General features: G+C 38.9%; 41 protein-coding genes, 1 pseudogene and 2 CRISPR repeat arrays (1 of these 44 only partly in view). Of the genes and pseudogenes, 34 read left to right on the top strand and 8 right to left on the bottom strand.

Annotation, left to right across the window (positions count from 1 at the left end; translation table 11 throughout):
• Positions 1–275: 275 nt before the first annotated feature.
• On the top strand, positions 276–689 hold the full coding sequence (locus tag GN217_RS03175) for a VOC family protein (protein WP_156855196.1): 414 nt from the start codon (positions 276–278) through the stop codon (positions 687–689).
• A 209-nt stretch (positions 690–898) separates the two neighbouring features.
• Here the strand turns inward: GN217_RS03175 and GN217_RS03170 are convergent, their stop codons facing one another.
• On the bottom strand, positions 899–2473 hold the full coding sequence (locus tag GN217_RS03170) for a bifunctional metallophosphatase/5'-nucleotidase (RefSeq protein WP_156855194.1): 1575 nt from the start codon (positions 2471–2473) through the stop codon (positions 899–901).
• Positions 2474–3019: 546 nt separating this feature from the next.
• Here GN217_RS03170 and GN217_RS03165 point away from each other — a divergent pair.
• The 18 genes and pseudogenes from GN217_RS03165 (at position 3020) to cas2 (ending at position 24439) form a co-directional block, all read left to right on the top strand.
• Entirely contained in the window at positions 3020–4039 is a 1020-nt protein-coding gene (locus GN217_RS03165) for a phosphate/phosphite/phosphonate ABC transporter substrate-binding protein (protein ID WP_156855256.1), read from the top strand.
• An 84-nt stretch (positions 4040–4123) separates the two neighbouring features.
• Complete coding sequence (gene phnC, locus GN217_RS03160) at positions 4124–4906, top strand: phosphonate ABC transporter ATP-binding protein (RefSeq protein WP_156855192.1); 783 nt, start codon at positions 4124–4126, stop codon at positions 4904–4906.
• Positions 4899–5711: a phosphonate ABC transporter, permease protein PhnE gene (gene phnE, locus GN217_RS03155; RefSeq protein ID WP_156855190.1), complete on the top strand. Its 813-nt coding sequence runs from the start codon at positions 4899–4901 to the stop codon at positions 5709–5711. Before phnC ends, phnE (GN217_RS03155) begins: the two co-directional genes overlap by 8 nt.
• Positions 5712–5725: 14 nt before the next feature.
• On the top strand, positions 5726–6532 hold the full coding sequence (phnE, locus tag GN217_RS03150) for a phosphonate ABC transporter, permease protein PhnE (RefSeq protein WP_156855188.1): 807 nt from the start codon (positions 5726–5728) through the stop codon (positions 6530–6532).
• A gap of 113 nt (positions 6533–6645) precedes the next feature.
• Entirely contained in the window at positions 6646–9246 is a 2601-nt protein-coding gene (locus tag GN217_RS03145; RefSeq protein ID WP_232334311.1) for an endonuclease, read from the top strand.
• A gap of 484 nt (positions 9247–9730) precedes the next feature.
• Positions 9731–9967, top strand: a complete 237-nt coding sequence (locus GN217_RS03140; RefSeq protein WP_156855186.1) for a hypothetical protein — start codon at positions 9731–9733, stop codon at positions 9965–9967.
• Between the two features lie 190 nt (positions 9968–10157).
• Positions 10158–10379 (top strand): annotated as a pseudogene (locus GN217_RS19350) (DeoR family transcriptional regulator); the annotation flags it as partial.
• Positions 10380–10435: 56 nt separating this feature from the next.
• Positions 10436–11944: direct repeats of the CRISPR family, unit length 33 nt; unit sequence ATTTCAATCCACACTCCCAATACAGGGAGTGAC.
• A 473-nt stretch (positions 11945–12417) separates the two neighbouring features.
• Positions 12418–12810 (top strand): STM3941 family protein, encoded by a 393-nt coding sequence (locus GN217_RS03125; protein WP_156855184.1) that lies wholly within the window; start codon positions 12418–12420, stop codon positions 12808–12810.
• A complete protein-coding gene (locus GN217_RS03120) occupies positions 12807–13361 on the top strand; it encodes a hypothetical protein (RefSeq protein WP_156855182.1) in 555 nt (184 codons plus the stop codon). The genes GN217_RS03125 and GN217_RS03120 overlap by 4 nt, the downstream gene beginning before the upstream one ends.
• Positions 13362–13590: 229 nt before the next feature.
• Complete coding sequence (locus tag GN217_RS03115) at positions 13591–14235, top strand: lysozyme inhibitor LprI family protein (RefSeq protein WP_156855180.1); 645 nt, start codon at positions 13591–13593, stop codon at positions 14233–14235.
• Positions 14236–14457: 222 nt separating this feature from the next.
• Positions 14458–15399, top strand: a complete 942-nt coding sequence (locus GN217_RS03110) for a coiled-coil domain-containing protein (RefSeq protein ID WP_156855178.1) — start codon at positions 14458–14460, stop codon at positions 15397–15399.
• A gap of 1215 nt (positions 15400–16614) precedes the next feature.
• Positions 16615–18975 (top strand): CRISPR-associated helicase Cas3', encoded by a 2361-nt coding sequence (cas3, locus tag GN217_RS03105; protein ID WP_156855176.1) that lies wholly within the window; start codon positions 16615–16617, stop codon positions 18973–18975.
• A gap of 13 nt (positions 18976–18988) precedes the next feature.
• Positions 18989–19708 carry a type I-C CRISPR-associated protein Cas5c gene (gene cas5c / locus GN217_RS03100; RefSeq protein WP_156855174.1) on the top strand — a complete coding sequence of 240 codons (720 nt, stop codon included), beginning with the start codon at positions 18989–18991 and terminating at the stop codon, positions 19706–19708.
• 2 nt (positions 19709–19710) lie between these two features.
• Entirely contained in the window at positions 19711–21609 is a 1899-nt protein-coding gene (cas8c, locus tag GN217_RS03095; protein WP_156855172.1) for a type I-C CRISPR-associated protein Cas8c/Csd1, read from the top strand.
• Positions 21590–22465: a type I-C CRISPR-associated protein Cas7/Csd2 gene (gene cas7c / locus GN217_RS03090; protein WP_156855170.1), complete on the top strand. Its 876-nt coding sequence runs from the start codon at positions 21590–21592 to the stop codon at positions 22463–22465. The genes cas8c and cas7c overlap by 20 nt, the downstream gene beginning before the upstream one ends.
• Complete coding sequence (gene cas4 / locus GN217_RS03085) at positions 22452–23111, top strand: CRISPR-associated protein Cas4 (protein WP_156855254.1); 660 nt, start codon at positions 22452–22454, stop codon at positions 23109–23111. Before cas7c ends, cas4 begins: the two co-directional genes overlap by 14 nt.
• A complete protein-coding gene (cas1c, locus tag GN217_RS03080) occupies positions 23108–24082 on the top strand; it encodes a type I-C CRISPR-associated endonuclease Cas1c (protein ID WP_156855168.1) in 975 nt (324 codons plus the stop codon). The genes cas4 and cas1c overlap by 4 nt, the downstream gene beginning before the upstream one ends.
• 66 nt (positions 24083–24148) lie before the next feature.
• On the top strand, positions 24149–24439 hold the full coding sequence (gene cas2, locus GN217_RS03075) for a CRISPR-associated endonuclease Cas2 (protein ID WP_156855253.1): 291 nt from the start codon (positions 24149–24151) through the stop codon (positions 24437–24439).
• 157 nt (positions 24440–24596) lie between these two features.
• Positions 24597–26980: a CRISPR direct-repeat array (repeat unit 33 nt; unit sequence GTCGCTCCCTGTATGGGGAGCGTGGATTGAAAT).
• A gap of 6 nt (positions 26981–26986) precedes the next feature.
• Here cas2 and GN217_RS03070 read toward each other — a convergent pair.
• The gene (locus GN217_RS03070) at positions 26987–29065 is read right to left on the bottom strand and encodes a methyl-accepting chemotaxis protein (RefSeq protein WP_198042574.1); all 2079 of its coding nucleotides are present in this window, start codon (positions 29063–29065) and stop codon (positions 26987–26989) included.
• 542 nt (positions 29066–29607) lie between these two features.
• The gene (bla, locus tag GN217_RS03065; protein ID WP_156855252.1) at positions 29608–30477 is read right to left on the bottom strand and encodes a class A beta-lactamase; all 870 of its coding nucleotides are present in this window, start codon (positions 30475–30477) and stop codon (positions 29608–29610) included.
• A gap of 395 nt (positions 30478–30872) precedes the next feature.
• Between bla and GN217_RS03060 the strand changes: the two genes are divergently transcribed.
• From GN217_RS03060 to GN217_RS03050, 3 genes are all read left to right on the top strand, one after another.
• Entirely contained in the window at positions 30873–32663 is a 1791-nt protein-coding gene (locus GN217_RS03060) for a BlaR1 family beta-lactam sensor/signal transducer (RefSeq protein WP_198042573.1), read from the top strand.
• Between the two features lie 54 nt (positions 32664–32717).
• On the top strand, positions 32718–33098 hold the full coding sequence (gene blaI / locus GN217_RS03055) for a penicillinase repressor BlaI (RefSeq protein WP_156855162.1): 381 nt from the start codon (positions 32718–32720) through the stop codon (positions 33096–33098).
• 147 nt (positions 33099–33245) lie between these two features.
• Positions 33246–33644, top strand: coding sequence for a hypothetical protein (locus tag GN217_RS03050; protein WP_156855160.1), 399 nt, complete (start codon positions 33246–33248; stop codon positions 33642–33644).
• 245 nt (positions 33645–33889) lie between these two features.
• Here the strand turns inward: GN217_RS03050 and GN217_RS03045 are convergent, their stop codons facing one another.
• From GN217_RS03045 to betB, 3 genes are read right to left on the bottom strand one after another with little or no spacing between them, the layout of a single operon-like run.
• On the bottom strand, positions 33890–35098 hold the full coding sequence (locus tag GN217_RS03045; protein ID WP_156855158.1) for a choline dehydrogenase: 1209 nt from the start codon (positions 35096–35098) through the stop codon (positions 33890–33892).
• A 49-nt stretch (positions 35099–35147) separates the two neighbouring features.
• Positions 35148–35285, bottom strand: coding sequence for a hypothetical protein (locus GN217_RS03040; protein WP_156855156.1), 138 nt, complete (start codon positions 35283–35285; stop codon positions 35148–35150).
• Positions 35286–35305: 20 nt separating this feature from the next.
• On the bottom strand, positions 35306–36775 hold the full coding sequence (gene betB / locus GN217_RS03035) for a betaine-aldehyde dehydrogenase (RefSeq protein ID WP_156855154.1): 1470 nt from the start codon (positions 36773–36775) through the stop codon (positions 35306–35308).
• Between the two features lie 290 nt (positions 36776–37065).
• Here betB and cudC point away from each other — a divergent pair, with 290 nt between their 5' ends.
• The 11 genes from cudC (at position 37066) to ald (ending at position 52546) form a co-directional block, all read left to right on the top strand.
• On the top strand, positions 37066–37623 hold the full coding sequence (cudC, locus tag GN217_RS03030) for a choline uptake/conversion transcriptional regulator CudC (protein WP_156855152.1): 558 nt from the start codon (positions 37066–37068) through the stop codon (positions 37621–37623).
• A 24-nt stretch (positions 37624–37647) separates the two neighbouring features.
• On the top strand, positions 37648–38553 hold the full coding sequence (locus tag GN217_RS03025; protein WP_156855150.1) for a glycine betaine ABC transporter substrate-binding protein: 906 nt from the start codon (positions 37648–37650) through the stop codon (positions 38551–38553).
• Between the two features lie 880 nt (positions 38554–39433).
• Complete coding sequence (locus GN217_RS03020; RefSeq protein ID WP_156855148.1) at positions 39434–41071, top strand: amidohydrolase; 1638 nt, start codon at positions 39434–39436, stop codon at positions 41069–41071.
• Positions 41072–41145: 74 nt separating this feature from the next.
• Positions 41146–42492, top strand: coding sequence for an APC family permease (locus tag GN217_RS03015; RefSeq protein ID WP_156855146.1), 1347 nt, complete (start codon positions 41146–41148; stop codon positions 42490–42492).
• 176 nt (positions 42493–42668) lie between these two features.
• Positions 42669–44732 carry a sigma 54-interacting transcriptional regulator gene (locus tag GN217_RS03010; RefSeq protein WP_156855251.1) on the top strand — a complete coding sequence of 688 codons (2064 nt, stop codon included), beginning with the start codon at positions 42669–42671 and terminating at the stop codon, positions 44730–44732.
• 227 nt (positions 44733–44959) lie between these two features.
• Positions 44960–46327: an aminotransferase family protein gene (locus GN217_RS03005; RefSeq protein ID WP_156855144.1), complete on the top strand. Its 1368-nt coding sequence runs from the start codon at positions 44960–44962 to the stop codon at positions 46325–46327.
• A gap of 101 nt (positions 46328–46428) precedes the next feature.
• Positions 46429–47541: a C45 family autoproteolytic acyltransferase/hydrolase gene (locus GN217_RS03000; protein WP_156855142.1), complete on the top strand. Its 1113-nt coding sequence runs from the start codon at positions 46429–46431 to the stop codon at positions 47539–47541.
• The gene (locus GN217_RS02995; protein ID WP_156855140.1) at positions 47528–48949 is read left to right on the top strand and encodes an NAD-dependent succinate-semialdehyde dehydrogenase; all 1422 of its coding nucleotides are present in this window, start codon (positions 47528–47530) and stop codon (positions 48947–48949) included. Before GN217_RS03000 ends, GN217_RS02995 begins: the two co-directional genes overlap by 14 nt.
• A gap of 23 nt (positions 48950–48972) precedes the next feature.
• Positions 48973–49623, top strand: coding sequence for a GNAT family N-acetyltransferase (locus GN217_RS02990; protein ID WP_198042572.1), 651 nt, complete (start codon positions 48973–48975; stop codon positions 49621–49623).
• A gap of 202 nt (positions 49624–49825) precedes the next feature.
• Positions 49826–51268: a Na+/H+ antiporter NhaC gene (gene nhaC, locus GN217_RS02985; protein WP_156855136.1), complete on the top strand. Its 1443-nt coding sequence runs from the start codon at positions 49826–49828 to the stop codon at positions 51266–51268.
• 147 nt (positions 51269–51415) lie between these two features.
• The gene (ald, locus tag GN217_RS02980; RefSeq protein ID WP_156855134.1) at positions 51416–52546 is read left to right on the top strand and encodes an alanine dehydrogenase; all 1131 of its coding nucleotides are present in this window, start codon (positions 51416–51418) and stop codon (positions 52544–52546) included.
• Positions 52547–52602: 56 nt separating this feature from the next.
• On the opposite strand, the gene GN217_RS02975 is transcribed toward ald, so the two are convergent.
• The gene (locus tag GN217_RS02975) at positions 52603–54396 is read right to left on the bottom strand and encodes a TcaA NTF2-like domain-containing protein (RefSeq protein ID WP_156855132.1); all 1794 of its coding nucleotides are present in this window, start codon (positions 54394–54396) and stop codon (positions 52603–52605) included.
• 923 nt (positions 54397–55319) lie between these two features.
• Positions 55320–55649, bottom strand: a complete 330-nt coding sequence (locus tag GN217_RS02970) for a DUF3899 domain-containing protein (RefSeq protein ID WP_198042571.1) — start codon at positions 55647–55649, stop codon at positions 55320–55322.
• Between the two features lie 740 nt (positions 55650–56389).
• Between GN217_RS02970 and GN217_RS02965 the strand changes: the two genes are divergently transcribed.
• On the top strand, positions 56390–57671 hold the 5' portion of the coding sequence (locus GN217_RS02965) for a peptide ABC transporter substrate-binding protein (RefSeq protein ID WP_156855128.1). The gene runs 452 nt beyond the window's last position; only the first 1282 of its 1734 coding nucleotides appear in the window; it begins with the start codon at positions 56390–56392; its stop codon lies off the right edge, out of view.

Here is a 57671-nt window from a genome sequence, read left to right as displayed (position 1 = left end):
CCATTTTGGCCACAGTGTGTTTTTTAACCGATATAATCAGCCGTTAGTCTATAAATATAATCTAACAGCTGATTTAGTGACTATGTAACTATTTGAATAGTCATTCGAAGGAAAGGGGATGTAGTGACTGTCCTTGGCCTCAATTTACAGCGCAAAGAAGCTTTTGCAAAAGAGGAACTCGTTAATAGACTACACAGTCCAGTCGCTCAAGATTTGATTATTATTTTGCACATCCGCTATAATAGGGAGAATACAATTAAAGGGAGTGTTTTAAAATGGCAGTAGAAGTTTATCTCGTATTTGACGGCAATTGTCGCCAAGCAGTGGAGTTTTATTCACAGGTGTTTGGAACGGAAATCACAGATCTAACTACTTTCGAGGATACACCACAGCATCCGGATTACACACTTCCCGAAGAGGCAAAAAACCGAATCATGCATGCCCGACTTGAAATTAGCGGGAGCAGGGCCATGTTCTCTGATACATTCCCAGGTCAGCCTTTCGAGCAGGGCAACAATGTAACATTGGCATTGCTTAGTGACAAGCAGGACGAGTTAAAGGAATGGTTTGAAAAACTGAAAGATGGTGGAATCGTTGAGATGGAGTTACAGGAAACTTTCTGGAGTCAACTCTACGGACGTGTTACTGATAAATTTGGAATACATTGGCAGCTTAGTCACGAGGTATAATAAAATGCAGTCTCTAATTGAAGGGACTGCATTTTATTAGGATTTGAAAAATCGAAAGGAATTTGGGTGCAGCTTTCTTAGCTTTGTATAAATCATTGCAAGTAACTTTAAATTCTGCTGTTTTTAAATAATTTTCATCCAATGTCCAGATAGCAGCCTTCTCAATTACAAATTTTGACAATGCATACAATACTTGCTTTGCCTCTCACTCAAACCTCCACCCAAAAATTCTCCGTCACACTCGCCCGAATCGTTCCCCGCTCCTCTATGTAATTACTAATCAACTCCACCATATCCTGTTGAATTTCTTTTACAACCGGTTTGTTTTTAAACATATCAAAGTCGCCGCCTCCACTTGCACGGTAATTATTCATGACGACATTGTAATGTCCTTCCATATCTAGTGGTTCGCCCTTGTACGCAATGTTTTCCACTTTGCTTCCTTTAGGGTTCGATACTCGTATGGAATACTCGATCCCTTCCCACATATCATAATTATAATGCTCCGGCTTCGGAATGAGATAATCTGGGTTGACGGTCAACTCTCCATTCGCATCAAGCGTGAAATAATTTGCGCTTTTTTCCAGTGCTTGTTTGATATCCTTTCCAGTTAGTGAAAGAACGACGAGTGTGTTCGGGAATTTATAGTTTGTAACAATATCACGCATCGTTATTCTCGAAGGAAATCCAGTTGCTTCATTCCCCAGCAGAGCTGTGACTGAAATATCTGCACCTGACGCCTCCATTTGCACCTTTTGCACCAGTTCAATGAAGGGATGCTTATTCACTCTCGCCTTGAATGGGTCCCTGATGATCATATCGCCTTCGATTTTTCCGATTGGTTCATCCAGCCAATTTTGCGTGGATTGCTCCAATTCTTCCATTTCTTCTAAAATAACTGGATCCGCCTGTATCCCTTCTAACGTTTTCACGTCTGCTTGCTTATTTGCTATGACCCAGCTGTCTTCATCCCGCTTGAATGTTACATCAATTTCTCCGTAGGCCTCTCCATTATTTCCTGGCTGAATGACAAGACAATCACGAATTGTACCAGTTAAGGTTCGGTGTTGATGGCCGGTTAAAAGGATGTCGATCCCGTCTATTTTATCCGCCATTTCATACCCTTGGTTTTCACCAGTTAAATTTTCTGTTATATCTCCTGTTTCAACATCCCTTTCGAATCCTCCGTGATAGAGGGCGATGATGAGATCGTAGTCTTCGTTAGATTGTATTTCTTTTACGACATCTTTTAGAGTGGAAAAGGCATCCGCAAATTGTATCCCTTGAATATGTTCCGGTGCTTCCCAATTTGGAATATAATGCGTTGTCACGCCGGTTATCGCCACTTTAATCCCATTACTTAATGTTTTAATGATGTAGGACGGACCAAAATAAGGTTCTCCCGTTTTTTTATCCAATATATTAGCGGATAGCCACGGGTAGTTTGACTGATTGACAGCGTCCTGTAAAATCGTTTTACCAAAATTAAATTCATGATTGCCGGGGACACCTGCATCAAGACCGATTCGATTCATAATTGCAATCATTGGATTCGGTTTTGCTGCATGATTTTTTACGTAATGGGACATCAGTGGCGTCCCTTGAATAAGGTCACCATTGTCGAGCACAATCAGATGCTCATTTTCCTGGCGTTTTTTCCGGGCAAGTGTAGCGTATGTTGCTAAACCGAGCTCTGCCTTTTCGTTTGTTCCATAGTTAATCGGGAGAATATTCCCGTGAATATCGCTTGTATAAAGCACTTTAATAGTCGTTTGTTCCGTCAAGTGTGTTCATCCTTTCCTGGAGAAGTGTTCCTAATAATAGTTTACCAAAAGAAAGCTATATTTTTATAATAAAATATTGTCAAAAACTGTGACATAAGACATAATGAGAATGTAGGGTTTGTCTATTAGTAATATACTTAAAAATAGCAAACGTTAAAACGTGATGGGTTGAGAAAAATGGGAAGCGTGCTAAGGGCAGCATTTGTTTAAACCTTAACACAAGTAGTAAATCTCGTAAAAGTATTGCGAATAAACCGCAAGCACTTTCGTGGAGCTAACCCAATAGAAATTAATAGGTTTCTATATTTAGGAATCCCGTCACTTAAAACAGAAGGGGGCAATTACGAAGCGTTAGGGGAGAGGGAAGCAGCTACATATAATGATGATAATGGAAAAAGAAAACGTTTCAACGTAAAAAACTTTTATAAAAATTTACAAATGTTTACCTGCCGTTCATAGTTATTTAAGACTTATTTTATAAACTAGTCTTTACCACCATTAAATAAAGAGAGGAAGATTGCTTTGAAGAAATTCTTATATTTATTCATGGTAAGTGCAATTATTGTTGTATTAGCGGCTTGTGGAGGAAAGGATGAAGGAGGATCTTCATCTGGAGAAGATGGGAAAACGTCGATTGACAAGCTATCCATCGGGTTTGTTCCATCAAGAGAGCCAGAAGAAATTATCACAGCAACAGAACCTTTGAAAGATTTATTGAAAGAGGAAATGTCTGCTCAAGGTTATGAAATAGGTGAAATCGATATTACAGTAGGGACAAACTACGAGGCGGTTGGTGAAGCACTTTCAGCTGGGACAACGGATATTGGGCTCATTCCTGGTGGTACATATGTTCTATATGATGATGGTGCAGAGGCCGTTTTGACAGCAACACGTGCTGGATTAAGTATTGAATCTGATGATGCAAAAGAGTGGAATGATAATAAGCCGACAGAAGACTCCGATGAACAGACGACAAGCTACCGTGCTTTGATTATCGCTGGTCCGTCTGCAAAAGGACAGGAATTGTCGGAAAAGGTAAATAATGGCGAAGAGTTAACGTGGGATGATGTGAATAGTGCATCTTGGGCTGTGATGTCTTCCTCTTCACCGGCAGGCTATATTTACCCTGCTCTATGGTTGGATGAAAACTATGGAAATACGATTACGGACCTTGATAATGTAGTAAAATCTGATTCTTATGGAAGTTCATTTGCACGACTTGCAGCAGGTCAAATTGACGTCATGGTAGCATACGCAGATGCAAGACGTGACAATGAAGACCAGTGGCAAGATGAATTCGGCGGAGAAGGAACGATCTGGGATGAAACGAATGTCATTGGTGTAACTCCTGCTATTTATAATGACACGGTTAGTGTCAGTAAGAATTCTGAAATTATGGATGATGACTTGAAAGCAGCCATTCAGCAAGCCTTTATCAATATTGGTGAGTCAGAAGAAGGACAAGAAGTCATTTCTATCTACAACCACGAAGGATACCAAGAAGCTGATCCAGCCGATTATGACACTGAAAGAGATGCACAGGAAATGGTTCAAAGTCTGAACTAATCAAACGCATCATTCAATAGAATGCTAGTTAAATGAGAGCATCACTTGTTGATGTTCTCATTTTTCAAGATTGGAGAGTAAGAGATGATAGAATTTATCGACGTTGGAAAAACTTATTCGAATAACATGAAAGCACTGGAAGATATTAATTTGCGGATTGAAAAAGGTGAATTCGTTGCGGTTATCGGTCCTTCAGGTGCTGGGAAATCTACATTGCTTCGTTGTATCAACCGAATGCATGATATATCTGAGGGAAAATTAATTGTTGACGGAGTGGAAGTAAACTCATTGAAAGGAAAAGAGATTCGCAAATTCAGGCAGCGTATTGGCATGATTTTTCAATCGTATAATCTTGTTACAAGAATCTCTGTTATAAAAAATGTCCTCGTGTCCTTCGCTCCTAAGCTTCCCTATTGGAGAAAAGTGCTCGGGTTGTATACGAAAGAGCATAAAGTGAAGGCACTGACAGCACTTGATCAAGTTGGAATTTTGGACAAAGCGTATGTCCGAGTTGATCAATTGTCTGGTGGACAACAGCAACGTGTGGCACTAGCACGAACACTTGCGCAGAACCCCGACATTATTCTAGCTGATGAGCCGATTGCATCCCTCGACCCTGTGACAGCTAAACAGGTAATGGATGATTTTACAAAAATAAATAGGGAAACGAATATTTCTGTCATTATCAACATCCACCATGTCGAAATAGCGCTTGAATATGCGGACCGGATTATCGGGATTAGAAAAGGAAAAATTGTTTATGATGGAAAAGCGGAGGATTTAACAGAGGAAAATCTTAATTACATATATAAAGGGCAGACAGAAGAATTGCAATCAAATGAAATGGAGGGGAAAACGGATGTATGATAGAATTTTCCCCCCAGCTAAAATTACACTCCCAAATGGAAAGATCGTTTATGAGAAAAAGTCGCGGGCACCGATCATTCTCGTACTGCTTGTGCTCGCTACGATTATTTCGGTCCGGTTTACAAATTTTGATTTGAATACATTGTTTAAGCGAGGGCATGAATTTTTTGTGATAATCGGTCAAATGATTCCACCAAAATGGGATTATTTAAATAATATTTGGAAGCCGCTCCTCGATACCATTAAGATGTCATTATTGGGTTCAATTCTCGGCTCGATTGCTGCCGTTCCAGCGGCATATTTCGCATCTTCTAATATCGTAAGTAAGCCGGTAGCTGCGGTGGCAAAGTTTTTCCTAAGTATTCTCCGCACATTGCCGACGCTTGTTACGGCATTGATTGCTACTTTTATATTTGGCCTCGGGACACTGGCAGGTACGGTAGCGATTTTCCTATTTACGATTGCTTATGTTGGGAAATTGCTATATGAACAAATTGAAAATGCCAACATGGGATCTTTTGAAGCGATGGAATCAATTGGAATGGGCCGTCTGCAAGCGTTCCGTTATGCGATTTTCCCCCAGGTCTTGCCTAACTACTTGTCAACCTCGCTGTTTTCCTTTGAAGGTAACGTCAGATATGCCGCAATTTTAGGGTATGTCGGTGCTGGCGGGATTGGACTATTGCTAGATGAATCACTTGGCTGGCGCGATTATTCAAGTGTTGGGATGATATTGCTCATGCTGATTATTACGGTATACCTCATTGAAAAAGTCAGCGAGCATTTTCGCAAAAAGTTAATCTAAAGGAGTATATTCATATGGATGCAATTGAAAAACAGCTTCATGCTTCACCGCGAAATTTACGCTATATCCTTACCATAGCCGTACTCATCCTGCTATTATTTATTTGGTCGCTCACTACTGTGAATTTAGATAATGTATCTGAAAGCGGGTTGGGGATTGCTGCAGGGATTATTGGAGGGATTCTGAATCCGGATTTAGATTTATTATTTAGTTTTACATCCCAGGGTGTGCTGTATTTACTTATTGAAACAATAGCAATTGCTTTTCTCGGTACGATTATGGGTTCGATATTGGCGATTCCACTTGCGTTTCTATCTGCCTCTAAGATTGTACCAAAACCTGTTGCGAGTGTTACGAGACTTTTATTAATTATCATTCGTACAATTCCGGCCCTTGTTTATGGATTAATGTTTATTCGCGTCACAGGTCCTGGACCATTTGCCGGTGTGTTGACCATTTCACTTGCATCAATCGGGATGCTCGCCAAATTATTCGTCGATGTGATTGAAGAGCTCGATACAAATATCTTGGAGTCTCTTGACTCGATTGGCTGCAATACATTTGAGAAAATCCGTTACGGTATATGGCCACAGCTTTTTTCCATGTTTCTTTCCATCATCATTTACCGTTTCGATATGAACTTAAGAGAAGCATCGATTCTTGGAATTGTAGGGGCAGGGGGAATTGGTGCGCCACTAATCTTTGCAATGAACGCTTACCGGTGGTCTGAGGTTGGTTCGATTCTTATTGGTTTAGTTGTGCTAATATTATTGGTCGAATTTTTCTCCAACCGGATCCGGACGAAACTTGTGAGGGGATAGGATATCCATATTATTGTTGTATGAATTATATTTTACAGAGCTTTAATAGGAATACAACAATGATTTGATAGAGTGGATATGAAAAAATAAATGATCTGACTAGGAGGGTAAAAGTGAAAAGAAATGCTTATGCTTTATGGATGTTGCTGCTCACACTAATCGTAAGTATTACCGTTTTACCAATGCCATTTCAGGCGGAGACAATGGATGACCCAGCTCCAATCATTCAGCCGGAAACCCCGAATGGGAAGAAAGTGTTATTTGATAATACCCACGCACAAACAGCTGGACAAGCAGATTGGGTGATTGATGGAGCTTTCTCCGATTTTGCGGAAGGGATAGCTGATAATGGATATTATGTGGAAGAGTTTCGGAAAAACGGTCCACTAGCTGTAGAGGACTTGGAGGATTATGATGTGTTTGTCATCCCGGAAGCGAATATTCCGTTCAAGAAAGAAGAACAGGATGCGATGATTACGTATGTGGAAAATGGTGGGAGTATATTCTTTATTTCTGATCATTATAATGCCGATCGCAATAAAAATCGCTGGGACTCTTCGGAAGTGATGAATGGCTACCGTCGCGGAGCACATGATGATCCAACAAAAGGAATATCAGAGGAAGAAAAGAACTCTGAAGCCATGCAAGGCGTGGAAGGGTCTGATTGGTTAAGTGATAACTTTGGTATCCGTTTCAGGTACAATGCCGCGGGGACAGTAATAGCAGATCAAGTAGTGGACCCAGCAGAAACATTTGGGATTACACAAGGTGTGAGCGAAGTAACGATGCATGCTGGTTCGACACTAGCCATAACAGATCCGGAAATAGCAAAAGGTATTCTTTACTTGCCAGAAGGCCTTGATGAAAGCGATAAATGGGGACCAGCAGTGGATGAAGGAATTTATCATGGTGGTGGAGTAGAAGAGGGTCCCTATGCCGCTATTTCCAAATTAAAGGAAGGTAAAGCTGCCTTTATTGGCGACTCCTCTCCTGTAGAAGATGCGACACCGAAATACCGAAATGAAGAAACCGGTGCAAAGAAAACAACGTATGATGGATTTAAAGAGGCCGATAACGGAGAACTGCTGTTAAATATGGTTGATTGGCTAGCAGAAGATGAATCCTATGAAAGCTTTGCCGAGGTGGGTATTCCATTAGATGAACCTTCGCCATTCTTGGACAAGGAAATACCGGAAAATTCAACAGAACCCGAGGAGGAACCTTGGTCTAAACCGTTAGAATCTTATGATTGGTTTGATCCAGCAACATTCGCACCAGGCTCTTTTGGTTCACCTGAAGATCCAGTTGCGGAACCGGAACTATCCTTGAATTATCCATCTGTTTTGCCAAATAACGAGCCCTTTACGATTGAAGTAGTGGCAGAAGGATTAGAGCCGGGGCAAACGATTACGGGTTATAACCTTGGTGTTTATTTAGATGGTGGTCAGCAAGTAGCCAAAGTTCAGAATGCTGATGGAAGCTGGCCTTCTAATTATGGTTATAGTGAAGCTTTTTCACTTACAGCAAACGAAGAAGGACGAGCAAGCCAAATTTTAAACGTACAGCTAAACGAAAATGTGGACGGTAATGCGAACGTTCGCTTACGTCAAGGCTCAACAAACGTCCTTACAAATCCCGCGATTATTGGGGAAGCTGAAGAAACTGTAAAACTCTCTATTCAGGAAGCTCGTGCTTTAGCGGATGGTAAGTCTGTAGAAGTAGAGGGCGTTATTACGACAAAACCAGGACTATTCGGTGGGCAAGGTTTTTATTTACAAGATGAAACGTCAGGAATCTATGTGTTTCAACATGATGAGCAGTTTCGACCTGGAGATAAAGTGAAGCTTGAAGGTGTCGTAACAACATTTCAAGGTTTAAAGCAAATTTCAGATCTGAAACAAATCGAAGTAATAGGTGAAAGTGAACTCCCCGAATTTGAAGCGGCCGACAAAATAGACGATGCTAACCAAGGAAGGCGTGTTACGATTCAAGGTGAAATTGAAAATATAATTTCCTATTGGAATGCATTTGAATTTGATATAAGGAACGGTGAAAATCTGACGAGAGTGCGCGTCGATGATCGAACGAATATTTCATACGAGACGTTCATAAGTAATTATGAAGAAGGAGAAGAAGTTTCAGTATCTGGTGTGGCTTCGATTTTCCAAGATACGTATCAATTATTAGTCGTGGATGAAGACCACATCCAAAAGACGGCAAATTCAGGTTCTGCACCAATCATTCATCCTATTCCTGACTTCACGACATTTGATATTACGGAATCATATCAAATTCCGGTTGATGTGTACGATGAAGATGGGGATCTGGCTGAAGTCATCATTGAGATGGAAGAGAATACAATGAAAGATGATATCTCGATTGAGCCTCTAGATTATACACCTGGAAATTATGAAATAAAAATTATTGCACGTGATGAGGCAGGGCATGTCACCGAAGAAGTGTTTCCTGTAGAAGCGATTCTCTCCCTAGCTGAACTGGAGAAGCTAGTGGAACTGGGAGAGGATCAAGGTTATCTCGATGAAAAAATGGAAAAACGGTTATTGAAAAAAACTATGGATGTTCAAACTGCTAAAAATGAACAAGCGAGAAACGGGAAATGGAATGCATTGGTTAATCAGATTAGAGCGCAATCGGGTAAGAAAATAGAGCAGGGTTATATTGATTATTGGGAGATGCCAGTTGAGATGCGGTAGGTGAATGGATTGGTGCGGTGTTTTATGGAGAATTTAAGATGATACAATGTTCGCTGCAACTGTCATGAAACGATACTGGCGCTCTGGGATAAATAGAATTAGTTGTTTAGCATTGAAGTGTGTTTAATAAGTATGGTAACAAAAGGTTAAAAAAAGGGAGCTGGCAGTGTAGTCGAGCTCCCTTTTTTTAGAGGATGGTGCGGGCCGAATTGAGAGGGTGAATTGAAGTTTTAATTAGTAGTAGTGCACGTGCTTCTTAATCAAGTCGAGAAAAAAGTATACTGAACAAGCTAATTATAATGCGAAATATTCGAAAAGTGAATGGAATAGAGGATTAAAAAATTGAAACAAATTTTAAAGACAGGACAAATAAACAAACAATGATAGCTAAAATGTTGAAGGAACTTGAAAATATGGGTATTTTAAATTTTATATCTAGATTACATTTTCAATTATATCTAATTTTTGGAGGGGAGAGGAAAAGATGAACAACCTTATAAATGGCTATATTAAAGATGTGCTGCCTTCATTTTTTGCGAGATATAATATACCAAAGAATGTTATTGAAGTTGTTACTAAAGATATAGAAGATCGAATTTATTCTCTTTTGATTCGTTGGAATGAGATTGAATTTAGGCGAGTCTTATTAACAACTGGGCTAGAAGAGGCAACCTTTTATGAACCTAATGTGAATTTAGAATTAAGATGTTTTAGAATTTAAAGCAATATAACGGATTACGTAAAACTCATTTGAAGGCGTTTAAAACTGTAAGCAATTTTATGCTAAACTGAGATTTATTTAAAACTTATAGAAAAGCTTCGAAGTGAGGGGATAGCATGTTAGCTCAAGAGAGGCACAAAATTATTCTGGATATGCTAGAAAGTGATAAGGTTGTAAAAGTCGCTAATTTGTGCACGATATTTATGTTTCGATTGAAACAGTAAGAAGGGATTTAGAACATTTAGAAAGAGAAGGTAAATTAAAAAGAGTATATGGTGGAGCTGTACCACACAGTAAATCAGCTGCAGAACCTTCCTATCGTTCAAGGGAAAGAGTAAGCCCTAATGAAAAGCAGATGATTGGTAAACTTGCAGCTTCATTAATTCATGATGGGGAAACATTAATAATAGATCTTGGTACAACTACTTTAGAAGTTGCGAAATATTTAAAAGACAAGAAGGACTTAACGATTAAATCCACACTCCCAATACAGGGAGTGACTGCTTGATGGTCACCAAGTCAACTATAATCAAAAGATTTCAATCCACACTGCCAATACAGGGAGTGACGTTAGAAGTGTGACACGTCTTATCTACTCACGATAAATTTCAATCCACACTCCCAATACAGGGAGTGACTCTCTAGCACAAGAATACATTGCAGCCGTTGTTGATTTCAATCCACACTCCCAATACAGGGAGTGACAACGAACTCTTTTTCTTCTCCCTTCTCTTTCCTATTTCAATCCACACTGCCAATACAGGGAGTGACGAATGAAGGGTTTAGGGAGCGTTTTAATCGATTATTTCAATCCACACTCCCAATACAGGGAGTGACTTCCTTTATTCTCTTATGGGCTTCTCCCCATTCAATTTCAATCCACACTCCCAATACAGGGAGTGACCTCGGTTGCCGTTTTCATGCTGCGGCCATCAAAAATTTCAATCCACACTCCCAATACAGGGAGTGACTAGGAAAATCATTGATAACGACAACTAATTATGGCATTTCAATCCACACTCCCAATACAGGGAGTGACCAACACAACAGTAGAACTAGCAAACGCTAAGAATATTTCAATCCACACTCCCAATACAGGGAGTGACGGGATATGCGACTTACAATTACCTTCCTGGTAGTATTTCAATCCACACTCCCAATACAGGGAGTGACTATCAAATCTACGGACTTGCTTGATGCAATTAAAATTTCAATCCACACTCCCAATACAGGGAGTGACTATAGCTTTAAGACGGGATGAACGTACCGCATTTATTTCAATCCACACTCCCAATACAGGGAGTGACTCTTCGGATAGTTTTTTAGTAAACCATACAGGGTATTTCAATCCACACTCCCAATACAGGGAGTGACTTCTTTTTTTCGTAAACCGCCATAGCAAACACTGATTTCAATCCACACTCCCAATACAGGGAGTGACGTTCTGCCAAGGCTAATGAAGTACTCGACACTGTATTTCAATCCACACTCCCAATACAGGGAGTGACTTTATCCACACGGAAAACACTGTAACATCTCCGTATTTCAATCCACACTCCCAATACAGGGAGTGACTGTTGGTTTTCTTCTTCTAATTTTTTCAGTTGCATTTCAATCCACACTCCCAATACAGGGAGTGACATTGTCATTATCAATAAGCTTGGTATACCCGAGAATATTTCAATCCACACTCCCAATACAGGGAGTGACTTATGTCTTTAATCAGTTCTATTACTTCTTTTGAGATTTCAATCCACACTCCCAATACAGGGAGTGACCGTACTATTACAGCCCGGCTGGTAGGGTTGAAAAATTTCAATCCACACTCCCAATACAGGGAGTGACGTGTATGGTAACTTGATAATCACCAAACAGATTATTTCAATCCACACTCCCAATACAGGGAGTGACCAAAGCCCGCATCGTTCACTAGGTCTGTTAGGTATTTCAATCCACACTCCCAATACAGGGAGTGACAGCGAGATATTGATAAAAATATTTCTATCTTACTATATGTAGTATCGTATCACTTTCACTATCTATAAAACAAGGTATTAATCAGAAAGTATCCGTCTTATATATTGGATTTTATGTGCGAATCTACCGGGGAATTCATGGGCGCTTCATGTTCGCGTATTTTGTTCATAGTTTTCAATTAAATTATTTTCATATCTTAGTTATAATAGATGTATAGTCTAAGTGCAGCACATTCAAATTAATGAGGATAGTAACTAAATATTAGAGAACTTAATCCGTTAGTCTTTACTAAAGGTGTATTCAATCTAGTAAAGGCTTATTCCTGCTTCAAGCCAATAAAAATATGACAAATTCTGAGTCCTTCCAGGCACGAATAAGGTGTAAAACTAAAAGCAGCCACTTTACTTGAAAAGGTTGGTGTGATAGTCTGAAAGACATCTATTTGTATTTCTAATTGTAAGGAGTTTTTTATTTTGATAGAAAATAAAAGAGAGTTTTATCAATCAAAAGGGAAGCTTTTTCTCGGAATCATTTTTTCATTATTATTTGTTGCTTTTGGCGCTTTTATGGCATATCTTGCATATATGGAAGAATCGATACTAATTATCACTTTGGCATTATTTATAATTGTTTTATTTAGTTTCTTTGCCGTTTCGAATATATTGAAAGTGATCCGAGGGTATCCTTATATTACGATCACAGATGAATATCTTCAATTAGATTCGTTTACGAAAAGTGAAGTAAGCCTTTATTTTACGGATATTGAATACATAAAGGTATCTGAAATTACGTTTCAAAGTGTCATAGAGATTGCTTTATATACGAAGGTGATTATTTTGCTCAACTATCGTTTCATAATAAAATGAGATTATTTATGAATCGGATAGCTGGGTTTTCTCTGTTTACGATTAACCCAAAAGCCGTTCGAAAACCGGAACGCCCTGCATTATTAAAAATGTTGGATCTTATTATTCAACAAAAACGAAGCGACACAGCTCCCGTCAATGACAATGCAATCAATGAAGAAGCAGACTTTATGAAAAAGTATGATCCATTCCAGCAGATTGATCGATCCATCAATCGTTCATACTTTTTAAAATCTTACGGGTACGGCCTTATTCTATTTGCTTTCCCGTTTATTTTGTTCTTACTTACTGGTAAAAATAATAATCATTTATTTTATATTATTGTAAGCTTCATTTTATATCCTTTTGCGAAAGTGTTAATCGATAGATTGTTTGGGTTTAAGTTAAGATATATACTTAAAAAGCAACAAGGCCCTACCCATAATCTTGAACAACTAATGATTATTTTTGACCTTGTTATATTCCATCTGAGTTTATTCATTGCTCCTATTGGAATAGTATTCTTATTGATAAGTTATATCGTTATGCGGAGGAAGCGATCCGATAATTGAAAGTTATTTCTCCGTGTGTTTCAAGGAGTTCAATATGAAGGATTATCTCATTCTATTCGATACCATTTTAGGTGAACGTATTGATCTGGAAAAAATAATAAAAAATTTAAGAAATGATATGCTTCCATTATAAATGAACCTCCAATAAGCTCCCTAAGTACTTTATTCGTTATGTAAAAATAATTTATGCACTCTTGTACTATAATTAAAAAAGATTGGAGCTATTTACATGAAAAAAAGAAATTTCTTAATTGCGGCATCTCTGCTAGTTATTTTATTAGTCGGAATGTCCGCTTGCAGCAGCAATTCATCTGATGATGACATTACATCAACTAAAAATCAGTCAAACTCTGAAAGTACGCCACAGAGCAAAGATGATTCATCTCAATCAAATGATTCGCATTCTGAAAGTACTCAAGCAGAAGATAATCAAAAGCAGGCTGATAATACAGAAGATACTACTTCGGCAAATACCACAAGTGAAAGTCAAGAGGAAAAAGTAGAGGGAAGGAGAGCAGAGTTTCTTGAAAGACTAGACAATATCCAAAAGGAACTTGATGCTTTACCAGAAAAGGAACATGCTGATAAGGGTGTCACCAATGCTATGAAAAACTATTATGGGCGTGCTTATGAAATGTATGACGAGGAATTAAATGAGATTTATGCTTTACTAAAAAAAGAATTGTCCCCAGAGACCATGGAGGATTTAAAAGCAGAACAAATTCAATGGATAGACCAAAAAGAAGATAAGGCAAATAAAGAAAGACTGGAATATGAAGGCGGAACTTTTGAAAATGTTGCATTATATATGTCTTTATACGAATCTACAAAGGACAGAAGTTATGAATTAGTAAACAAATATATGACAGATTAAAAGCTGGAAGCATGGATTTGCAATGTTTGGGGAGAAACAACCTTAAGATGATATAAAATCAACTGAAATGCCTTATAAAGAAGGAGCATCCATAAGTACGATTGAAGCAGGAAATCAATGGATTTCATTGGTTCTACTTACTGATATTTTTTACAAAATGAAACCAATCCTCATGCTTCAACGTAATTAAAAATAGAACCTATTATTTCTAGGAGGCATTCTATGTATGCAGAAGAAATAAATGGGAAATTGATTCGAGTCAGAGGTGCAATCAATAAGAAACTGAAGTGGGAAAAACAGCTTGCTGATTATCATACGGAATTAATAGAGGTTGAAAATGAGATTAGTAGATTGGAAAAGGAGCTTATTGCTGAGAAAAAAGATGTTAGAAGGTTAGAGCGAATTGGTATAACAAACCTGATACAAACATTTTTTGGATCGAAGCACGAAAAGCTGAGACAGGAAAAGCAAGAAGTAATTGCGATACAATTACAGCTTGAAGAAGCTGAAAAAACGAAGCAAGAAATTAATGAATCAATGAATGAATTGCATAATAAATTACAAGAGGTTATGAAGGCTGATCAAGACTATCAATTCCTTTTAGCTGAAAAGGAAAGAATCATCAAGGAAAGAGATGCTGAATTCGGGAATCGTTTGTTCGAATTAAATGAGAATGAAGGAGATCTGGAAGCATACATGACGGAACTTGATGAAGCTATAGAAGCTGGGAACAAAGTGAAGCATGCGCTTAGCAATGTTATAGAGTCACTAGAAAGTGCGGAAGGCTGGGGGACATTGGACATGTTTGGTGGTGGGATGATTTCAAGTATGGTAAAGCATGATCATATTGATAAGGCAACAGATTATATTCACCAAGCGCAAACGAGCATGCGGAACTTTCAAAAGGAATTATTAGATGTTGATGATGTGTCGGATTTGCAAATAGATATTTCAGGAATGCTGAAATTTGCCGACTTTTTCTTTGATGGTTTCATTGTAGATTGGATGGTCCAAGGGAGAATTAAAGATTCCTTAGAGCAAGCTAGGGATCAACATGCTGGTGTCGTAACGATTATTCAAAAATTAGAAATGACTTTGGAGGGAAAATCAAAGGAGCTATCTGTCATACAAACAGAGAAAAAGGCATTAATAGAAGGACTTTAAGGGCGAGGTATGCTCACTAACTTCATGGTAATCAACAAATTCAAATTATATGAAAATACAACAGGTTATAAATAGCTTTAACAGCGTTTACATTCCTTCTCGCGAAATGAGGAAAGCCTGTACTAAAGTGCTTAGAGCAAATGTAATTATGCTGAAGATTTGAGAAAAGAATAACAAAATCAAACATGGCAACTGTCTCCTGTAAGCAATCATAGACCGTTATGAATATTTTGATCTTCAAACTCCCAATATGGGAGTGGCAAAGGGTTGTAAGAGAATTTCTCCTTACTAAGTGGAAGGTTCCCGCAAAAATCAGATAAAATAGGGGGCTTCTATCAGCAATATGATAAGTAAAAAGCAAAATTAATATAGGTAAACACACTAATTATCAGATAAAGTATCTTTTAAATTAATCGTTTTGGAAACGTAAGGCCTAATAAATGTGTGTGCTGTTCCATTTAGTTCGAACTGCAATTTCTTTATTAGTTGAGTATCTTCTAATTCTTTGAACCAAGTGCTTATAGTTCTTGAAGATTAGTTGAAAGAGTTGGATATATAAAACTATGATAACATTTCGTGCTCCCAATATAGCAACGCACAAGCTATGTCACCCAGCCCATTTAATTGCTATTTCAATCTACGCTCCCAAAACAGGGAGCGACACGAGATATTGACGAACCTAACACCTCGCCTCTATATAGTAGTTTTATTCATTTCTTTTCCTTGATTCACGTCAAAAATTTACTCATTTCATGCACATAACCCTGCATTTTCTGCGCAAACCTCCCCACAAAACCATGTTCACTTCAGGTCCGCGCATTAGTAATATAGTGGCACTTCTTGTTTCAATACAGATTGTCACAAGTATTTTTTGATTCAGAATTGGTTTCGACGATAAGAATAGAGACTGTCAAACATAAGGTAATAAGTAAAGAACTTCAACCGCTAATAGATGCTTTAAATATAGTAAGAGCTTTTTCAAGTTTCCATCTAACAAAAATATAACAAATATGGGGTTGTTTCAGGTATGAATAAGCAAAAAATGGTAGAAATTACTCGGGTCTTAAGGTATACTGTAAAGTAATGGGGATATTTTCTTTATTTCTGATAGTCTAGTATATTTTTTTTATAACATCTAAGGTATACAATTTTTTGTAAGCGTTTTATTTTATAATAGAAATATGGAAAATTAATAAATTTAGAGGAGGGTGTCCTTTGTTTATAGCTCATATTCGCAAAAGTGATCATGTAATCCAAACGGTTCAAGACCACCTTGAAGGGGTTGCCTGTCTAGCGCGGAGATATGGTAAATCGATAGCGCTAGCTGCTCACACAGAATTATCTGGTTTACTCCACGATATGGGTAAATACACGGAAGCTTTTACGACCTACATAAGAAACGCGGTGCTTTATGATGATGTGGCGAGCACTAAGATTGATCACTCCACCGCAGGAGCAAAATATTTATATGAAAATTATTATGGGAAGGATCCCTTGCAAAATCTCGTAGTAGAAACGGTAGGGATGGCTATTTTATCTCACCACTCCGGCCTGCAGAATTTTATCCAGCCCGATACGAGTCAATCGGATTATATCCGCCGTGTGACAAATGTTGATTTACCACACTATCAGGAGGTAGTAGCCAACTTTGAGGCTGTTTCTGGAAACGTGGAAAAGGTAACTCAATTGATCGAAGAAGCTAAAAAAGAAGTCGAGGAATTTATGGAGCGGATTAAGCACCTAAATGGAAAAGAACGAACCATTCATTTAAATTATATGCAAAAACTCGTGTTTAGTTGCTTGATCGATGCGGACCGTACTGATACTCGCTGTTTTGAAGAGGATACGGAAGTAACGCTCTCAGATCATTCGGCTGTTTTTGAAGAAGGATATAAAAACCTGATGAATCAAGTGAACGAATGGGGAGAGGCGGTTCAACCCATTTATAAACTGCGGAACGAGATGTCCGAGAGTTGTGATAGAAAAGCGGATGAAGCCTCATCTATCATGACTTTATCCATCCCGACCGGGGGCGGGAAAACCTTTGCAAGCCTCCGTTACGCCTTAAAACATGCGATGCAGTACAAAAAAGAACGGATTATTTATGTAGTTCCTTACACAACCATTCTGGAACAAAATGCCGCGGCCGTCCGCGATATTATCAAACAGCCAGAAGCTGTCCTTGAACATCATGCGAATGTCATTGATGACAGCGGTTTGGATGATGAACCGGACTATTATCAGGAGGCATATCATAAACAGTTGCAGCTCGGGCGTGATAATTGGGACTATCCGATTATCTTTACGACAATGGTGCAGTTTCTGGATGCCTTTTTCCAAAAAGGAACGAGAAAAAGCCGGCGTCTCCATCATCTCACGAATAGCGTAATTATCGTGGATGAAGTACAGTCTGTTCCTTACAAACATTTCCATCTGTTTAATACAGCAATGAATTTTCTCCAAATGGTCGGAAATAGCAGCATCTTGCTTTGTACAGCAACACAGCCGGAAGTAGCTGAAATGAAGTATAAAATACACCTGGGGAAAAATGCGGAAATTGTACCAGACCTTGTGAAGACTGTCGACGCGTTTAAAAGAGTATCAATCATCAATAAAGTGGACAAGGGCGGTTGGAATCTCGAAAAAATAGCATCATTCACAGAAGAAGTCATGTCAGAAAACCAATCACTTTTGATCATTTTAAATACAAAGTCAGAAGTCCGGGGGCTTTATAAGCTGCTGGAAGAATTGAATATAGCGGAAGTTTATCATCTCAGCACCTCAATGTGCCCGGCGCACCGAATGGAGAAGCTGGATAAGATACGGGACAAATTGGGTAAAGAACGAATCATATGTGTCAGTACACAATTGATTGAAGCTGGTGTCGATATTAGCTTTGAATCCGTGATCCGCTCTCAGGCGGGACTCGATTCGATTGCTCAAGCGGCTGGTCGCTGCAACCGAAATGGGGAGCGAGAAGAAGGGAAAGTTTATATCATCCGCTCCGCAGAAGAAAATCTTTCAAGACTGCCTGAAATCCGAATCGGCGGAGAAGTGCTGGCAAATTATATCTTGAATAATGAAGACTTTGACGGCAATTATTTAAGTCCTTTGGCAATCCAGACTTATTTCAGACATTTCGATGCCCAGGCTGGACGTGTGATAAAAGTAGTGCCACCACCGTTGGATTGCCCTCTTATTAGTCACCTGAACGGGAGACATCCTAACGCGGGAAAAGCAAGCACCATCTCTAAAGGTATGTTTAAGACAGTAGAAAAGCATTTTGAAGCAATTGAATCGCCTACAACATCTGTGATCGTTCCTTACGCGGGAGGCGAAGATATTATTGCTTCACTCAACCAAGACCTCGACATCAAAGAATTCAGCAACATTATGAAACAGGCACAGCAATATTCCGTAAATCTCTTTGACTATGAAATACAGAAACTCAGTCAAAATAACTTGCTCGTACCCCTTTACGACAATTCGATTTATTGTCTCACGGAGCGGGCGTATGATGAAGATTTCGGCGTCACGATAGATGGAGAAGGTTCGATGATGGATTATAACTTTTAAGGAGGTGATACCAATGAGGAACCAGATTGAATTTGTTGTTCATGGCAAATATGCCTTGTTCACCGATCCCGTGACTCGGATTGGCGGGGAGAAATTTACATACCAAATCCCCACATACCAAGCTTTAAAGGGAATCGTAGAATCGGTGTACTGGAAGCCAACGCTGACTTGGTATATCGATGAGGTACGTGTCATGAACCCAATCCAGACAGAGGTTAAGGGAGTTCGTCCGATCAAATATCAAAGCAATTCCAATGATTTAATGTACTACACCTACTTACGTGAGCCTGTCTACCAAGTACGGGCCCATTTTGAATTCAATGAAAACAGACCCGATCTTGCTTATGACAGAAACGAGCACAAACATCACAACATCGCAAAGCGAGCGGTGAAAAAAGGCGGTCGGCGTGATGTATTTCTCGGAACACGTGAATGTCAGGGGTATGTAGAAGATTGCGCGTTTGGTGAAGGCGAAAGTTTTTATGATGATTATGGTGAAGTAAGTTTTGGTCCGATGTTCCACGGGTTTACTTATCCGGATGAGGGAGATCAGGAAACGCTTCAGGCACGAATTTGGGTACCTACGATGAAAAACGGAATTATCCGATTCAAGCGCCCGGAGGAATGTGAAATCATCCGGGACGTCCGGAAAGGCTCCATGAAACAATTTACCAAAGGAGAAAACTTCACCGATGTGGATCAAGAATACGAAGAGATGTTTAAGGAGGTGTGAAAATGAGCTGGATGCAGCAGTTAAGCAAAGTGTATGAAAATAATATGGACCATGTTGGAGAGTTTGAGGAAAGGCAGAATCAGCGGATAACGTTGCTCCCTGTTTCTCACGTTATGCAGAGTGCCCAAATTGAAATTTTGATTAATAGAGATGGAGAATTTGTGAGTGCGAAAGTTATTGAGAAAGAGAATGCGCGGACGATTGTGCCTGCTACCTCCGCATCAGCAAACCGCAGTAATTCGAGTGCGCCCCACTATATCCATGACAAATTGTTTTACGTTGCCGGCGACTACGTAGCTTATACCGGGGAGAATAAGCGTGAAAAACATCATCAGGATTACCTAGGGCAAATGAAAGAATGGGCTGAATTTCCAAACGCACCAAAAAAAGTGAAAGCAATCTATCAATATGTCAAAAAAGGAAATGTGATAGAGGACCTAATTAATGAAAAAGTAATCCCGGTAGACAGCAACAATGAAGTAATCACCAAGTGGACTTCATCCGAGGAAAAGCCATTGATTTATAAAGTGGTACCTGGTGACATTCTATCTGCATTTGTTCGATTTGATGTGCTTCACGAAAGAGCAGATGATCCTTTTATCTGGGAAGATAAACAATTATTTGATGACTATATCGAATACCAGGAAACAATTGCAGAGATGGAAAAAGGCTACTGCTATGTTACGGGAAAGGAAACGATACTGACCACACAGCATGGCTCGCGGATTCGAAACGCCGGTGACATGTCGAAGTTGATTTCTGCCAATGACAACAGCGGTTACACATACCGCGGAAGATTCGCAAAACCAACCGAAGCAGTACAAATCGGCTACGATGTCTCTCAAAAAGCACATCATGCACTGCGTTGGCTCCTACAACGACAGGGGACTTATGTGGATTCCCGTTACTTTGTTTCATTTGGTGTAGAGGAAGTAGAGGTGGCTGATCCGCTTGAAGGAACAGCAAATCATTTATTCGATTTCTTCTCTGCGGAAATGGATGAAGATACTAAAACGCACATTTATACAGAAGAAATTGTAGCGAAGGAATTAAATAAGGCGCTGCAAGGAAAAAGGCATGAGCTGAAAAAAGATATGTTGGAAAATATTATCGTTATGTCCGTGGATGCTGCAACGCCAGGCAGGCTTGCTATTGTGTACTATCAGGAACAAAATGCGGATTTATATTATGAAGCACTAGCCCATTGGCATCGTACATGTTACTGGCTTATGAGTTTTAAAAATGAAAATAAATGGATTTCATATCATGGTGCTCCTTCCACCTATCAGATTGTAGAAGCTGTCTATGGGAGGAATGGAGATCCAAGGATGAAGAAAGAGTTATATACAAGGTTGCTCCCGAGTATTACAGAAAAGAAGGCAATCCCGAAAGATATCGTTCAGACGTTGTTTAATAGGGTAAAAAATCCATTTAGCTTTGAGGGATTGGGACAGTGGAATTCTGTTATAAACATTGCATGCGCACTGATTAATAAGCAATACGAAAAGGAGGGATTTACCGTGGCGTTACAGGGAGAGAACTCATCAAGAGATTATTTGTTTGGAAGATTGCTGGGTATTGCGGAAGTAATGGAGCAAAGACAACTGAAAGAAAGAGATGAAGGTAGAGCAACGAATGCCACCAGATATTTTAATGCGTTTTCTCAGCATCCTGCCCGTACCTGGATGGTCATCCGAAAGCAGCTCAATCCATATTTTGAGCGTTCCGGAGGACAAACAGGATATTATGCAATGCTCATTCAGCAGATAGAAGATAAGCTGGCAGTGGAGAATATGACCGACGCCCCGCTCAGCCCAGTTTTCCTATTGGGGTACAGCAGTCAAATCCAACATTTATATACAAAAAAGGAGGAAAATGAAAATGACAGCGTTGCAGAATAAAATTGACTTTGCAGTAGTATTTACAGTCGATAAAGCAAATCCAAACGGGGACCCGTTAAATGGTAATCGTCCACGTCAGGATTTTTTAGGATATGGAGAGGTATCTGATGTGGCAATTAAGCGGAAGTTACGTAACAGATTACAGGATGATGGGGAGGAAATTCTTGTTCAGTCGGATGAAAGGCGATCTGATGCATTCCGTAGTATCAAAGACAGGGTAGATTCAGTGGAAGAATTGAAAAAATTACTGACCAAGTCGAAAGCAACAGGAGCAGACGAAGAATCAGCTGAAATGATAGCAAGCAACACCTGGTATGATGTGCGTGCTTTTGGACAAGTGTTTGCATTTAAAGGGACAAAAATGTCTATCGGCATCCGCGGTCCGGTATCTATTCATACTGCAACAAGTGTGGAGCCGGTAGATATATCTAGTATGCAGATTACAAAGAGTGTTAACTCGATCACAAATACAAAAGATCCGGGTCAAAAAACATCCGACACGATGGGGATGAAACATCGAGTAGATTTTGGTGTATATGTATTTTACGGAAGCATTAATCCGCAGCTCGCTGAACGTACTGGATTTACTTATGAAGATGCACAAAAACTGAAAGAAGCGTTAAAAACATTGTTCGCAAACGATGCATCTTCCGCACGACCAGACGGTAGTATGGAGGTAAATAAAGTATTCTGGTGGGAGCATGATTCGAAATTAGGAAATTATTCTTCTGCTAAAGTTCATCGGACCGTACACGTGAAAAAGGTAGAAGACAATCTTCCTCATTCTATTGAAAATTACAAGATTACAGTAGATGAGCTGGAAGGACTGCCAGTTGAAGAACATGACGGGCTATAATGAACAAGATTATCTGATGCTTTCAGGGATCCAGCATTTTGTATTCTGCAAGCGGCAGTGGGCGCTTATTCATGTGGAGCAGGAGTGGGCTGAGAATGTATTGACGGTAGAAGGAAATGCCCTCCATGAGAAGGCTGACGACCCTTTCATACGCGAAAAAAGGGGAGATACCATTTTTGTCCGCGCGCTGCCTGTTCATTCAAGCTCGCTTGGCATCAGTGGCATCTGCGATATGGTGGAATTTACAAGAGATGAAGACGGTATTCCTTTAGACAAAGAGGAAGGGCTGTATTCTGTAAAACCAATAGAATATAAAAAGGGCAAACCCAAAAAGCATGATGCCGATATTTTGCAGCTAGCTGCTCAGTCCCTGTGTCTCGAGGAAATGCTCGGAACAGTGATTGAGGAGGCTGCACTCTACTACCATGAAATCAAACGAAGGGAACCAGTCCCTATCACAAATAATCTCAGGAATAGAGCAAAAGAAATGTTAAAAGAAATGCATCATTACTATGGTAGAAAGCACACTCCAAGGGTAAAAACTGGAAAACATTGCTTAAGATGCTCATTACGGGATATCTGTTTGCCGGAAATGCTGGAAAGAGAAAAAGTATCTGCGTACATGAATAGGATGTTGGCGGAATGAAAAAATTACTTAATACTGTTTACGTTTCTCAGCCCGATATCTATTTGGCTCTTAAAGGAAAAAATCTAAACCTTATAAAAGAAGATGAATCAATTGCACGTGTCCCGCTTCATAATATCCAGGCGATTTGTACCTTTGGACATCAAGGAGCAAGCCCAGCACTAATGGCTGAATGCATGGAACAAAATATTAGTCTCACCTTTTTCACAAGCGCGGGCAGATTTCGCGGGCGGCTAACGGGAGAGTCGAATGGCAACGTTTTGTTGCGGAAAAAACAATATAGAATTTCCGACTCAGAAGATGAAAGCTTACGGGTAGCTAGACATATGATCGTTGGGAAAATCTTTAACAGTGAGCAACTGTTAAATCGTACGTGGAGAGACCATGTACTGCGCGTGAATTCAGAGCGGATTAAACATGCAATCAGTAGTCTTGCAAAAGCCCGACAGCACATACTTACATGCATCAATTTAGAAGATTTAAGAGGAATTGAAGGAAACGCCGCAAGTGTTTATTACAGTGTTTTTGACGAATGCATTCTGCAGAATAAAGAAGATTTCACATTCTCGCATCGTAACCGGAGACCGCCATTAGACCGAATAAACGCCTTACTGTCTTTTTCGTATTCTTTACTGGCATCGGAAACAGCGGCTGCTCTAGAAGGGGTCGGACTTGATTCGTATGTAGGTTTTTTGCATCGTGACCGGCCAGGAAGAACTTCTCTTGCTTTAGATGTCATGGAAGAGTTGCGACCATTGATTGCAGACCGATTTGTTTTAAAGATAGTTAATAGAAAACAGATTCATGCAAAGGATTTTGTTATTAAAGAAAATGGTGCTGTCATCCTTAAAGATGATGCGAGAAGGAAATTTCTGCAGCTATGGCAGGAAAATAAGGAGTCTGAAATTACTCACCCGTATTTAAAAGAAAAAATCTCCTGGGGATTAATCCCGCATGTGCAAGCATTATAATTAGCCAGATTTTTAAGGGGAGACCTTGATGCATATCCTCCAATTTTACTTAGGTAGGTGAAGAAAGTGTTAATACTAGTAACCTATGATGTCCAGACGGTGTCTGCGAGTGGCCAAAAAAGATTGAGAAAAGTAGCTAAGAAGTGTGAGGAATACGGGGTCCGAGTGCAGAATTCTGTATTTGAGTGTGTGGTGGACAGTACGCAATTACGCCAGTTGGAACTAAGCTTAGAATCAATCATCGATCCATCTGTTGATAGTCTTCGGTTCTATCGCTTAGGGAACAATTATGAAAATAAGGTGAAGCATATAGGTGCTAAACCGTCGCTTGAAGTAGAAAAGCCACTGATTTTTTAATGCGCGAACCCGAAGTGACCATGATTTTCCAGGGAGGTTCGCGTAGAATATGCATGTTTACTTAAGGAAATAGAAGGAATTTTGATTGAATTAGTGAAAAGTAATGGATAGACTACTATATGTAGAGGCGAAATGTTGGATTTGTCAATATCTCGCAGTCGCTCCCTGTATGGGGAGCGTGGATTGAAATAACCTTGACCGATTGGTTAGATTGTCCATTGACGGTCGCTCCCTGTATGGGGAGCGTGAATTGAAATATCAAGTGATCGTGTTCATCTTTGGTCATAATAGTCGCTCCCTGTATGGGGAGCGTGGATTGAAATTTCATTGTAAGCTAAATTTAAGCCATCAACCTCTCGTCGCTCCCTGTATGGGGAGCGTGGATTGAAATTGCCATGATGGTCATATAGAGTCCAAGACTCATCGTCGCTCCCTGTATGGGGAGCGTGGATTGAAATCTTTCCTCCTGATATAACCAATGGTCTTGTATCTTGTCGCTCCCTGTATGGGGAGCGTGGATTGAAATAATTAACAACAATAATTCTATAGAAAATAAGGGTCGCTCCCTGTATGGGGAGCGTGGATTGAAATAGTCAGTCTTGCTCTTGCTTCTTCTGGACCGTATTCGTCGCTCCCTGTATGGGGAGCGTGGATTGAAATCGAACGTCATGTTATCGATTGGTTCGTCCATTTCGTCGCTCCCTGTATGGGGAGCGTGGATTGAAATATGTATAATACCTCCTAAAATATAAAAGAGCGCCGTCGCTCCCTGTATGGGGAGCGTGGATTGAAATTTCATACAAGAACCTTTCCCCGGCACTAACCAGGTCGCTCCCTGTATGGGGAGCGTGGATTGAAATTTCCATGGAAATACCTTCACGGCTTGCATATCGACCGTCGCTCCCTGTATGGGGAGCGTGGATTGAAATCATTTCCATACCGTCGTTCCACTGGTCCGTTATTGTCGCTCCCTGTATGGGGAGCGTGGATTGAAATCACTAAGTAGTGCGCCAGCAAGCAAATCCGTTGATGTCGCTCCCTGTATGGGGAGCGTGGATTGAAATCACTAAAAGCAATCATCATCACAAAAACTGCTAGTCGCTCCCTGTATGGGGAGCGTGGATTGAAATGCGAAGATTGAGCCTGCAACTGACGAAACTCCCTAGTCGCTCCCTGTATGGGGAGCGTGGATTGAAATAAATAATCGATAATTTCTTTGTACGGAATGTCGGGTGTCGCTCCCTGTATGGGGAGCGTGGATTGAAATTGCTAGTCCGTAATTTTCAATGTGTTCTAACCGGTCGCTCCCTGTATGGGGAGCGTGGATTGAAATGCCCTCTACTCTGATAGCTGTTGCATTATCCATCGTCGCTCCCTGTATGGGGAGCGTGGATTGAAATTGGAAAAGATTTAGAAAATGGGGTGGAGTACCAACGTCGCTCCCTGTATGGGGAGCGTGGGTTGAAATACCATTACCAATTGCTACAATATTGCTTCTTTTGTCGCTCCCTGTATGGGGAGCGTGGATTGAAATTATTTTCAACATGTGTGACTGTTCCGTCACGTACCGTCGCTCCCTGTATGGGGAGCGTGGATTGAAATTGATAACATTACCAGACATTCCAGAAAAAGTATTCCGTCGCTCCCTGTATGGGGAGCGTGGATTGAAATTTAGTACCATTCCTCAACACTGCTTGGAACGACAGTCGCTCCCTGTATGGGGAGCGTGGATTGAAATTCTCCGTCTTTACTAAATGAGTACAGTGACAAACCGTCGCTCCCTGTATGGGGAGCGTGGATTGAAATTCCAATCTCGGCGTCTTCTAACTTGAATATTTTCCGTCGCTCCCTGTATGGGGAGCGTGGATTGAAATTATGCCTGATATCTTGAATTTTAGCCATTAAAAAGTCGCTCCCTGTATGGGGAGCGTGGATTGAAATACCAAAAGCATGAATGGCCCGATGATCTGCAAGGTCGCTCCCTGTATGGGGAGCGTGGATTGAAATCGTAGACAACTAGATGATTTATACATAGAGAGATGTCGCTCCCTGTATGGGGAGCGTGGATTGAAATACTGAACCATAACCAACTATATGCTTTGGTTCAATGTCGCTCCCTGTATGGGGAGCGTGGATTGAAATCATCTAACACGGCTTTTATGATTTCATCTGCCAGTCGCTCCCTGTATGGGGAGCGTGGATTGAAATCCAGCCGGAATAGAATCCGGAGTCCCCGAAAACCGTCGCTCCCTGTATGGGGAGCGTGGATTGAAATATCGTTTAAACAGGCTTACGGCATTGATTTATACGTCGCTCCCTGTATGGGGAGCGTGGATTGAAATAGAAATGGTGAGCACGAAAGGAAAGCAGAGGAACGTCGCTCCCTGTATGGGGAGCGTGGATTGAAATATCTATATATTTTTTCTCGCCAACATTTGCCAAGTCGCTCCCTGTATGGGGAGCGTGGATTGAAATCTTATGCTAATTGCTTATTTTTGCATTAAAAAAGTCGCTCCCTGTATGGGGAGCGTGGATTGAAATAAATGTCTATAATTTAAATTCATTTACTAACCGGTTTAATTCTTCTGCTAACTTTGCAAGCTCATCCGAACTAGCGGTAACCTCTTCCATCGCAGAGCTTGTTTGCTGGGTTGATGCAGAAGTTTGCTCCACACCTGCTGCTGATTCTTCTGAGATAGCTGCAATTTCTTGGATGGATGTATTCATCGCTTGGTTATTTGCTGCGATGTCCATAAGGTTTTCGGATGCAACGTTAATTTTATTTCCCATATCTGCAACAGCTGCACGAATCTTCTCGAATGTTTCACCTGTTGTTTTTATTTGCTCCGTGCCTTGTACTACGTCTGTATATCCTTCTTTCAAGGAGGTGACGACCATACTAGATTCATTTTGAATGCTATTTACAATATCTGTAATGTTTGTTACAGAGTCAGAAGATTGTTCAGCAAGCTTTCTCACTTCATCGGCAACAACAGCGAATCCTTTTCCTTGTTCACCGGCTCGGGCAGCTTCGATGGCTGCATTTAGTGCTAGTAAATTTGTTTGATCAGCAATATCTTGAATAACTGAAACCAACTCTGAAATCTCTTGCGCGTGCGTGTCTAATCCCTCTACTTTTCTAACCGCATGATGGACAATTTTGTCAATAACAGCCATTTGCTCAGTAGAGGATTTCATTAACTCGGCTCCTTCGTCGGTCATTTGTAAAACCTCATCTGAAGATTGTTGGATGTGTTCACTATTTTCACTTGTCTCTTGCACTTTTGTAGTAAATACATTCATCTTGGAAGAAAGCTCACTTGCATTATTTGCTTGAGATTCGGAACCTGCTGCGATTTCTTGCATGGTTGATGCTACTTGTTCCGTCCCAGTCATTACTTCATTTGAAGATTGGGTTAGCTCTTCACTTTGGTTTGCTACGGTTTCAGACACGGTGTTAATCTGATGTAGTAGATTGCGCATATTTTTATTCATTTCATTTGTCGCAACACTTAGTTGTCCAATTTCATCCTCTAATTTCACTTCAATTGGTTCTTTGCTTAAATCCCCATTTGCAATTTCCTTCATTCTATCCATGACCATTTGAATTCGAGTCGTAATTCTTTTTGTGGTGAAAAACGATACGGTGATTGCTACAATCAGTGCTAGACTTAAGGTGATGGCAATTGGGGTTAAAATAGTTCGTGCCTTTTCTTGGAACTCTTCTACATTAACCGTACCGCCAAGAATCCATCCTGTAGTTGGATTTTTTGTGAACGCCATGATCTTGTCTTTCCCCTCGAATTGATAGTCAACAATCCCCTGGTCCCCAACTTTTTCGATTGCTTGATAGAACTCACTCTGGGACCCATCTTCTCCAATATATTGTTCATCTGGATGTGTGATGTATTTGCCAGCACGATCTAACACTAATGCATAGCCAGAATCACCGATTTTTATGTCGTTAACCATTTCTAACAGTGTATCAACAGATACATCGAGGGCAAACACACCAACAAGTCCGCTCGTATCATAGTAAGCACGAGCTGCAGTGACTACCGTATAATCTGAGCCATCCGATTTATAAGGTTCTGTCCAGATTGTTTCTCCTTCTGCCTCTACAGCATCTTGATACCATGGTCGCTCGGTAGGATTGTAACTTGAATCTGAGTCATCATGAGGATCGATTATCTCTGCTGTTTCCTCAACACCAATATACTCTTCTGTTTCCTCAATACCAATATAAATACCGAAAATGGTATCATCCGAATCTTTCATTGCAGCTAAGTCTTCCAAAATCTGCTCTTTATTATCATTGTCATAGTTGGAAAGAAGTTCACTGGAAGTAAAGCGGTCTATTGTATTAATTATATTTTTAAAGAAGATTTCAAACGTATCATTCATCCCGGTCATCTGGTTTTCTACGTTTTTCGTAAGTTCCTCCGTTGTATTCCTTGCACTAGATTGATAGCTTACAAAAGCCACCGCTCCTACAGCTAAAATCAGTAGAATTAAAAAGGGAATGATAATTTGACGTTGTAAATTTTTCGTGAAAAAACCATTTCTCCTAGAGGCTTTATTTGTAACCCTCTTAACCTTCCCATTAGCTGTTTTATCATTTTTCATTTTTTCTATTTCCCCTTCCATTTGAATTATCTAAGTTTGGTTAATCTCTATCTTATGTTGATATAAATTTAAGCATTTCTACGACAAATGTAATAGAAAATACTACGAATTGTTATTTTTACTTCAACCAACCAGATCAGCGCTTTAACTTAAAAATAAAGATAGAGAAACAATGATTAAGAGTTAAAAGGATTGGTATATACTACCTATATCGGGCATTTGTATATTTAGTAAAGGGATCCCTTAAAAGAGTTAATAGTTGAATTATTGGGATAAAGGCGATGTTAGACTAAAATTAGACACACCAAATTGGGATTGTATAATAGCCAAGAAATAGATCGAAGTGTATTAAAGAACAAAGTGTAAGAGTTATGATAAGGAATTTAATTTATATGTTGAAAAACTTGCGGAAGAATCATAAAATAAACAAGTCCATTCCTTTGATTGAATGAACTTGTTTATTTTAAGTACTAGTATAGTAGAGTGGGGTCCGCATTTCTTTAGTTATCAGTTTTCAGTTATTTCGATAACTTATAAAAAGACTATTTAAGCGCATCTACTGTTATTTCGGTTGCTTGTTTTATCAAATCATCATTATATGATGCGTCTTCTGTATCACGGCTTGAAAGAATTGCAATGACAATAGGTTCTTGATCAGGTGGCCACACAATCGCAATATCATTTCGTGTTCCGTAACCACCTGCGCCGCTTTTATCGCCAACTGTCCATTCTTCAGGTACGCCGGCGCGGATTAATGTGTCCCCGGTAGTATTCGTTTGAAGCCACTCTAATAGCATATCTTGCTTGGGCTTAGATAGTAAATGATCATCAAGCGCGAAAGCTTGCAAGCTTGTAACAAGTGCCTTTGGAGTGCTTGTGTCACGAATGTCTCCTGGTTGAGCTTCATTTAAATTTGGTTCTGTCCGATTAGAATGTAAAACGGTATCTCCTATATCCCTCATTGCTTTCTCCAAACCATCCGGACCACCTAATTCATTAAATAATAAATTACCCGCAGTATTATCGCTGTAACGAATAGCTGCTTCGCTTAATTCCAATAAGGTCATTCCAGAATCTACATGTTTCTCTGTAATCGGGGAATAGGTGACCAAATCATCTTTCGTATAAGTAACCGTTTCGTTTAATTCTTCCATTGTGTTCTGTTGTAGAACCGCTCCAACTGCTAATGCTTTTACCGTAGAGGTAAAGGCGAATCGTTCATCAGCTTGATAATCAATTATTTTTCCAGAACCAGTGTCAATCGCATAAACACCAAGTTTAGCATCAAACTCTTTCTCTAATTGGGCGAAATGGTTGTCTATCGTCTGATTGGATTCTTCGTTACTTGAGTTAGATACGGACTCGCTCGAATCCTTTTCTTTTGTACATCCAATCAATCCAATGACTGCCATAAAGCAAATTGCTAGTATGAACTTTCTAGTATTGAATATCTTCTTCAAAATAAACCCTCCCTAAAAATTTAACTTGTAGACTACAAGTGTAATACAATATTACGTTTGTAGTCTATGATTGTCAATTACTTTTTTTATATTTTTTGTATTGAACAAACCATGCTAGCATGTTATATTACAATTGTAATATTGAGATAGACATGGTAAGTAGACATGTTTCCCACATACTTGATAAAGTGAAACTTCATTCAGTGGGGGTTTCCTTACCTCCCCAACTGAATGTTAGTTGAACAGAATCAGGTTTTGGTTTTCCCCCTTGTTTAGAGGTGGGGGTATTACAGAGCGTTAATACGTGATAAATTTACTGGTAACCGACAGAATTGAGGTCGAAAGCTATGTTTTTTACTAATTTTGTAATCAGTTTACTCTTACCTACCTTTACAATTATAGTAATTTTGCTGATTAAAAAGATATTCCAGAAGCAGCTATCAGCAAAATGGCATTATAATCTATGGTTTTTGTTATTATTTGCGTTGGCTATTCCATTTTTACCGGAAGAGCTCCTTCCTTTTGATGGTCATTTTATTGCTCTGGATTCCATTGAGAGTAACGAAAATCGTTACACTATTGATTCAGGAGAAGTGGAAGGAGAACGTGAAAATTGGATGAAGGATTTTTCAGTATCCGTCAATCGTTCAAGCCCTGATTTCTTAATCAATTTCTTTGTAAGTTTGTGGATGACAGGAATGCTATTTATGGGCATCTTGACCATAAAATCCTGGTATAAGCTAAAAACTATCAAAAAAACAACACAACTCATTCAAAATAAAGAATTGCTATTGCTATTTGAACAATGTAAGCAGCAATTAAAGCTAACTAAGCCTTTTACCTTTAACGTAAGCGTAAGAGAGTCGCCAGTAATAAAGTCTCCGCTGGCTTTTGGTTTATTTAAGCCCTATATCGTATTACCAACAAATTTAGATCAATGGCTTACTACGGAAGAGATCAAATATATTCTGCTGCACGAATTACATCATTTAAAAAACAAAGATGTCCTGACCAATTACTTTGTTATTATTTTCCAAATTCTGTACTGGTATCATCCACTAGTTTGGTTTTCTTTTAGAGAAATGAGGTTGGATCGCGAGATTGCTTGTGACACTGCGGTGTTAAATTCAATGGGTGGGGATTGTGCTGTCGATTACGGAAATACCATCTTAAATTTTGCTGAGAAAACGTCAAAATTAAAAAACCTTGCTTTGGCAAACCACTTGAATGGTTCAAAGAAGCATATTAAGAAACGTATCATCAATATTGCCGGTTTCACACAAGAATCTAAGCTGCTGAAACTAAAAAGTATACTCATTTTTCTCATGGTTGGGATAATCTTATCTTGTCAATTACCATTTGTTTCCGCTATGGCAAGTGGCAATGATCAATACAAATTTAATCATGAGCGCGTGACTTACGAGGATCTTAGTACGTATTTCAAGGATGATGAAGGTAGTTTTGTATTATATGATGCACAGGCTGATAGTTATAGGATTTATAATAAAAATCAAAGTACATTAAGGGTTTCACCGAATTCAACTTACAAAATTTATAGTGCATTATTTGGTATGGAGGCAAATACGATAACAAGTGAAAACTCCACTATCAAATGGGATGGTGAGGATTATCCTTTTGATTCCTGGAATAGAGATCATAATTTATATACAGCAATGGCGAATTCGGTAAACTGGTATTTTCAGGAATTAGATAAATCAATGCCACTTGATAAGATCCAAGAAAATTTAAAAGGAATTCATTATGGCAATTACGACGTTTCTGCTGGAAAAGAGCGTTATTGGATGGAGTCATCCTTAAAAATATCTCCAGTTGAACAGGTGCAATTGTTAAAAGCATTTTATTTCAATGAATTTGGCTTTGAAGAGAAGAATGTGCAAGCCGTTAAAGATTCGTTGCGAATTAAGGAATTAGACGATTTCCATTTATCTGGGAAAACCGGTACCGGTATGGTTAATGGTGAAAATATTAACGGCTGGTTTATTGGTTACGTAGAAAATGGAGTAAACATATACTTCTTTGCAACAAATATACAGAATGATACCGATGTGTCTGGAAGTAAAGCTGTAGATATTACATTATCTATTTTAAACGATAAAGGCATCTTTAAGGATGAATGAAATTGTGTCTAAGTGAAATGTTTTTCAGCAAATATAATCGGGAGGTCGGTAACAGTGTCTAAACATATACCTAATATATCCGAAGCGGAATGGGAAGTTATGAACGTTCTTTGGGAAAAAGCCCCGCAGACAGCGAATGAAGTAATTTCTTCTTTACAGGAAAAAACAGACTGGAAGCCTAAAACCGTACGCACACTTCTTGATCGCCTCGCACAAAAAGAAGTGGTTGGTATTAATAAAAATCAAAAGATCTATACCTTCTATCCCAAATACTCTCAGGAAGAATGTCAGCGTGCCGAGGCAAAATCCTTTATTAAACGGATTTATGGTGGAACGGTAAAATCCATGCTCGTTCAGTTTATGGAAGAGGAATCTTTGTCTGAAGAGGATATTAAAGAGTTACGTACGATTCTAAATAAAAATCAGAAAAAGTAATGTTTTAAGGTGGGAGGGCACAGGTACCCGTTCTTTTACCTTGCAACATTGAAACAATACAGAACCTTCCCTATGTTTATTATCATAGATTTATAGTAAACTAAAGCTATTCTTTTATTCATCCAAAGCAGTTTTAGGAGGCTTCCAGTGAAAGAAATAATTATTATATTGGCAGAAATAGTGAATGACATCCATGATCTATTGACCGATATGTTCGGTTTACATATGACAGATAAACAGCTTCATTTCTGGATAATTGGTATTATTGGAATGGTTACATTCTTCATGGTGCATTTCTTCTTTAAAATTATTGAAAAGATGAAATGGAGTACGACTATTCTTTCCTTTGTTTATACGTTTACGGTAATGGTTGTCCTTGTCTTTGCTATCGAACTGCAGCAAGCAATTACGAACAGGGGGAATATGGAATTTGCTGATGCAGTGATGGGGTTGTGGGGATTTATAGTGTTCTTTCTGGTTTATGCTGTAATAGCAATACTCGTTTATTTCCTATTTAAGACATTTAAAAAGAAAAAACGGAGATAGTTTTTCGTATGAAATGATGCAAATTTAGGAACTCTATATTTCTATTATATACAGCGTGATTGTTAGGTGCTTGTCTTTTGTATTAGCGAATTTGTTCTGGTCATTTACTAAGGGTATATTCAGAGTCCCTCCTCTATGACTGTACTGTTGACGTAATCGGATAACGAACCTGTCCCGCAGTCTAAATAAAAATAGCTCCGTTCATTATAATAATGACCGGAGCTGTTTTGCTGCCTGAAATAAAATTAGAGAGTTTTAGGAACCAAGTTAAAGCAACGTTTGTAAATCCACTTATAATCTTCTTCCGTCAAGTCGCGTGGGTTACCTACTGTTTGTGGATCTTTCATCGCTTCTTTTGCAAGCCTATCAATCATATCAGGGGATACACCTTGTTCTTCTAAATTTGGAATATCCAATTCTTCTGCAAGTTTATAAACTTCATTAACCGCTGCTTTTGCCGCTTCTTCCGTTGTCATATTGAATGTATTCACGCCGAGGGCTTGTGCAATTCTAGCAAATTTAGCTGGATGACCTTTCCAGTTATATTCCATTACAGGGCCCATCATAGTTGCAACACACTGACCATGTGCAACTGGGATAATACCACCGAGTGTTTGAGACATCGCGTGCGCTGCTCCTGCTGATTCACTTCCGTAAGCTAATCCTGCAAGCATGGCAGCTTGAGCCATCCCGTATCTTGCTTCAATGTCACCGCCATCCGAGTAAGCACGACGAATATATTTTCCAACATATTCGATTGCAAGTAGTGCGACTGCATCTGTAACCGGTTGGGCATAATGCATCGTGTAGCATTCGATGGCATGTGCAAGTGCGTCAATACCTGTCATTGCCGTAACGTGTGGAGGCATGGAAACATGTAATTCCGGATCAATAATCGTTAAGTGCGCAGCGATAAGTGGTCCGCCTGTATTAAATTTGAATTCACGTTCCTCATCTGTAATCACTGCCCATTGTGTTACTTCTGAACCAGTTCCAGCGGTGGTAGGGATTGTTGTTAGTGCTGGAATTCGGTTCTCAAGCGGCTTTTTGCCTTCCGCTGCTTCATACTCTAAAACGGAAGCATTATGAGCTATTTCAACACCAATTGCTTTTGCTGTGTCCATGGAGCTTCCTCCTCCTACAGCAACAAGCCCATCACAGTTATCTTCTTTGTATTGTTTGCTTCCTTCTGCAATAAGACGTACCGGCGGGTTTGGTTCTACTTTATTAAATAAAGAAATCTCGATTCCAGCTTCTTTTAAATAGTTCTCAATTGGCTTTGTTACACCAGCTTCATAGATTCCCGGGTCGGTAACTAATAGTGCTTTTGTAACGCCAAGGTTTTTAACTTCTTCTCCAATATGCTTGATAGATCCAATCCCGTGTTTAATCGCTGTTGGTAATTCGAATTGGTGAAAATTATACATTTGTTCAACTTTCATATTTAAACTCATTAATAAATACCTCCTAAGTACTTTTAAGTGTTTAGACATTTATAAGATTTCATGGCTGTAGATTATTTGTATTTACTGCATCAGCCGCGTCCACTCTGCGCCAAGCAACTAGCAGATCTTTTGATGGGACGAGCAATGCGGCGCTGTCCCAGGCGCCCGCGAAACGAATCGCGAACTGAGCCTGCAAGGGCGCCTCCGCTTTTGATATTAAAACCAGTTCATTGTTTCCGGTTTCAAATTATGGAATATATGTTTTGTTTCTTGGTATTCTTCCAGTCCCATGCCTCCTAGTTCGCGGCCAATTCCAGATTGCTTATAGCCTCCCCATGGAGCGTGTGGGAAGTAGATATTAAAATCATTAATCCATACGGTACCCATGCGCATTTTTGCAACACAGCGTTCTGCTTTTACGATATCTTTTGTCCATACACCGCCGGATAGTCCGTAAATGGAATCATTTGCTAGTTTGATCGCTTCTTCTTCGGTTTTGAATTTCTCCACTGTAATTACAGGACCGAAAGCTTCGTCTTGAACAACACTCATGTCGGTCGTGCAATTCGTCAAAATGGTAGGCAGATAGAAAAAACCATTTTGGAGTTCTGCATCATCTGGACGTTTGCCTCCGACTGCGACAGTTGCTCCTTCTTTAATTCCTTTTTCAACATACCTTTCGACCTTTTTTAAATGCTCTTCAGAAATAAGTGGTCCCATCTGTGTTGTTTCATCAAAGCCATTACCGAGTTTAATCTTTTTCACTCGCTGGGTCAGTGCGTCGACAAATGTATCATGGATGCTTTCCTCGACGATGATTCTCGTTCCGGCTGAACAGATTTGTCCAGCATGAAAATATACAGCGTTTAAGGCTTGATCGATTGCTACTTCTAAATCGGCATCGGCAAAAATAACATTCGGGTTCTTGCCACCGAGTTCGAGTGCGATTTTTTTCATGTTGTGACTTGCAGCCTGCATAATCGTTTTTCCTGTTTCGATTCCGCCGGTAAAGGAAATTAAATCTACATTTTTGTGACTCGAAAGCTCTGCGCCAACTGTGTTTCCAGGGCCAAGTACAAGGTTGGCAACACCTTTAGGTACACCGGATTCTTCGATTAATTCAAAGATTTTAATATGTGTAAGTGGCGTAATTTCACTCGGCTTGATGATGAGTGTGTTTCCAGTGACGAGAGCTGGAGCTAGTTTCCAAGAAGCTTGAAGTAGTGGGTAATTCCAAGGAGTAATTTGCCCACAGACACCAACAGGTTCTTTCACTACTTTGCTGATCGAATTCGGGATGGGAGAGTTTATTATTTCGCCTCCATCTTTATCGGCAAGCTCGGCATAGTAACGGAAGACACCGGCAATATCTTCCATATCCCACCGGCTTTCTTCTAGTGTTTTTCCGGTATCTAATGATTCAAGTTTTGCAAGTTCTTCTTGATCACGGTCAATCAGGTCCGCGATTTTTTTAACGATCTTGGCACGTTCTGTAGCTGGCGTATTCGGCCAATCGCCTTGATCGAAAGCTTCTCTTGCTGCAGCGATTGCTTTTTCGGAATCCTGTGCGTTTCCATCAGCAACAACCGCAATGACCTCTTGGTTATACGGATTAATAATATCTCTTGTATTTCCTGAGATTGCTTCAACCCACTGGCCATTTATGTATTGTTTTTTTATGTCCAATACCGAAACCTCCTCATTTTGTTACGTTGCTTTGTTGTTAAGTTTGTTAAGAAAAAATTTAACGTTTTGAACAAATTTAATCTAACACATAAAAAAGTGTGTGTCAAAGAGATTTAGTCAATTTTTAACACATGTATGCTAGGAAAAAATAGTTTTATAAATTAATATATATAGGTAACGAAGCGGTTTGGCATGTTTTCATCCACTTGACATTTATTTTAGAAAGAGTAGTATTAAGTTTGTTAAGAAAAAATTTAACAAAATGAACAATAGGCAAGGAGAGTAAGTCATTGGGAAGCTTAAATGATAAAGAAGCGAGAGAAAAATTGGACTTTGCCAAGGATCAAGTCATTGGTGCTATCGCAGAAACGATGGATTTATACGGAGTGACGCCAGCCGCCGGTAGGTTGTACGCCACGATGTATTTTGAAGATAAAATGAATTTGGATGAGATGCTTGAAGAAATCGGGATGACTAAAGCAAGTATGAGCACAAGTGTGCGTAAATTGCAGAACATCGGTTATGTAAAGCGTGTTTATACGAGGGGCTCAAGAAAACATACTTATACAGCGGAAAAAAATTTCTTTAATACCTTTATGTCCTTCTACTGTCAACAATGGGAGCGAGAAGTAAGTATGAACTTGGATGCAGTTCAACTTGCTGAGAAGGAATTAGCAGAAATTATTAATGATGAGTCAATAGCAGATGAAATAAAAGAAGAAGCGAAAGAGCATTACGACATGTTGAATGAATCGAAAGTATATTATCATTGGTTAAGAAAATTAGTAGCAAGTATTCGTTCGGGAGAAATATTTGAATTTTTACCAAAGGAAAATGAAGAAACTTAAATTTTACGGGAGGCAATCTAATTCATGAGTTTGAGAAGGGGAATATTATTTGTCTTTACTTTTTTGATGATAGGTGTTCTTGCGGCATGCGGCAATGGAGATGCAGAAGGTGCATCGTCAGAAAGCGCTGCAGAAAGTGCGGATGAGACGATCGATATTGGACAAATTAGTTGGGCAGAAAACATTGCTGTCACAAATATGTGGAAAGTCATTCTTGAGGAAGAAGGATATGATGTTGAGTTTCACTTATTAGATATGGGGACACAAATGGCAGCACTCGCAAATGATGAATTGGATGTCAACTTGGAATTTTGGCTGCCGGTTCAAGATAAGAACTATCTCGAGCAATATCAAGAGCAAATCGATTTTTCAGAAGAGGTTTGGTATGACAATGCTAAGGTTGGATTAGTTGTACCAGCATATATGGAAGATATCAATAGTATTGAAGATTTAAATGAGAACAAAGAACTGTTTGAGAATCAGATTACTGGATTTGATCCTGGTGCCGGAACAATGGATACTACCGAGGAAATGATTGCAGAATACGAGTTGGACTTTGAGCTTGTACCAAGTTCCGAACCAGCGATGCTTACAGCAATTGAGGAAGCAATTCGTGAAGAGGCCCCAATTGTCGCGCCATTATGGAACCCACATCGTGTGTTTTCGGAAATGGACTTAAAATATCTAGACGATCCTAAAAACATGTTCGGGGAAACGGAAAAAATTCATCACGCAAAAAGGTTAGGTTTCGCTGACGATTTCCCAGAAGTTAATCAATGGTTAAAGAACTGGAAAATGGATGATGATTCCATTGGGGAATTAATGAGCTATGTAGCTGAAGCGGAAGAGGCTGGAGAAGAACCGATTGTTGGTGCAGAAAAATGGGTAGAAGACAATCGAGATTTGATTAACGAATGGTTAAGTGAATAAGTAGAAATAACGGGAACGTAATCTACTCTCCTATGTTGATGGAGAGTGGGTTCGTTCTTTTTTTTATCCTCTGGGAGATTATAAAGTGAAACTTCATTCAGTGGGGGGATTACAGACCGTTAATGCGTGATAAAATTGCTCTACATCACTGTGCCGAGAAGACTTTACATAGTACAGTTGACTAGCTCAATATAATAAACGGACAGCTTCAGTAGCGAATTCAAGCAAGGTAAGTGTTTTCAGATGTTGATAAGATTTTTCAGCCCGAGTGAACTAGAATCTTGTTCAAACGGGAATGAGACTCCTCTATTTATCCGAACGGACTGGAATCTGCTTCATTCGATTGATTAGAGCCCTCCTATTCACTCGAATGATCTGGAGTCTGCTTCATTCGATCAATTAGAGCCCTCCTATTCACTCGAATGATCTGGAATCTGCTTCATTTGATTAATTAGAGCCCCGCTATTCACTCGAACGGACTGGAATCTAGTTCATTCGATCAATTAGAGTCCCGCTATTCACTCGAATGGTCTGAAATCACCTTCAAACGAGACATTAGAAGCCTCTAATCACTCAATTGAAGTTTTGGGATCATGTCCATACCAGAGGGTAGTTTACTGTTTTAGCTGCGAAAGTTGAAACCTTACATACAGACTCCACGGTTATGCGCTCATAACCTAAAAAGTTAAATAGTTTTATGAATAATAATATAAAATTATGCGGTATTGCATAACAACTTTATTTACGATGGATGTTCTTTTCCGGAAATAGCAGATGCCAGCGCATTTTCTAGCGTTTTTTTATTACGTCTTATGTTGGCATAAAAATTGCAAGGTGAATAACAAATATTAAATAAATTATGAATAGGAGATGATTTATTTTGTTTGCTGATAAAGTATTATCGAGTCAGTCTGTTTTTACCGGATTAGATGATGTTGCCAAACCAGGTGCAATTGCAATTAAGGACAATAAAATTATTGCAACTGGATCGTTAGAAGAAATTCAATCTTTTATAGGACCGAACACAAAGGAATATGATTTTGGAGATCAGACAATTATGTCTGGTTTTCACGATTCACACATTCATCTTATGCTAGGAGCTTTATTAACGCATGGCAGTGTTGATTTATCAAGCACCTCCTCATCTAGAGAGGCACTAGAAAAGATCATGCTATTTGCAAATGAAAACGAAGAGAAAGATTGGATTATTGGCTTTGGCTGGGATCATCTAAGTTGGGGAGAGGAATTTCCGGATCGCTCGATGCTTGATCGGGTAATCGGTGAGCGTCCTGTATTCTTATTTCATGCGGAGTTTCACTATACATGGGTTAACAGTAAGGCGTTGGAAATTACTGGGATAACAAGTCGAACAAAAAATCCGCCTAACGGAGAGATACAGAAAAATGAAAAAGGTGACCCCACTGGGATACTGATAGAAACTGCAACTTCTTTAGTGGCGGATACTGCATTAACGATGTCTGAGAAAGAACAAGAAGAATTGCTGGAATTGTTTTTAAAAGATGCAGCTAAATTAGGAATTACCTCAGTGAATGATTTATATATCAATAGTTTTGAACAAATGCATGGTGAGACGCTATTCAACTTATTTAAGAAGTTCGATGAAAGGAATAGATTATCTACACGAATACACCTTTATTCCGTGTTGGATGATAATTTAGAAGAAGCTAAGAGATTAAGAAAGAAGTTCAATACAGGAAAGCTAAAACATACAGGCTTAAAACAGTTTATAGATGGTGTCGTGACAAGTCATACTGCTTATATGCTCGATCCTTATACAGATAAAAATGATACAAAAGGAAGTACCGCTTTACCTAAAGATGTGATAAAAAAGTATACTTTAGAAGCAGATAAAGAAGGTTTTCAAATCCGTTTTCATGCGATAGGAGACGGGGCGATTAACTTTAGCTTAGACATTTTTGAGGAAGCAAAAAGGATCAATGGAGACCGTGATTCTCGTCATGCTTTAGAACATATTGAAGTTATTGATCCAAAAGACATAGCAAGGCTTAAAAGATTAGGGGTTGTTCCTTCCATTCAGCCTTCCCACTTAGCACTTATGCCGATCGAGAGCCATACGGATAGAGTTGGTAAAGAGAAGCATCCATATATTTACCCATGTAAGTCATTGCAAGGAGAAGAAATTAAGTTATCCTTTGGTACAGACTTTCCAGTTACTATATTAGATCCAATGTTAGAGATTTATTATGCGGTAACTAGGAAGGATTACACGGGAGAATATGTGTGGAATCCTGAAGAAAAAATATCCCTCTCTGAAGCATTAAAAGCTTATACGAGCGGGTCAGCCTATAGTGTTTTTAGAGAAGATGAATTAGGAACATTAGAAAAAGGAAAGTTAGCCGACATTATCGTACTTGATAAAAACATCTTTCAAGCTAATCCAGAAAACATTCCTAATACAAAAGTGATATTAACAATGGTTGACGGCGATATTATTTTTATGGCAAATGAAGTAGATCGTAGTATTACGACCGGGTAAACACATCTGCAGAAGATTAGTGACTTAAAATGTATCCAGGTTTTAAGAAAAATAGCTTACAGGGGGAAATTATCATGAATGAAGATGTCCAATTATCAAGATCTCTCACTTTGACCTCCATTATAGCTTATGGATTTGCATTTATGGCTTTAATTACAGTGTTTAGCACGTATGGTGTAGCATCTCAAATATCCCAGGGAATGGTGGCAGGATCATATGTTTTAGCTTTGATTGTCATGCTATTTACTGCTTATAGCTACGGGCAAATGGCAAAGGCGTATCCTGTTTCGGGTTCTGCATATACGTACACTCGAAAAGCTATCAGTCCTTACGCAGGTTTTTTAATTGGTTGGGCAATTCTGATGGATTATTTGTTTATACCGATGGTTAATTTTTTATTGTTCGGGATATTCTTTTCGGCGGCTTTTCCTGAGATACCTATGCAGCTTTGGATACTCGTGTTAATCGTCGTCGTAACGTATGTGAATGTGAAAGGTGTAAAAGTTGGGGCAAGAGCAAATATGCTAGTTTTGAGTTTATCTTTGTTATTTTTGCTTATATTTAGCATTTTGTCTATTAAGGCAATCGTTCAAGGTACGGGAACAGGAATGCTTCTAAATATAGAACCCTTCTTTAACTCTAATGAATCCTTTAAATATGTTATCGCAGGAGCCGCGCTGCTTTGTTTCTCCTTTCTTGGATTTGATGCCGTTTCAACTTTTTCAGAAGAAGTGAAAAATCCAAAGAAAAATATACCGCGTGCCATTCTCATCGTAACTATTATCGGAGGGATAATATTTATTATTGTCTCCTATCTCGCTCATAATGTTTGGCCCGACTATAATAGTTTTAAAGATGCTGATGCTGCATCTTATGAAATAATGGCGCGTGTCGGAGGAAGCGCTTTAGAATCAGCATTTTTAGCTGTAACTGCAATTGTTGTATTTGGTTCTGCCTCTGCAGCACAAGCAAGTGCTTCTCGTGTTTTATATGCCATGGGGAGGGACGGGCAACTTCCGAAAAGTTTCTTTGGGAAACTGAGTAAGAAAACAAAAGTTCCAGTCAATAATATTTTGCTGATTAGTTTATTATCTTTATCAGCATTATTCTTAAGTCTAACCTTGGTTGCTTCCTTTATTAATTTTGGAGCATTAATTGCTTTTGCTTTTGTAAATATTTCGGTTATTGTTTTATACTTTGGTAAAGAAAGAAAGCGCTCTCTTCGCGGGATTATTAAGTATTTTATTATTCCTTCAGTAGGATGTTTGTTAAATGTTGTACTCCTATTCAACTTAGATAGTTATTCTAAAATATTGGGAAGTATTTGGTTCGGGCTTGGTGTGTTATATTTGATATTTTTAACAAAAGGATTTAGACAGAAGCTTCCGGAGATGGAAATGGATAAAGATAAGGCTGTGTAAAATAATAATATCCGCGCGATAATGAATACTGACACGATTTTGCTACGTTGAATAAAACAGAAATAGTATTATGATTATTTCGAATACCGTGATACAATGTGAATTGATCTGTAAAAGGGGTGCTTATATTGAATCAGACAATTTCTAGTAAATTAAAACCTATATTTGCAGTTTCAATGGACATTGATCAAGTATGTTTTTCAGAGCAAATAGCAAATCGCATGGATCCTTATGTATTTTTAACGAAGAATAACGAATTAAGTGCATACGTGGATTTAAGAGATTTGAAAACATCAGGAAAGAAGAACAAAGATATACGTGTAGAACAAATACGTTCCAATGCAATATCTATAGAAAATATAGAGATATTCAAGCCGGGTAAGGAAATTACCATGTCGTTTGTATTCAAAGTGCTTGGAAACCCGATTGTTTTAGTTAAGAATAATGAAGATGAATTAATGGGATATATTACCCGAGAAGACATGCTGATTGGTTTGTTTCGTAAAGAGAAAAATATTAATATACTTAAGCTACTCTTGGGTTCAATACCGATGGGTGTTTTTGTAGTTGACCACAATCAAAAAATTATTAATTGCAATGAAACTGGTCTAAATATGATCCAATCCGCAAGCAGTGAAGTAATGGGAAGCGATGCAGGTCAGATTTTCAATCAGGAAAAGTTGAATAATGTGTTCTCGACAGGGGCAATTCTGTTAAATGAAATTCATTTTATAAATGAAATGGGCGTATTGGTTGATTATAGTCCAATTGAGACGGCAGAGGGAAATGTTGAAGGCGCTATCATTATTGTGCAGGATCTTCCAAAAGTGGGGGAAATGGCACTGGAAATGGAAGCAGTCAAAGATTTAAACAGAGATATGAATGCCATTCTGTCTACCATCTATGATGAACTTTTAGTTATTGATAACAAAGGAACACTTATACGACATAGCGAGAATTACATCAAAGATTTTTGGCCGAGGCCCCTTAAAGAGCTGATTGGTGAAAATATTTTGGAGTTAGAGAATGAAGGTGTTTTTTCTCCTTCTGTAATAAGGTTGGTCTTAGAGAAGAAAGAAAAGGTTTCCGTCGTTCAAGAAACAATAAACGGAAAAAAGATATTAGCTGTAGGGAATCCTATTTTTAATAGTGCAGGGGATTTACAAAGAATAGTTGTGGCTTCGAGAGATATTACAGAAAATACGAAACTAAGATCCGAACTAAAACAAACGAAGGAAATGACGAAAAAGTATGAGCAAGAACTGAATCGCCTAAAAAACAAGGAGGATCCCTCAAAAGATATTATTTATGGCAGCTTAAAGATGCAAAAAGTTGTTAATCAAATTGAGAAGATAGCAAACTTTTCTTCTACTGTATTAATCCAAGGTGAATCGGGAGTAGGGAAAGAATTAATCGCACGTGCAATACACACGAAGAGTAACCGATCAGATAAGCCATTTCTAACAATAAATTGCGGCTCTATCCCAGAGAATTTACTGGAAAGTGAACTCTTTGGATATACGAAAGGCTCGTTTACCGGGGCTGATTCTCAAGGGAAAAAAGGTTATTTTGAACAGGCAAACGGCGGGGTGTTGTTTCTTGACGAGATTGGCGACATGCCAATGTCATTACAAGTGAAATTGTTGAGGGTATTACAAGAGGACGAAGTTGTTCCTATCGGGAGTGTTACGCCAATTCCTATTGATGTCCAGATTGTTGCCGCGACGAATAAAGACTTAAAAAAGCTGGTGGAAGATGGAAGTTTCCGAGAGGATTTATATTACCGGATTAATGTTATTCCAATCCATGTTCCGCCCCTTGGAGAGAGACCGGAAGATATTCCGTTATTAGCTTATCATACCCTTGAAAAGTTAAACCACAGATATGATAAAAATTGCTACCTTTCACCAGAAGCATTAAATTTATTAGAAAGCTATTCATGGCCTGGCAACATCCGCGAACTACAAAACTTAATTGAACGACTATTTGTAACCGCTGATGAGGAAGTAATAACGGCTGAATTAGTAGAACACTTTTTGTCACATGAAACAGTTCATAAGCCGTTCCCTTTAATTAATGGGATTGTTCCCCTGAAACAAGCAAAGGAAGAAATAGAGGAGCAGTTAATTATATTAGCAATGAAAAAACATAAAACGACAATAAAGGCTGCTGAAGCGCTTGGGATCAGCCAATCTGCAGTTAGTCGAAAATACCAGCAAATTTTACAAAGGGAAAATTAACGGCATAAGTAAAAACCAACTTTCATAAAAAAGTTGGTTTTTATGCATTATTGCATAATGTTATCCGTTAATGCATAAATAAATCGATGTAAAAATCTTAATAGATTAAAAGTTTATTAATGTAAATGCCAGATCACCATATATTACGCGATTTTTTACAATGAAAATAAAAGTTGGCATGATTTTTGCTTTATATTATTTGAATACTAAAATTGGAGGTTTTAATTATGGTAAAAGAAGTCTCTGTCTTAAAGTCGAAAACTGACGAACTAGCTGAATTAGATAAAAAACACTTTATCCATCCTACTTCAGCACCTAAAAAAGGTGCACAAGATGGGCCGGATATTATTTTTTCCGACGGTCAAGGTATTTTTGCTAATAATTTAGAAGGTGAAGCTTATATTGATGGGATGTCCATGCTTTGGAATGTGAATATTGGTCATGGTCAAAAAGAACTTGCGGAAGCTGCGAATGAGCAAATGTTAAAAATTGCTTACTCTTCGGCATTTAAGGGCTTTTCGAATGTACCAGCTATTAAACTTGCTGAAAAATTAGCATCTATCGCTCCAGGTGATTTAAATTCAGTTTTTTATACTTCGGGTGGTTCTGAATCAAATGACACCGCTTTCAAATTATCAAGATTTTATTGGTCATTAAAAGGAAAACATGAAAAAAAGAAAATTATTGCAATGAGGGACGGATATCATGGTGTAACACAGGCTGCGCAGAGTGCTACTGGGATTCCAACAACACACGAATTTGCGGGAGCTAGTGTGGAAGGGTTTTACCATGCAACACCACACTTAACAAATTGTGAATTGGGCGATAAAAATGATCCAAATTATGAACAGTCTATTCGATATCTTATTGAGAAAGAAGGAGCAGATACAATTGCAGCGGTAATTATCGAGCCAGTTCAAGGAGCAGGCGGGGTAAATATTCCACCTGAAGGTTATTTGCAAGCCGTTAGAAAACTTTGTGATGAGTTCAATATTTTATTTATCGCAGACGAAGTGATTTGTGGATTTGGCCGCACAGGAAAAATGTTTGGAGTTGAAAATTGGGAAGTAGTCCCTGACTTAATGTGTATTGCTAAAGGGATTACAAGTGGTTATTCGCAGTTGGGAGGCGTAATGATTAGCGATACGGTAAGAGAAGCTATCGTAAATTATGAGGGAGTAATGGCTCATGGCTTTACCTATAGCGGACATCCAACAGCATGTGCAGTAGCGCTGAAAAACATTGAAATTATTGAGCGCGACGGTATCGTAGAAAATGCCAAAGCAATGGAAAAAGAAATGCAAAAAGGATTGGCATATCTGGAAGAAAAGCACGACATTATAAGAAATAGCCGTTCTATTGGACTGCTCGCTGCATTTGAACTCTATAACTCTGCAACCGGTGAACATTTCGATCCATCTTTACAAGCAGCAACGAAAGTGGTTGATGAATGTTTTAATCGCAAGCTTATTCTCCGAGCTATTGGGGATTTCAGAGTTGCAATCGCACCACCACTAGTTATTAACAAACAAGAAATTAATGACATGATTCACATTATTGATGAGTCTATCACCGCTTTTAAAAAGACGATCTAGTAATACAGAGGTTCAAAAGGTCCCCGCAGCTACCCGGAGACTTTTTGAACTTACAAGTCTATTATGGACAGAAAAGTAAGCATGATAAGCGAGGGAAGATAATGATTAACAAATTAGTATTAAGCGGATCAGCGAGGGATATAGGATATAAGCATGGTGCATATGGAAAAAAAGAAGTTTTACAAAGTCTAGAAACATATGAAAAATTATTTCACGGCTATCAGCATATTGACTGGTCAGAAGCAAGGGAGCGTGCGCTTACGCATCTTGATGCAATAGAAAAATACGATGTAACCATGATTGAAGAAATGGAAGGGATTGCAGCAGGTGCGGGGGTAGATTTTGAAGATATATTAGCTCTTAATGCGCGTAGTGAAATTGCACTGGCCGGATATAAAGGAACATCATTTTCAGATGGCTGTACAGCAATAGCAGTTACCGAACCAACTATATCAGAAACAATTATTGGTCAAAATTGGGACTGGAAGCCTTCGCAAATAAATAGTCTTTTATTACTGAACATACAACATGAAGGCAGGCCGGATATTACGATGGTGACGGAGGGAGGAATGATCGGGAAAATTGGTTTTAATTCTTCCGGTGTAGGGATATGCTTTAACGCATTGATTACTGATAAAAAGTCAGATGAAGTTCCGATCCATTTAGGGTTACGGGCAGTCCTTAATTCTCATTCTTTAACGGAAGCTATTTCAAAAATCAAAGGGACGCAAATGGCTTCTGCTGCTAGTTTCCTGATTGGTTATGATGAAGGAAATGGAAATGGAATAGCTGTTAATCCTGAGGTGTCTCCATTTGGCATTGATTATGTTGGAGGAGAGGACGGGAAATTAGTACATACAAACCATCTCCTATCCGAAAACATTAAACAGAATTTAAAAGATATGAACGAATTCAGATTTGATGATTCGATGCTTCGTAAAAAGAGAGCGGAACAGCTTATAAATACAACCATTGCAAATAAAGAGCCAATAGACGAAGAAACATTCAAAACATGGCTTTCAGATGAATTTAATGCACCAAATTCTATTAACCACTTTGAAAACGAGAGAGCACCAGAACACCGGAGAATGGAGACTGTTTTTTCTATCGTAATGAATCTATCAAAAAGAATAGCATATCTTCGGGTCGGAAAATCTCTTGATAACAATAAATATGAAGAAATCAGCTGGAGGAATTCGAATGCTATATATTAATGGTGAATGGATACAAACAGATGAAAAAATAAAAGTCGTAAACCCCGCAACAGGTGAAATAATTGAAACCGTTTCAACAGGTGGGAGAGAGGAAACGAAAAAAGCAATTGCAGATGCAAAAGAAGCATTTAAGCAATGGAAAAAAACAACTGGTAATGAACGAAGTGCCTATTTACAAAAAGTGGTTCAATTAATGAGGGAAAAGTCAACAGAATTAGCGAAAACGATTACGAAGGAAAATGGAAAGTCATTAAAAGATGCAAAAAGCGAAGTAGCCGGTGCGATAGCTTATTTGGAGTGGTATGCCGAGGAAGCGAAACGAGTTTATGGTGAAACTTTACCAGCATCACAACAGGAAAAACACCTCATGGTAATTAGACAGCCTATCGGTGTATGTGCTGCTATTACTCCGTGGAACTTCCCGCTCTCAATGATTACAAGAAAGCTAGCTCCGGCGCTGGCTGCAGGGTGTACGGTTGTATTAAAGCCTGCTCCTGCTACACCTTTATCTGCAATAAAAGTTTTTGAATGTTTTCATGAAGCCGAAATCCCTAATGGCGTTGTAAATCTTTTAATTGGACCGGCGGAAGAAATAGGAAGCGAAATGACAAGCAGTTCAGATGTACGAAAGATTACATTTACAGGCTCAACCGCTGTTGGTAAAATGCTTCTTCGTGATTCTGCTGCCACTGTTAAAAAAGCATCGATGGAGCTTGGTGGTCATGCCCCATTTATCATCTTTGAAGATGCGGATCTAGACGAGGCCGTTCGTGGAGTGATGCTATCCAAATTTAAAAATACCGGGCAAACATGTATCAGTACAAACCGTATTTATGTGTCAGAAAGTATAGCGGAACAATTTGGAGAAATGTTAGCGGAACAAACAGCGCAACTAAAAGTAGGAAATGGAATGAACGCTGACGTAGACGTTGGACCACTAATTAATGAAGTTTCATTGAAGAAAGTAAAAGCTCAAGTAGAAGATGCGGTAGAAAATAATGCAAAAGTGCTTTGTGGTGGAAATGTATACAAAGAAAATGACTTAAACGGTTATTTTTATGAACCAACTGTTATTCAATACGCTAATGAAAATATGAAAATTGCAACAGAAGAAACCTTTGGCCCGGTTGCACCGATCTTTACGTTTAAAGAGGAAGAGGAAGTCGTGGAACGGGCAAATGGCTCATCATACGGACTAGCTGCATATTGTTATACAAAAGATTTGGGACGTGGATTACGTATGATGAAGGAACTTGACTTTGGAATAGTAGGTATTAATGATTCGTTACCAATTGTAGTTCAGGCGCCATTTGGAGGAGTGAAGGAAAGTGGAATGGGTAAAGAAGGCGGAAAATACGGATTGGAAGAATACCTGGAAGAAAAGTTTGTCTCTATTAGTACAAAATAATGAATAGGAAAGGAGTTAAAAAAATGCCGGAAACAAAATCAATCCAGCTCGGTGAAAATATGACAATCCGAAAGATTCAACAGGAAGATCTTGATGAAGTGGCAGAGCTATCTTATACATGTTTTGGGCCGGACATGTCCCTAACACGTGCGAACTTGGCAAGTCAAATAGAGATTTTTCCAGAAGGTCAGGTCTGCTTGCAATATGAAGGGAAAATAGTAGGTTCAGCGTGTAGTTTAATTGTTGACTTTGATGATTATGGTGAAGAACATTCCTATACGATGATTTCTGATGATGGTTATATTCGAAATCATAATCCGAAAGGTCGAAATCTTTATGGAATAGAAGTAGGTGTTCATCCAGAATTCAGAAAAATGAAGATAGGGAAGTATTTATATCAGGCCCGCAGAGAGATATGTAAAAATCTAGGGTTGAAAAGTATTATTATAGGTGGGCGTATCCCGAACTATTATAAATATGCGGCTCAATTAACACCTGAAGAATACGTAGAGGAAGTAAAAAAAGAAAATATTTATGATTCCGTTCTTACATTTCAGCTTAAAAATGGCTTTAAATTAAGAAAGGTAATGCGAGGCTATTTAATGGGAGATAAAGAATCGCTTACAAATGCTACATTAATGGAATGGCATAATCCGGATTATAGGGAAGAATAATTGGATTACAGGATTTTAAATCAAACTAAATGAACAAAAAGAGTCTCCTGATTTCACTGTTGACATGGGGCAGCTCTTTTATGGCTCCAAAAGTATTTACTATGGTAAGTAGTTTCGTTGATTTACTGTATCTGTCTTGAGAATTATCTTGCTTGTGGGAAGGAAGGTCGATTTAACTAAAGTGAAACAAGGAGAGATGTAAATGAGTAAGGAAAATAAGCAGTTAGGCATTAGGAAACCAACATTATTTGAAGCTTTGATTCCGATTATATTCATGATTGTCGCTTTAGTAATTGGCATTTTTGTATATGATACAGATCCGCATATTCCATTATTGCTAAGTGCTGGAGTCGCCGCCATAGTTGCATTTAGACTTGGGTTTAAATGGTTCGAAGTTGAAAAAGGAATGTTGGATGCCGTTCGTCTTGCTCTTCAAGCGATTGTTATTCTTTTGGTGATCGGAACGATAATTGGTTCTTGGATAGCAGGTGGTATTGTACCAACAATGATTTATTACGGACTCAATATACTTTCGCCAAGTTTCTTCCTTGTGGCAGCTTGTTTAATATCATGTGTTGTATCTATCGCTTCTGGAAATGCCTGGACAGCGGCAGGAACAATTGGAATTGCAATAATGGGTATTGGACATGGACTTGGCATCAACCCGGCTATGGTTGCGGGAGCTGTTATTTCAGGTGTTTATTTTGGGGATAAAATCTCACCACTTTCTGAAACAACGAATCTTGCTCCAGGCATTGTCGGTGGAGAGTTGTTTGAGCATATTAAACATATGCTTTATACAACGATACCAGGTCTCGTCATTTCGTTAATACTGTTTTCAATTCTTGATTTTAGATATTCTGGTGAAGGTGCAAGTATTTCCGAAGTACAGGTTTTGCAAACTCAATTGAATGAGATCTATAGCATTTCACCATGGCTGCTGTTAGTACCGTTATTCATCATTATCATGATGATCTTTAAAATCCCGGCACTACCAGGTTTAGTTATCGGTTCCATACTAGGTACAATCTGCTCAATTGTTGTACAAAAAGTACCAGTAGGTGATGCGATTAATATATTATATTATGGGTATTCCATCGAGTCGGGAAACCAAGTAGTTGATAATCTATTAAATAATGGTGGAATAGAGTCCGTATTGTATACGGTTTCATTGATTATTATTGCAATGTGTTTTGGTGGTGTTCTTGAATTAACAAAAATATTTGAAGTGCTAGTTGAGGAGATTATTAAATTTGCCCAAAAAACTGGCAGCCTGATAACGGCAACAGTAGTTACATGTATTTCCTCGAACATTGTCGGATGTGACCAATATATGTCCATTATTGTTCCAGGCCGAATGTATGCGGAAGAATATGATAAGAGAGGACTGAAGTCGAAAAACCTATCCCGGACATTGGAGGATGCAGGAACGATGACTTCACCTCTTGTACCATGGAATACTTGTGGAGCATTCATGGCGACCACATTAGGTGTATCGACACTAAGCTATTTACCATTTGCATTTCTATGTTTAATTAGCCCTTTAATTGCTATTATCTATGGCTTTACAGGGTTTAAAGTAGAATATAAAGAAGGTTATAAACAGGAAGCAGATCCGCCGATGTTAAAGGAAATGGTGAAGTAAAAAAATCTAAACTACCTGCACACCTCGTTTAAATACGGTGGCATAGGAATGTTAAGTAGATTTGTAGCAACGATTTACCTTTCATAGTAGAGAGAATACTAGAAGAAAAAATTAGCTAATAATAAATCACAGAATGGAGAGAATCACATGATTATCGGAGTACCAAAGGAAATTAAAAATAATGAAAAGCGTGTCGCTATTACGCCAGCTGGAGTCACCAATTTAACGAAAGCAGGACATACTATTTTTATCGAAAAAGATGCTGGGACTGGCAGCAGCTTTACAGATAAAGAATATGCAGCAGCTGGAGCGGAAATCATAGAGGATGCTTCCGAGGTTTGGAAAAGGGCAGAAATGATCTTGAAGGTAAAAGAACCGATAGAATCGGAATACAAATATTTCCGCGAAGGGTTAATCTTATTTGCCTATCTTCACTTAGCTGCAGAGCCGGAACTGACCCAAGCATTAGTTGACAATAAAGTAACAGCCGTCGCTTACGAAACAATTACTGTCAACAATACACTACCGCTCCTTACACCAATGAGTGAAGTCGCAGGCCGGATGGCAACACAGATTGGAACACAATTTTTAGAGCAATCAAAAGGCGGTAAAGGCATTCTGCTAAGTGGCATTCCTGGTGTGAATCAAGGAAATGTTACAATTATTGGAGGCGGTGTCGTTGGTACGAATGCAGCTAAAATTGCAGCGGGAATTGGAGCCAAGGTTACTATTATTGACTTGAACCCGGTCCGATTACGTGAGCTCAGCGACATCTTTGGTTCGACGGTACAAACTTTAATCTCTAATCCTTATAATATTGCAGAAGCCGTCAAGAACTCCGATTTAGTTATCGGTTCTGTTCTTATTCCAGGCGCGAAAGCACCAAAACTTGTGAGTGAAGAGATGATTAAATCGATGGAGCCTGGTTCTGTTATCGTAGACGTTGCGATTGATCAAGGCGGGAACTTTGAAACGATCAGCACGCCAACGACCCATGATAACCCAACTGTTATGAAACATGGTGTCGTGCATTATGCAGTTGCTAATATCCCTGGTGCTGTACCACGTACCGCAACAGTTGGTTTAACAAACGTGACCATTCCTTATGCAGCACAGATTGGCTCACATGGAATCGTCAAGCTTATTCAAGATAATCCAGCGATACGCTCTGGTGTTAATACAATTAATGGAAAAGTAACCATTCAAACGGTGGCGGATGATCTTGGTTATCGTTATACTCCACCTGAAGAAGCACTGATTGAAACGGCAAATGTATAATGATAGAAAATACCCTTCTGATTTGTTTAGAAGGGTATTTCTCGTTATTATATTTTTTAATCTATATTTGTTAATGACACCCCATTGCCATCCGGCTCAACGGTGTAATTCCAACTATAATTACTAGTTTCCTCTTTACCGCTGCTATAAATTAACTTAATGGTTTCGTCTGTCGTTACAATCCATGAATCGCCGTCTTCTTCAATATTCGTTACGGTTGCATCGATGACTTCTTGCTTCATACCTTTTTCCACCAAGCGATTTACTAAATCTACTTGCATGCCATGGAGCGGGCTGTCATCTTTGATATAAGGACGAACTAGCTCATAATCATCCGCATTAATCGCTTCAACAAGACTGTATATATAATTTAAAGTGGTTTCCTCTATTTGTTCATCCATGTCTTTGCTTGCAGGTGCTGAAGCTGACTTGGTAGCCTTATGTAATTCTTGCGATCCTTCCAATGTTGCCGTAGCTTTAAAATCATTACTGCTAAATAGTCCATACGAACTCGCTTCATCGATCAGCCATTTTTCTTCATCCGAATCGAACTTCATTAGAAGTGTTACCGTGTCAATTCGTTCTTCTAAATCAGGCTGCGCATCACTATCGTAAGTGGATGCTGTAAAATGGAAGTTCGCGGGAATGGCAACTTCATTTTTTTCATAGAAAGTTAGTTCATCATAATTTATTTCAATTTTGTCTAATTGTCCAGTGAAATTTTTCCCGTACTCGATATTATAGGAAAAGTCGTCTTGGAAATTTTCTCTTACGTTTTCCGTGACAGCTGTAAAGATTGTGGCATCATTTGCTGCATGGGCTTCTACATATTCTTCCCCATACAATAAAATAACTTCTGATAAATTATCCATCAGTTCCTTGCTTACAGTGTTCAATGTAAGCTCGTAGTAATCTTCTTCAATCTTGATATCCTCTAATGTCACCTTACCCCATTCTGTTTCAATAATCGGAGTTGCAGTGACAGAGCCATCCAGATTCATCGGGCCAAGTGCGTCAATATTCATACTCTCATCGAAGGGAATTTGCTGTTCATTCACTTTAATGTACGCATTTTTAATCGGACTGTTATTCGAATTATATAAATGGAATGTTGTTGATTCTGCATCCAGTTGAACATCATGGTAAACCGTATCACTATAGCTGTCTCCGAGGATTATTACATCATCGGACTCAGCTTCCGTTAATTCCCCGCTGTAACTACTATGTATTTTATACTTCCCGGGTGCGAGTGGCCCGTAAACAATGTTTCGTTCATCGTTCTTTTTAGCAGGAAATGTTTCTTCATTAAATGTCGTTTCTATATCTTTAAAAGGCAGATCCAAGTCCGCATATTGTGGTACTAAAGAAAATTGATACTTGGGAAAAAGAAATAAATGCTTCCCGTTATTTATTAGTTTCATAAGGTCATTCTGATTCGTAAAATCCTCTAAATTTGTCGTTTCAATATTGATATAATGTGCCTCTTCTTTTGCTAAAGTAACAAGTGCTTCTGCCTCTGCCTGTGATATCGATTCACCTTGCATCATTGTCAAATCCTGAACTTTTCCATAATCTTCTTCAATGATTGCTGTGATGAATCGTTCTGCCGTTTTTTCTGGAGAGAAATATGATTTTCCCCACGTATAGCCGCCAATCATGAAAACTAATAGAGCAGCTGCTGCACCCATGATTATTTTTTGTTTCTTTGTATAATTTTTTGGCTGCTTTTTGGGAGGGATAACTGTATTTCCGTCCTGTTCTGAAGAGGCATGTAATTTATGCCCACAATTCTGACAAAAATTCAAGGATTCATCTATTGCTTCCCCGCATTCCGTACAGTACTTATCCATGTTTGATAGACCCCTTTATGTTAATTATTTCTTCAAAATCACCATCGTCAGATAACCATCTTAATTATTCACACTCTAGTATTTAAGAAATAAATTTTCTTCATCCATTCAATCATAAGTAGTATAGACTATTCTATTAAATTTGTTAAGCCTTTTCGTTATTTGATGAATATGAATAACTATATACTTTAGTAGATTCATATATAAATGTTTGCACTAGTATTAGATTAATAAAAACAATCATAATGATGACCGGTTCAATATCAGAAAGGAATGAAAAGAGTATATCCTTATACCCTTCGCAAAAGACCTAGTAATGTGTAGCATTATCTCGGTTAGGTAAATAATGCTTATAGATGATGAAGATGATGATTGGGAATTGGTAACAGTGGAAGTTATGCAATATGGTGATAAGTGGTATGTCTCGGGTGTGTACGGGTCAAACCATTATACATAAAAATTAATTTAGCTTTTATATAATAAAGTGGAAGACTTAGCCGTTTTGTATAAGGCCTAGTCGCTCTTATAGCCGAGTAGTGAAAGCGGGTATCAACTTACTCTCTTCGCCTAAGTTTCCTTTAATGAAGCTGGGACATAACTATTCTAATATGAATTAAATCCGAACAAAACTGCTAACTAGCTCCGGGAATATACGGAGACTCCAGCAGGAGGCCGGCTAAGTACGGTCACGTCCTGTGACCAACGCCGGTATTAGAACCTCCTGTTCGTCGGCCGGCATCGGGGAGACCCCGCAGGGCGGCAGCCCGAGGAGGCTCACCAGCCGCCTGCGGAAAGCGTAGTATATTCCCGGAGCGGTTGTTGATGCTCTTTCTTATCATTTGTTCGGATTTATAACCATACTAAGAAGTTATGTCCTAGCCTCGATTAAGTTCGCTCACGCAATGGGAGTCGCTGTTTCGGTTTTAATATAAAGATAAGGCTAAAAGCATGAGCAAAATAGTTACGATCCCCGTTATGAGCGGAAGTTGGTAATTTTGGGGAACAAGACGTGATAGCGGTCGCCGGTCTTTTTCAGTCACGTTACTAAATGTGTGCTGAAAACTATAAAAAATGATATCAAAGAAACGTCCTTTTATTACATAACCAGCCATCGCTATGAGGATTAGTGCAGTGCCAATAATAAAAGATACATTAATATAGGCTAATAGGTCCGCTCGTTTGTAAAAAATCATAGCAAGCAGTAACACAAGTAATTGAGTTATACTATTCCAAATCAAAATTTTCTTGAGCATGTAGGTTAACATCCTTTATAAAAAATGGATACGAGAACAAAGGCAAGCGCCCTTGCAGGTTAAAAACGCGATCATCTTCGCAACACCTGGGGCAGAGATCGTCCCACTAAAGGGCGTTTGTACTAGCACATCCAGTAGTCGCAGCAACGTACAAACTGTGTTTCTGGACGCAGAGCGGACGTGGCTAGTCCTGGATACCTAAGTTACCATAGCATTTTTATTTAATACTTTCTTATCTTTAAAAAAGTCTTGCCGAATTATAAATCTACTGGTATATTATATTATGAAAACGCATTCATGCAAGAATTAAACTGAAAGGTAGCATAAAAAACGATAATCAATTATAGTGGCTAACCCCAAAAACAGGGTTATTTAACTCCTCTTATCTGAACATCTTAAAGTTATGCCTGCAATATCAGCTTATCATTGGATAATTCTTTATGCCAATTTATTCCTGATCGGCTACGTATGCAATTGACTTGGAGATTACGAACCTGCATGAAAGCAATATACTAAAAAGTAAGGAGGAGACAGAAGTATAGGTGAAAGGTCTGGTTTTATAGAAGGGAAGCCATTGATTTCGTTCATACTATCTACATAGAAGGAGAGGGTTTTATAAGAATAATTGCTCAATTCCGATAAAGAACTTTGCAATAATTTGTAAAAAAAGTAATGTACAATTATTTAAATTGTAGTATAATATATCCTGAAACTATATAAAGAAAAGGGTGGGTTTACGAATGAAAAAGTCAAAATATTATCTTTTTATTGTACTAGCCTTGATGCTGGTACTCGCTCTTTCAGCTTGTAGCGGTTCTGACTCAGACTCAGATGCAGATTCAGGCTCAGAGCCGGATTCAAGCTCGGACACAAGTAGCGAGGAAACTGATGAAGGTTCAGATGGTGGAGAAGCCACAGGTGAGCAAGTGTTTAATATGATTGAAACAGCTGAGATTCCTACGGGTGACCCGTCACTTGCTACAGACGCAGCTAGCTTTATCGTGTTTGGGCAAACAATGGAAGGTCTTTATGTTTTAGATGAGAATGATACACCTGTCCCTGCGATTGCAGATGGCGAACCAGAAATAAGTGAAGATGGTAAGGTCTATACATTTAAATTACGGGAAGATGCTGAGTGGTCTAATGGTGACCCTGTCACTGCCAATGACTTTGTATATTCTTGGCAAAGAGCAGTAAATCCTGAGACTGGATCAGAGTATGCATATATGTTCTCCGGAATTATTGAAAATGCAACAGAAATTATGAATGGGGATAAAGATCCAGAAGAGTTAAAAGTCGAAGCTATTGATGATTACACGCTAGAAGTAACATTGGAACAACCTGTTGAATATTTGGATTCCCTATTGGCATTTGGAACATACTTACCTCTTAATGAAGCGTTTGTTGAGGAGCAAGGTGACAGCTTTGGAACAAATAGTGACACGATGCTTGCAAACGGACCATTCGTACTAACAGAGTGGGACGGAAGCGGTCTAACTTGGAAGTATGTGAGAAATGACCATTATTATGATAAAGAAAACGTTGCTTTAGATGAAGTTAACGTACAAGTTGTAAAAGAACCAAGTACAGCGGTCAATTTATTTGAAACAGGCGAAGCAGATCGTACAGCTGCTTTAAGCGCTGAATATGCACAACAATATCAAAATGATGAGAATGCTTCTACATTTGAAGAAGGTAGTTCTTGGTATTTGAAGTTCAACCAGGTACGTGATGGCGAAGAAACTCCATTAGCGAATGAGAATATTCGTAAAGCAATAGCAATGGCGTTTGACAAAGAAGCATATACAACAACAGTTTTAGCAAACGGTTCTGTTCCAAGTGATGGATATGTACCAAGAGGTTTGGCGAAAAATCCTGAAACTGGCGAAGATTTCCGTGAAGAAAGCGGCGACTTGATTGGATTTGACCTAGAAAAAGCACAAGAGTATTGGGAAAAAGGTTTAGAAGAGTTAGGAGTGGAAGAAATTACGCTTGATTATTTAAGTGATGATACAGAAAACG

This window comes from Oceanobacillus sp. AG (assembly GCF_009746545.1).
GTDB lineage: Bacteria > Bacillota > Bacilli > Bacillales > Amphibacillaceae > Oceanobacillus > Oceanobacillus indicireducens.
This window is presented reverse-complemented; position numbering and strand designations above follow the sequence as displayed.

What these genes read in the sequence shown, in the direction of transcription:
- GN217_RS03175 (WP_156855196.1), top strand. Translation starts at nt 276, where the DNA reads ATGGCAGTAGAAGTTTATCTCGTATTTGACGGCAATTGTCGCCAAGCA.
- GN217_RS03165 (WP_156855256.1), top strand. Translation starts at nt 3,020, where the DNA reads ATGGTAAGTGCAATTATTGTTGTATTAGCGGCTTGTGGAGGAAAGGAT.
- phnC (WP_156855192.1), top strand. Translation starts at nt 4,124, where the DNA reads ATGATAGAATTTATCGACGTTGGAAAAACTTATTCGAATAACATGAAA.
- phnE (WP_156855190.1), top strand. Translation starts at nt 4,899, where the DNA reads ATGTATGATAGAATTTTCCCCCCAGCTAAAATTACACTCCCAAATGGA.
- phnE (WP_156855188.1), top strand. Translation starts at nt 5,726, where the DNA reads ATGGATGCAATTGAAAAACAGCTTCATGCTTCACCGCGAAATTTACGC.
- GN217_RS03140 (WP_156855186.1), top strand. Translation starts at nt 9,731, where the DNA reads ATGAACAACCTTATAAATGGCTATATTAAAGATGTGCTGCCTTCATTT.
- GN217_RS03120 (WP_156855182.1), top strand. Translation starts at nt 12,807, where the DNA reads ATGAGATTATTTATGAATCGGATAGCTGGGTTTTCTCTGTTTACGATT.
- GN217_RS03115 (WP_156855180.1), top strand. Translation starts at nt 13,591, where the DNA reads ATGAAAAAAAGAAATTTCTTAATTGCGGCATCTCTGCTAGTTATTTTA.
- GN217_RS03110 (WP_156855178.1), top strand. Translation starts at nt 14,458, where the DNA reads ATGTATGCAGAAGAAATAAATGGGAAATTGATTCGAGTCAGAGGTGCA.
- cas5c (WP_156855174.1), top strand. Translation starts at nt 18,989, where the DNA reads ATGAGGAACCAGATTGAATTTGTTGTTCATGGCAAATATGCCTTGTTC.
- cas8c (WP_156855172.1), top strand. Translation starts at nt 19,711, where the DNA reads ATGAGCTGGATGCAGCAGTTAAGCAAAGTGTATGAAAATAATATGGAC.
- cas7c (WP_156855170.1), top strand. Translation starts at nt 21,590, where the DNA reads ATGACAGCGTTGCAGAATAAAATTGACTTTGCAGTAGTATTTACAGTC.
- cas4 (WP_156855254.1), top strand. Translation starts at nt 22,452, where the DNA reads ATGACGGGCTATAATGAACAAGATTATCTGATGCTTTCAGGGATCCAG.
- cas1c (WP_156855168.1), top strand. Translation starts at nt 23,108, where the DNA reads ATGAAAAAATTACTTAATACTGTTTACGTTTCTCAGCCCGATATCTAT.
- GN217_RS03070 (WP_198042574.1), bottom strand. Translation starts at nt 29,065, where the DNA reads ATGAAAAATGATAAAACAGCTAATGGGAAGGTTAAGAGGGTTACAAAT.
- bla (WP_156855252.1), bottom strand. Translation starts at nt 30,477, where the DNA reads ATGGCAGTCATTGGATTGATTGGATGTACAAAAGAAAAGGATTCGAGC.
- GN217_RS03060 (WP_198042573.1), top strand. Translation starts at nt 30,873, where the DNA reads ATGTTTTTTACTAATTTTGTAATCAGTTTACTCTTACCTACCTTTACA.
- GN217_RS03045 (WP_156855158.1), bottom strand. Translation starts at nt 35,098, where the DNA reads ATGAGTTTAAATATGAAAGTTGAACAAATGTATAATTTTCACCAATTC.
- GN217_RS03025 (WP_156855150.1), top strand. Translation starts at nt 37,648, where the DNA reads ATGAGTTTGAGAAGGGGAATATTATTTGTCTTTACTTTTTTGATGATA.
- GN217_RS03015 (WP_156855146.1), top strand. Translation starts at nt 41,146, where the DNA reads ATGAATGAAGATGTCCAATTATCAAGATCTCTCACTTTGACCTCCATT.
- GN217_RS03010 (WP_156855251.1), top strand. Translation starts at nt 42,669, where the DNA reads ATGGACATTGATCAAGTATGTTTTTCAGAGCAAATAGCAAATCGCATG.
- GN217_RS03005 (WP_156855144.1), top strand. Translation starts at nt 44,960, where the DNA reads ATGGTAAAAGAAGTCTCTGTCTTAAAGTCGAAAACTGACGAACTAGCT.
- GN217_RS03000 (WP_156855142.1), top strand. Translation starts at nt 46,429, where the DNA reads ATGATTAACAAATTAGTATTAAGCGGATCAGCGAGGGATATAGGATAT.
- GN217_RS02995 (WP_156855140.1), top strand. Translation starts at nt 47,528, where the DNA reads ATGCTATATATTAATGGTGAATGGATACAAACAGATGAAAAAATAAAA.
- GN217_RS02990 (WP_198042572.1), top strand. Translation starts at nt 48,973, where the DNA reads ATGCCGGAAACAAAATCAATCCAGCTCGGTGAAAATATGACAATCCGA.
- nhaC (WP_156855136.1), top strand. Translation starts at nt 49,826, where the DNA reads ATGAGTAAGGAAAATAAGCAGTTAGGCATTAGGAAACCAACATTATTT.
- ald (WP_156855134.1), top strand. Translation starts at nt 51,416, where the DNA reads ATGATTATCGGAGTACCAAAGGAAATTAAAAATAATGAAAAGCGTGTC.
- GN217_RS02975 (WP_156855132.1), bottom strand. Translation starts at nt 54,396, where the DNA reads ATGGATAAGTACTGTACGGAATGCGGGGAAGCAATAGATGAATCCTTG.
- GN217_RS02970 (WP_198042571.1), bottom strand. Translation starts at nt 55,649, where the DNA reads ATGCTCAAGAAAATTTTGATTTGGAATAGTATAACTCAATTACTTGTG.